The following is a 57,671-nucleotide window of genomic DNA, read 5'->3' on the forward strand; positions in this document are numbered from 1 at the left end:
CGAAGCACCGCCGAGGCACCCGGGATATCGGCAATCGTCGAGGCGATCATGCCCGCCGTCAGCGACTCCGCCGTCGACACCGTTACGCCACGGGCACTCGCGCGCTCGACAATATCGCGCGCCAGCTCCTCGTTGTTTGCGGCGATCTGCAAATAAGACTCCGTCATACCCACCAGGACCTAGACCGAAAAGACGATCTTACGGCAGTTCCAGAAGTACTGGGCACCCGAGATAATGGTCAAAATGACGGCGATGGCGTACAGGAAGCGCGACACCGAATAGACACCGAGCAGCAGCGACGCCGGTCCCAGCTGAAGACCGGCCATCGCAAAGACGCACAGATAGCCACAGATGGAGACCATCGTGGTCGCCGTCTTGTACTTGCCGAGCTTATCGGCGGCAACGACCACACCGGCAGCACTCGCGACCATGCGAAGTGCGCTCACCAACAGCTCGCGAAACAGGATAATGAACACGGACCACACGGTCACCGCGCCAAAATCCAAGAACAGCAGCAAGGCCGAGAACACCAGCAACTTGTCGGCGATGGGGTCCAAGAACTTGCCGAAATCGGTGATCTCGTTGCGTGAGCGCGCCAGATAGCCGTCGACCTTATCGGTGCACGACAGGATCACATACAGAATGAAGGCAGCGGCGGCGAGCGGGCCGTCGAAGGTGCTCCAGTCCGTACCGGCAACGCTCGCGTGAGACAGGGCCGAGACGATCATGAACACCGGAATAAAGACGATGCGAACGCACGTCACGATGTTGGCGGGCGTCCAAACGCTCGTCAGTTCCTTATTGCTCTCGTTTGCCACGACGCTCTCCTACTCCACAACATGGCCGATAAGCTCATAGCAGAAGCTATCGGTAAACTCGACGGTCAAAATATCGCCCACGGACGCCTCGCTGGCGTCCAGATGCACCGCGCCATCGGAATCGGGCGCCTGGAACCAGGCATGACCGATCAGCTCGGCGCCGTCCTCGGTCTCCTCGATACCGTCGACGATTACCTGGGCGCGCTCGCCCACATGGGCTGCTGTGGCGGCAAAACCCAGCGACTCGGCCAGATCCATGGCCTCCTGGGCGCGCTCAAGCTTGACCTCCTCATCGACCTGGCCCTCCATATTGGCGGCCAGGCTGCCCTCCTCCCGCGAGTAGGCAAAGACGCTCGTATAGTCAAAGCCGACGGTGTCCATAAAGTCGATAAGATCACGGAACTCGTCGTCGGTCTCGGTCGGAAAGCCGACCATGGCCGTGGAACGAATCACGATGCCGGGGATACGATCACGAAGATCGCGGAACAGCTCCTCGAGCTCCTGACGCGAACCGGAGCGACGCATGGCCTTGAGGATGCGCGCGTCGCAGTGCTGCACGGGGATATCGATATAGGGCAATACCTCAGGCGTATCGCGAATCGTCTCGATAAGCTCGTCGGTCATGCCCTCGGGCTGCAGATAGAGCACGCGAACCCAGACGTTGTGCGGGCGTACAGCCTCGGCGACGGCGCGCAGCAGCTGCGCCAGATTGCGCGGTGAGGCCTCAGCGGCGTCCTCATCGGCAAAGTCGGTGCCCCAAATGCCCGTGTCCTGGCCGATCAGCACGATCTCGCGCACACCGCCGGCAACCAGGTCGCGCACCTCAGAGATAATGCTTTCGGCATTGCGCGAATGATAGCGACCGCGAATGTAGGGAATCATGCAGAAGCTGCAAAAACGATTGCAGCCATCGGAGATCTTGACGTAGGCGACAGCACCCTCGACGGTACGCTTGACCTGCGGGATATAGGCAGCGATTTCACGCTCCACACCAAGAACGCCATCGATGACAGAGACGATACCGTCTTCCTCATCGGCCTTCACAAATGCCGCGACCTCGGGCAGCTCGTCGGGCAGGTCGTCGCCGTAACGAGATGGCACGCAACCGCACATGACAATGGGGCAGGAGCGAACGCCGTCCTGCACCTCGCTAGCGAGCTCGAGCGTGGTCTCGATGCTCTCAGACGTCGCCGAGGTAAGAAACGAGCACGTATTGACAATGGCGATATCGGCATCCTGAGGATCGAATGCCTCCTCGTAGCCCGCAGCGGTCAGCAGCGAACGCATGCGGTCGGTATCGACCTCGTTCTTGGCGCAGCCAAGCGTGATATAGAGTACGGAACCCAACGGAGTATCCATGTTGGAGAGCGGTCCTTTCGAGTAAATTAGCGGTAGTTGGTAAACTGCAGCGGCTGGCCGTAGTCCTGGTCGCGCAGGAACTGAATCACCGTCTGTAAAGCGTCCTTAGAAGCCGAGGAAACGCGCAGCTTATCGGCCTCGATGGTCACCTTGACCTTAAGCTTTTGATCCTTGATGTCTTTATTGATCTTCTTTGCGGTCGCCTGGTCGATGCCCTCGACGATATGACCGAGCACGCGCACGGTACCGCCCGAAGCCGCCTGCGGGGTGTCCCAAGAGACAGCCTTGAGGTCGATACCGCGCTTGATGAGCTTGGAGCTCAAAACATCGATGATCTGCTTGGAGACAAAATCGGCCGGAGCGTTAATCGTAAAGAGCTTGTCGCCCTTCGAAAGCTCGATGGTGGCGCCGGAGTCTTTAAGGTCATAGCGCTGGGAAATCTCGCGGGCGGTCTGCTGGAAGGCGTTATCGACCTCCTGCATGTTAACCTCGGACACAACGTCAAAGCTGGAATCTTTAGCCATGGTTCTTCCTTTCGGTACGGGGAGCCTTAGTAGCTGTCGTACGAATAGTCATCTGAATCGTTCACTGTCTGGCCGTCGGATGCCGTGTCGGTGCCGACGGTAGACTGGACATCGGTGCCGTCGGCATTATCGGTACCGCCGGCATTATCGCCGTTCGCGGAGTCAGCGGTCTCCTTCTTGGGAACGGTAATGGTCACGCGCGCCACACCCGATGTCTTGGTGTCATAGCGAACCTTTTCACCATTCTTGGTGACCGTGACATCGGAGGGCTTGGACGTGGTGATCTCTATCGAGGACTCGGGCGTGTACTCCTGCTCAAAAGGACCGGTCGCTTGAGCGCCATAGACCGATTTACCGTCGACCTTGACCTCGATCCAGGCGGTCTTGCCCTTGGCAACAGAGACCTTGACCTTGGTGACCTCGTCCTCTTCCTTTTCCACCGTCGCCTTGGCGGCATCGGAACCGGCCGCATCCGTCGCCTCGTCGGCGTCTTCATCCTCGTCAGTGGATTCGGTCTTCTTGGAAGATTTCTTTGTCGTCGTCTTGGTAGCCACGGGTGTCTCGGGCGTCGACTCGGGTGCAGCAGAGCCGCAACCACGCAGGAGTACCACGATGAGCAAAATCAACAGCAGCATCACGGCACCGATGCCGACGTAAATAATGCGCGGATCGATCGTGTTGTATTGAGAGGCGCGCCCAACGCCGCGTCCGTGATTGGAGCTACCACGACCATTACCCTGCGGTATGCGGCCGCGACCGCTATCGGGACGACCACGATAGCTACTCTGGCGCTGCGAACCCCGCTGGCCCGGACGCGGCGCAAGCTCGCCACGGCCCTGATAGCCGCGCTGACCAGAGCGAGGCGCCGAAGAGCGCTGCCCATAGGGCTGGGATTGCGAACGGAGGCGCGGCGTCACCTGCGTGGTATCGGCGTCAGAATAGCCATCGCGGGAACGCCCGGCGGATACTCCGCGATAGCTACGACCGGAGTATCCGCCGTCGCCGTAACCGGCGCGAGGATCGCGACTCAACCCACGAGCGGCGGGAAGCGCACGGTCATCTGGCAGGGGCGTACTGCGAAAACGATCTCGCTGAGAACGAATTTCCTCGCTGGAGCCCGTCTCGGTGATATAGCCCGCCTGCGGAGGGCGCTGGCCGTACCGTGTCGTACGACCACCCTGAACCATCAAAAAACGACCGTTATCGACCGAAGAACGCGAGTTAACGTAGCCGGCAGCATCCTGAAAACGACCGCCCTGCTGCGAGGTATCGCGTTCATATGCCATGAGGTCGTCAAAATAAGCGTTGACGACCTCGCGCGGGTTAAGCCCCAAAAAGCGAGCGTAGCTCGATATCATGCCCTGCGCATAGCCACGCGGGGGCATCGATGCAAAGTTACCAGTCTCGAAAAACTCGATGATCTGCGGCCTGATTTTGATGGTGTTGGCGACCTGCTGGATGGAAAGGCCCATCCGGCGACGCTGCTCGAGCAGCATGTCACCAAAGCGTGCAGCCATCAGAATCCTCCAAACTCACGATCTTCACGTACCATCTCGGCGTCGACAGACTCCAGCGCGGCAAGCCCTTCGTCATCCAGCAGGACCTCGCGCGGCTTGGAACCGTCGGGCGGGCCGACGACGCCCTTTTCTTCCAGCATGTCCATAATACGCCCGGCGCGCGCATAGCCAACCTTGAGGCGGCGTTGCAGGCCAGATGTGGAGCCCAGCTGCGATTCCACCACAATATGAGCGGCCTCCCAGATAAGCGGGTCGTCATCCTGCGGCTCGGCAACGCCCGTGCGGACAATACCGCCGCCACCAGCCATGGACATGGAAGCAGGCGCCACGGCAGACAGAATCTCCTCGTGGTAGTCGGGCTCGCTTTGCGACTTAACGAACTCGACGATCTCGTTGATCTCGTCATCCGAGACAAAACAGCCCTGGATACGGCGGGGCTTGCCCCAGTCGACCTTGGAGAACAGCATGTCGCCCAAACCGGTGAGCTTTTCGGCGCCCATCTGGTCGATAATGACGCGGGAATCGATACCCGTGGCCACGTTAAAGGCGATACGATTGGTGATGTTGGCCTTAATGAGGCCCGTCACCACGTTGGAGCTGGGGCGCTGCGTAGCCACGATAAGGTGAATACCGGCGGCACGGCCCAGCTGGGCGATACGAACGATCGAGGCCTCGACATCCTTGCCGGCAACCATCATCAGGTCCGATAGCTCGTCGATGATAATGACCAGATAGGGCATCTTTTGCGGCGGGTTATCGTAGTGTTCGAACTCGCCGGCGGCCTGCTTTTCGTTATACGTCGAGATCTTGCGAACGTTGAGGCGCTCGAAGACCTTCAGGCGACGCTCCATCTCGGAAACAGCCCATTGCAAGGCACTCGCAGCCTGCTTGGGTTCGGTCACCACGGGCACATAGAGATGGGGCAGGCCGTTATAGCCGGCAAGCTCAACGCGCTTGGGGTCGACCATGATCAAGCGAACGTCCTCGGGAAGCGCGCGCATGAGCAGGGTCGTGATGATGGAGTTGATCATGACCGACTTACCGGAACCGGTGGTACCGGCAATAAGCAGGTGGGGCATCTTGGCGAGGTCGGCGACAACCGGCGTACCCTCGGCATCGCGGCCGATGGCCAGCTCGAGCGGACCGCCCTTCACATAGGGAAGCACGTCGCCCAGGTTAACGTTCTGGCGCTTGCGATTGGGAATCTCGATACCCACAAGCGAGGTGCCGGGAATCGGCGCAAAGATACGCACCGACTGGGCGGCAAGCGAAAGCGCGATATCGTCCTCGAGGCTCGAAATCTTGCTCACGCGCTCGCCCTCGCCGGGCTGCAGCTTAAAGGTCGTCACCGTGGGACCGGCAATCCAGCCGACGACGCGAGCGCTACGGCCAAACTCCAACAACGTGGACTGCAGCGACTCGGCCGTCTGCTCCAACTCCTTGTCAGAAGACGCGGCGGACGCCGACTGCGGGTTGGCGTGCAGGATTTCGAGCGGCGGGAGTTTGAGGCCATCCTCTTGCTCGCCCTCGACATCGGCAGCAGTGCCGTCGGCTCCCCCATCGCCGGCTGCAACAGGAGCAGCGGAAGCCGTAGGGGTGGGGGCATCGGCAACCTTGGGGTGTTTCAGGAAATCGGGGATCTGCGGGGCAGCAGATACGGGGTTCACGGCAAACGGCGGCTCGGACTCGTCGACCTTGTCCGGGTCGTCTTCCATCGAAAGCTGTCCGGTGACCTGTCCGCGCCTGTCTTGGCGACGCGGCAGCAAAGTTGTCTTGGCGGTATCGAGCGGACACTCGTCACCCTCGTCATCGCCCTCGGTGAGTTCGATTTCGCTATCGGACCAAGACGGGTCGGGCTCACTCGTGTTGAGCTTAGGCGCGGACTTGCCATGCTTGGCATGGCGACGCGGCAGCAGCGTGGTCTTGGCGCGCTCGGCCTCCACAGCCTCGGACACGTCGACAAACGGATCATCGTCCCCGTCGTCATCGTCCAAAACCGGGTCCGCATCATTGCCCATGACCGTGGTCACGGCCATATCGGAGCCCTTCTGACGAAGAATGCTCAGGTGCGGACGGGCGACGCCGGGAACCGACAGGGCCTCTTCGTCGCCCCACGGGCTCGCATTGACATCGGCACGACGACGCTCGGCAAAATCGGCAGCGCGATTGCGCGCAGAGCGCAAAACGCCACCCACCGAAAAGCCGATGATGACAAAGCCAACGACGGCCAAACCCAACAGGACCACCATCGCGATAGGTTTACCCAGGGCATTCTGCAGCGCACTCGCAATAAACGCACCGATGTAGCCACCCGAGGCGGACAGGTTTTGCGGCACAAACATGAGGTCGCACGAATCGCTCGTGCCCGGCACCATCAACGAAAGAATGGAGACGACGGCGATAAAGACAACGGCGCCACCCGCGACCGAGCGAATGTTGAGCGGAGAGTCCTCACCCAAAAAGAGCGTGGCGGCAAACAGCAGAATGACGATTGGCAGCACGTAGGCGCCCAGGCCAAAGCCAAGATGGTAGAAACCGGCAACCGCTGCCGTCACGGGTGCCGTTGCCGGAGAAATCACGGCAATGAAAGACGCAATCGCCAAAACGGCAATGACCACGCCGGCGATATCGCGGTTGGCCGAAGGCTCGACCAGGGGCTCAACATCGTCGAACTCGGCCTCGTGGCCCTTATTGGCACGAAGATGGGAACCGGCACCCTTAGCAGATGCCGGTTGGTTGTTGGCTTTATTGCCTTTGGCGTTTTGTGCAGATCCGCGCGCCAAACTAAACCTCCATGACGACCGGGATGATCATCGGACGGGTGCGCGTACGGCTCCAAATGAAGTTGGAGAGCGAATCGCGCACGGCCTTGCGAATGGCATCGGAGCCGCTGCTCGTAAAGCTAAACTTACCCTTTTCGATTGTCTTCATGATGGATGCGGAGGCATCCTCGGAGAACTGGTCATCGATGGCAAAGGAGACGCCGCGGCCCGAGAACTCGATGGCCTCGATCTTCTTGTGCTTGAGCGAGACGATGGCGACGGCTGTGACCATACCGTCATTGGCAAGCTTCTGACGATCGCGCAGGACGATGGGGTCGGTATCACCGATGCGCAGGCCGTCGACGTAGACGACGCCGGATTCGACGGGCGTGCCGCGCTTGACAATACCACCGCGCATCTCGAGCGTGTCACCGTTATCGAGGATAAAGATGTGATCATCCTTAATACCCATCTTACGGGCAAGCTGGGCATGGGCTCGCAGGTGCACGGCCTCGCCGTGAACCGGCATAAAGTAGGTGGGCTTGGCCATGGCCATCAGAAGCTTGAGCTCCTCCTGGCTACCGTGACCCGAGACATGGACGAGGGCACGGTTCTTGTCCCACACGTCGCAGCCAAGCTTGGCCAGGCTGTTGACGACCTGCTGGACGGCCTTCTCGTTGCCGGGAACAGGCGTAGCGGACAGGATGACGGTATCGCCCTCGTGGATGGAGAGCGTCTTGTGCTCGCCGTTGGCCATACGGGACAGCGCCGACAGCGGCTCGCCCTGAGAGCCGGTGCACATGACGACAATCTTGTCGTCAGGCAGGTTATCGATATCGAAGGCATCGATGATATCGGCATCGTCGATGTTGAGGTAGCCCAGCTCGCGCGCCACGCGGGTGTTGGTGAGCATGGAACGTCCGGTCACGACGACCTTGCGGCCGCACTTGCGGGCGGCGTCGCAAATCTGCTGCAGGCGATGGATATGGCTCGAGAACGACGCGACGAACACGCGGCCCGGGGCATTCTTGATGGCGTGCAGCAAGTTGGGGCCGACTTCGGCCTCGGACTTGGTAAAGCCCGGAACCGTGGCGTTGGTGGAGTCGGAAAGCAACAGGTCGATGCCCTGCTTGGCAAAGCGACTGATGGCGGCATAATCGGGCGTGACGCCATCGATGGGCGTCTGGTCGAGCTTAAAGTCGCCCGTGTGCATAACGGTGCCCTGGTTGGTGCGAATGAATACGCCCAAAGCGCCCGGAATTGAGTGCGTCATAGAGAAGAAGTCGAGCGAAATGCCACCAAGATTGACATGGCTACCGCCCTTGACCTCGCGGAACTTGGGCGCGCGGATGCGGAACTCGGAAAGCTTGCCCTCGATGAAACCAAGCGTCAGCTTGCTCGAGAAGATGGGCACCTTGTTGTTGAGGTCCTGCAGCAGGTACGGAAGCGAACCGGTATGGTCCTCGTGGCCGTGGGTGACGATGATGCCGCGGAGCTTCTCCTCGTTCTCCAGAACATAGGTGTAGTCGGGAAGCACCAAATCGATACCGGGCTGGGAATCGTCGGGGAACATGAGGCCGGCGTCGACGAGCACCATGTCGTCGCCGCACTCGAAGACCGTCATATTCTTGCCGATGCCGTCAAGGCCTCCGAGCGGAATGATCTTCAAGGGAGATGATTTTTTAGCTGCCATAGGTTCGTGCGGTTTCCTTTCTTCGAAACGGGTCTGGAACAACCGACGGGGCGCTTCTGGCAAACCGACCGCCGGGAACGTACAAACATGCATCACGGAGTCGATGCAGTAACCGCATTATGATACCCATTTGCCCACCAACAGACCACCCATGCATCAAAGCCCCATCCAAACCGGTCTATCCCGCCGGTCTGGGGCCATCGGGGGCCGGGGCGGGTTAAGTTTGCTGCTCTACAGTCCTGCGCAAGACGGAAAGCACATTAAGTGCTTTCCTTTGCGTGCGGAACTCGCGACAAACTTAACCCGCCCCGGCCCCCGATGGCACCAGACCTGCCAAAAAGGGACAGGTTTATTTTGGTCGGTTTTATCTGGGGTAATGCCGCACATGCGATTATCTAAAGATCTGAATTCAGATAACTGAATAGACTATCTGACAAAATCGAAACCAGCACCCACCAGCCCTTTTGCTATTCCCGGCGGGGGCCGCGGGTAAAGTTTATCGCGAGTTCCGCACGAGCCGGAGAGCACTTAATGTGCTCTCCGTGCGAGCAGGACTGTAGAGCAGGAAACTTTACCCGCGGCCCCCGCCGGGAATAGCAAAAGGGCGACCCCTGTCCGGAGTCGCCCTTGTTGAGCTGCTTATGTGTAGCTGTTACTCGGCGTCGTGGTGACGGCGGGGCTTGCGGCCTCCGTTGTCGCCGGGACGGCGCGGACGGTCGCTGCGCTCGGAGCGCTCGCGACGCGGACGCTCACGGCGCTGGAAGTGCTCACCGTCGCCCTCGGAGGCACCCTCGGCACGAGCCGGAGCCTCGGGCTTATCCAGACGATCGAGCGAGATCTTGCCGCGATCGTCGACCTCGATGACGACGACCTTAACCTCGTCGCCCACGTTGAGGACGTCCTCGACCTTCTCCACGCGGCCCTTGGCGACGCGGGAAATGTGCAGCAGACCGTCCTTACCGGGCAGCAGGTTGACAAAGGCGCCAAAGGGCTGGATGGAGACCACGCGACCGGTGTACTCCTCGCCCGGCTCGGGAACCTTGATGATGAGCTTGATGCGCTCGACAGCCTGGTCGACGGACTCGCCGGTGCCGCCGACAAAGACAGTGCCGTCCTCCTGGATGTCGACCAAAGCACCGGTCTCGTCTTGGATGCCGCGGATGACCTTGCCGCCGGAACCGATGACGTCGCGGATCTTGTCGGTCGGAACCTGGATGGAGACGATGCGCGGAGCGGTGCTGCGCGTGGTGTGGCGCGGCTCGGGGATCACATCGAGCATCTTCTGCAGGATGAAGGCACGACCCTCCTTGGCCTGCTGCAGGGCGCGGGCCAGGATGTCGAAGGTAAGGCCGGTGGCCTTGTTGTCCATCTGCAGAGCGGTAATGCCCTCGGTGGTGCCGGTGACCTTAAAGTCCATATCGCCCAGGAAGTCCTCGAGACCCTGGATGTCGGACAGGACCACGGTCTTGCCCTCCTCCTGGATCAGGCCCATGGCGATACCGGAGACCGGGCGCTTAATGGGCACGCCGCCGTCCATAAGGGCGAGCGTGGAGCCGCAGGTCGAAGCCATCGAAGAGGAGCCGTTGGACTCCATGACCTCGGAGACCACGCGGATGGCGTAGGGGAACTCGTTCTCGTCGGGGAGCACCGGAAGCAGGGCGCGCTCGGCCAGGTTGCCGTGGCCGATCTCGCGACGCTTGGGGCTACCCATGCGGCCGGTCTCGCCGGTGCAGAACGGCGGGAAGTTGTAGTGGTGCATGTAGCGCTTGCCCTCGGTGGGCTCGATGGTATCCAGACGCTGGCCCTCGTTGAGCATGCCGAGCGACAGGACGGAGAGCACCTGGGTCTGGCCGCGCTGGAACAGGCCGGAGCCGTGAACGAGCGGCAGGTAGTTGTCCTTCACCATAATGGGGCGAATCTCATCGGCGGCACGGCCGTCGACGCGCTCACCGGTCTCGACGACCATGGTGCGCATGGCCTTCTTCTCGAGCTTCTTGAGTGCCACGGGGATCTCGCGCTCCCAAGCGGCCTGCTCCTCCTCGGTGAACTCGGCACGGATGGACTCCTTCAGAGCCTCGACCTTGCCGATACGGGACAGCTTGTCGGCGTCGCGAAGGGCGGCTGCCATCTCGTCGTAGTGGGCGAAGATGCGCTCCTGGACCTCCTCGACGGGCTGGTCGAGCGGGTACTCCTTCTTGACGATAGCGCCGTTGACCTGCTCCCACTCGGCAACAAACTCGTCCTGAGCCCGGCAGAAGGCAGCGAGGGCCTCCTGGCCAAACTTCATGGCGGCGAGCATATCGTCCTCGGAGATCTCATCGGCGCCGGCCTCGACCATCGAGATGAAGTCGGCAGAGCCGCCCAGCTCCAGGTCCAGATCGGAGTTCTCGCGCTCCTCATAGGTGGGGTTGACGATAAACTCGCCGGTCTCCACGTTGCGGCCGATGCGCACACACGCAAGCGGGCCCTCGAAGGGCACGCCGCCGAGCGTCATGGCCAGGGAGGCACCCATGACGTTGATGACGTCGAAGGGGTTGACCTGGTCGGCGACGAGCGAGGTGGCGACGATGTGCACCTCGTTGCGGAAGCCGTCCGGGAAGCTCGGGCGAATAGGACGGTCGATCATGCGGGCCGTGAGCGTGGCCTTCTCGCTGGGACGGCCCTCGCGCTTGAGGTAGCCACCCGGAATACGGCCGGCAGCGTACATCTTCTCGTTGAAGTCGACGGTCAGCGGAAAGAAGTCGTAGTTCTTGCGCTCCTTGGAGACGACCACGGTGTCGAGCATCGTGGTGTCGCCCTGCTTGACCAGACAAGCGCCGGTGGCCTGCTTGGCAAGCTCGCCCGACTCAAAGGTGTAGGTCTTGCCGTACAGCTCAAAGGTCTTGGATACGAGTGTCATTGTTCTCCTTTACCCCGCAGGCCCCTTGCCAGCGGGCTTCTCATGTGACGCGGGCCCCCTGCCCCCGCCACGCTTCAGAGCGTGATTGTTCACGCCCTTACACAAAAAGAGCGCCCCGCTGCGCAGGACGCTCTTAGCATGTACAAATCCTTACTGGATGTTGTCGCGGATGCCCAGAGCCTTGATGAGCTCACGATACTCGACGACGTCGTTCTTCTTGATGTAGGAGAGAAGACGACGACGGCGACCGACGAGCATGAGCAGACCACGACGGGTGTGGAAGTCCTTCTGGTGGGACTTCATGTGCTCGGTCAGCTCCTTGATGCGCTCGGTCAGGATGGCGACCTGAACCTTGGGGTTGCCGGTGTCGACCGGGGTGTTACCGAACTGGGCAGTCAGCTCCGCCTTGCGCTCTTTGGAAACAGTCATTGTTTCACCTTTCGTTTCGCGTCGCCCACGGGCGACTCTATTCGCCTCGGACTGGGAAGCCGCCGGTGGAGCGAGCATCCAAGGTCGAGGTACCAACAGGTCGGTATGTTACCACAAGCGGACCGCGTATGCCCATCATCACCGACCCAACATGAATTCCATCGCGCGAAGACGCTGATCGGTGTGCGTCGCAGCCCAAACATGCGAAAGCCCCAGCAAAAAGGCGGCAGTATGGGGATCGACCCTCTCGGCCATGAGCGCATCGAAGGTCATGGACATGAGGGCGCGCAGCCATGCGACCTCGCCGGTCGACACCAGCTCGGCACCCGGAACGCTCGACGCGCACGACCCGCACATGAGCCCGCCCGCCTGGGGCGAAAAATACGACAGCATGGGGTCTCCGCACAGTACGCAGGCCGAAAAATCGGGTCGATAGCCAACGTGCGACAGCAGCTTAAAGACATATGCCGCCACAAGCAGGTCCATATGTGCCGTGTCGAGCCTGCTGCCCACCAGGGCAAGTGCTCGCTGCGTAATGGCAAAGGTAAACGGGTCCTCGGCGTCCTCGAACGAGCACACGCGCGCGACCTCGGCGATCGCGCTTGCGGCGCAGGTCGTCTCGTAATCGGGCGCGGCGCCGAGCGGCGCCTCCATAAGCTCGGCCTGGGAAACCACGTCGAGTGACCGTCCGTGCGCGAGCAGCATATCGACGGTACAGAACAGCTCGCAGCGCGCCGCCAGGCGCCCGCCGGGTTTGCGCGCGCCCTTTGCCACGGCACGGACCTGCCGACCCCGCTCATCAAGCATCGTCAAGATCAGATCGGTCTCCTTGAGCTTGGTCTTATCGAGGACGAGTACCTTTGTGCGATATGTCCGTGAGCCTGCCATGAGCGCCGCGCGCCCTTAGTCCTCGGCGTTGTAGCCAAAACGGCGAATCTGGGCCTCGTCGTCACGCCAGCCGGCCTTTACCTTCACGTCCAGCTCCAAAAAGACCTGCGTGCCAAAGATGCGCTCAAGATCGCGACGGGCGTCGATGCCGATATGCTTGATCATCTCGCCGCCCTTACCGATGATGATGCCCTTTTGGCCCTCGCGCTCAACGTAAATAGTGGCATGCACGCGCAGCACCTTCTTGGTCTGCTCGAGCGCATCGCAGATTACGCCAACGGAGTGCGGAATCTCATCACGGGTGCGGCGCAAGACCTTCTCGCGCACAAACTCGGCAACGAGCGTCTCGTCGGAAGCGTCGGTACCCATGTCCTCGGGGAACCAACGCGGGCCCTCGGGCAAAAAGTGCGCAACGGTCTCGATGAAGGCATCGACGTTAAAGTTCTTGACCGACGACGTCACGATCTCATCGTCATATTCCATGAGCTCGTGGGCGGCCTTAAGCTGCTCCATGACCTGTGCGGGATCGGCCTCATCGGCCTTGGTGAGCACCAGGACCTTCTTGGAACGGGCGCATCTGACGCGCTCGGCAACCCAGGCGTCTCCCCTGCCGATCGGTTTGGTGGCATCAATCAAAAACGCGACGACATCGACATCGTTTAGCTCGAACAACGCACTCTTGTTGAGCTCGGTCCCCAAACCGTCCTTGGGCTTGTGGATACCCGGAGTATCGACAAAAACCAGCTGGTAGCCAGGGCGATTGACGACGGCGCGCATGCGACGGCGGGTCGTCTGGGCCACCGGCGAGGTGATGGCGACCTTTTTGCCATAGCAGGCGTTGAGCAGCGTGGACTTACCGGCGTTGGGGCGGCCGACCAGGGCCACGAAGCCGCTGCGGAAACCGGGCTCAACGTCGCCAAAGCCCGCGAGGCTGTCGTCCTCGTCGCACAGGGCGTCGAGCTCCTCGTCACTCATGCCCTCAAACGGGTCGAACTCCTCGACCTCGCAAGCCTCAGTCGCTTCGGCATCCACAGCATCCAGGGGCTCGTCGTCCAGCGTTTCATCGATAGGCTGCATATTGTCGGACATGAAGATCCCTTTCTAAATAAAGCCGAGCGCGTGGGCAAATACCAACAAGCCCACAATCGCGGCGGTGATGGAAAGAACGTATACGGAGGCGGCGGCGATATCCTTTGCACGCTTTGCCAGCGGATGGAGTTCCTGGGTCGCCAAATCGACAATCGCCTCCATGGCGGTGTTGCACAGCTCGCCGTGAATCACCAGGCCGCAGCAAATGATTATCGTAGCCCACTCGGCAATGTCGAGCCCCACGATGCAGCCGGCAATGACAGTGCACACACCCGCCACGAGCATGACCTTAATGTTACGCTCGGTCTTGACGGCGGTAACGAAGCCCTCCATGGCGTAGGAGAACGACTTTAAAAAGGACGGATGGTCCTTGTTCGATCCGGGAATCATAGACGGCTCCTAGTCGTGGGCATGGTTGGTGATGGGGCCGACGTGAACCAGCTTGGGGTCCTCGCCGCGCTCGAGCGCCAGATCGCGCAGGATGGCGTCCTCGCGGGCCTCCATGACCTCGGCCTCGTCGTCCTCGATATGATCGTAGCCCAGTAAATGCAACATGCCATGCACGAGCATCAGGCGGCACTCATCGGCAGGGCTATTGCCAAAGCCGGGGGCCTGACGGGCAATGACCTGCGGGGCCAAGATGATATCGCCGAGCTCGAGCGTCTCGTCGGCTGGGATATCCTCGTCAAAGGCCGAGTCGCATTCAAACGAGAGGACATCGGTGGTACGGTCGATACCGCGCCACTCGTGGTTGAGCTCGTGCATCTCATCCTCATCGACATACGAAAGGGAAATCTCGACTTTTCGCTCAACGCCCTCGGCAGCAAGCACGACCTCGCAGATATGCTCTACCTCCTGCGCGTCAAGCAGCGTATCGAGCTCGGCATCGTTGCTGATCAATACACTCAACGGGACTCCTTTCGGTCGCGCACGCGTTTCTCGCGCACGTCATCATAAGCATCATATGCCTCGACGATTCGCCCCACCAAGGCGTGACGCACCACGTCGGCACGCTCGAGGTGCGAAAACGCGACATCGTCGACACGACCCAAAATCTGCTCAACGTCGGCAAGACCGCCGCGACGACCTACCAAGTCACGCTGGCTCAGGTCACCGGTAATCACAAACTTGGAGTTAAAGCCCAAGCGCGTCAGGAACATCTTCATCTGCTCGGGCGTGGTATTTTGAGCCTCGTCGAGCACCACGAAGGCATCGCTCAGCGTACGACCGCGCATGTAGGCAAGCGGGGCGATCTCGATCACGCCACGCTCCATAAGCTCATCGGTGCGCTCGCGATCCATCATGTCAAAAAGGGCGTCGTAGAGCGGACGCATGTAGGGATCGATCTTTTCCTCGAGGGTACCGGGCAAAAAGCCCAAGTTCTCCCCCGCCTCGACAACCGGACGCGTCAAGATCAGACGGCCCACCTCGTGACGCTTGAGCGCGGCAACGGCAAGCGCCATGGCCAGATAGGTCTTACCGGTACCGGCAGGACCCAAGCCAAACGTGATGGTATGCGAGCGGATAGCATCCACATAGCGCTTTTGACCGAGCGTCTTGGGGCGAATGGCACGACCGCGATACGAAAGCAGCACGTCATCGCGAAGCGACGTAGCCCCGTACTCACCGTCGCGCAAGACGGCCAGGCAGCGAGAGACATCGTCGACAGACAGCGTCCGTCCGGCGGCAACCTCGCGAAAAGCATGCTCGAAAAAGCGCGCCACGAGCTCGACCTCGTCCGGGTCACCGCACACGGCGATACTGTCGCCACGGGCGACCACGTGGGCGCGAACCAAGCTCTCGAGCGCACGAAGGACGCCGTCGCCGGCACCCAAAACGCGCGAGGGATCAATTCCATCGGGAACGGTAAGTCTAATCTTCGAGGCTTCCATGAACCTCCCTGCGTGCATGGACCAAGCCGGAATCATCGACTCCGATGATAGCAACATCGAGCAGGCACGGGACTGTGAGTCCGCAGGTATCGTCAAGACGGGCATGATGGAACGAACCGAGCGTCAGGTTGTCGCCATACTCGAGCACGGCACGCTCGACGGTGCCCACGCGACGGCGGGCGTCGGCAATGGCGAGTTCCTGCGCCGCGGCTCGCATACGACGGCTGCGCTCAGCCATAACCTCGGGCGGCACCTGGTCGGGCATGTCGGCAGCAAGGGTACCGGGACGCTTGCTATAGCGGAAGACATGCATGCGCGAAAAGCCCACGCGACGGCACAACGCCAGCGACTCCTCAAATTCCTCGTCCGTCTCGCCGGGAAAACCGACGATGACGTCGCACGAAAGGGACGCCTGAGGCAAGTTGGCGCGAATCATACGAACCGTCTCCTCAAATGCCTCGGCGCTATAGGGACGGCCCATGCGATGCAGGGTCGCCGTGCAGCCAGACTGCACGGGCAGGTGCAAAAACGGGGCGATGCGCTGCGGATAGCGCGCCATGACCTTAAGCAGGGGCTCGGAGATATCCATGGGCTCGACCGAGGAAATGCGCACATGAGGAATAGACGTACGCTCCATGATTGACTCGAGCAGCTCATCGATCTCGACGTGTTCGTCGGTCGCACTCTTGCCATCGTAGGCGCCCAGGTTCACGCCCGTCAGCACCACCTCGGGCACGCCGGCCTCCTGAGCCTCACGAACTTGTTCGAGCACAGACTCGACCGGCACGGAGCGCTCGGGGCCGCGGGCCTTCCACACAATGCAATAGGTGCAACGATGGTTGCAGCCGTCCTGGATCTTCACACCCAGACGCGAGCGACCGAGCGCGTCGACCACGTCGCCGTCGCTACAGGCGGCCACACTATCGGTCTCAACGCCCAGCACCTCGCAGACGCGTTCGGCGACATCGATCTTAGACGGTTCCGCGATCACGCGGTCCGAAAGCTCCAGAAGCTCCTCGGGGTGCAAATTGACAACGCACCCGGTCACGACCACATAGGGCTCTTTTGGATGAGCCAGCGCATGGCGGACGGCCTTACGGGTCTTGGCCTCGGCCTCGCCCGTAACGGCACAGGTGTTAATGACGATCAGCTCCGCATCCTGAGGCTCCACCATTGCAAAACCCAGGCGCATAAGATCGGCAGTGATACGGTCGGACTCAACCCGGTTGACACGGCAGCCGAGGTTGACAACAGAGATATGAGGTGCGAGCACGCGGGCTCCTTAATCGAGGATGTCGTCGAGAGCGCTCTTAATGCGATCGGTCACCGATTTCTTGCCGGAAGCGACATCGTCGCCCGACTCGGCGGCGAAAGCCTCGAGCAGCTCGCGCTGCTTAGCGGAAAGGTTCGAGGGGACGAGCACGCGCAGCTGAACGATCAAGCGTCCACGCGAGCCGCCACCGCCGATACGGGGCATACCGTAGTTGTTGACACTCACGGTATCGCCGTACTGCGTACCGGCGGGGACGCACACCTTGACGACCTCGTCGGGCAAAATGCCCTCAACCTTAATCTCGCAGCCGAGCGCAGCCTGCGCAATCGAGATATCGCTCACGAGGTACAGGTCGTCGCCGTTGCGTTTAAAACGCTCGTGATCGGCGACGCGCACGTTGACGATCAGGTCGCCCGAGGGCTCACCACGAAGGCCTGCCTCGCCAAAGCCGCACACGCGCAGCTGGCGACCGGTCGAGACGCCGGCGGGGATATCGATGTCGATCTTTTCGTGCGAAGGCGTGCGGCCCTGACCGTCGCAGGTCTCGCAGGGATGGTCGATGACCGTGCCTTCGCCATGGCAGTCGGGGCAGGGCGAAGAGGACTGAACTTGACCCAGGAACGAGCGCTGGACCGTCGTGACATAGCCCGTGCCGTGGCAACGGCTGCACTGCTTTTCGGCCGCACCCTCCGCCCTACCGGTGCCATTGCAATCATCACAGGGGGCAAGGCGGTCATAGCTGATCGTCTTTTTGCAACCGAGCGCCGCCTCCTCAAGGGTCACCGAAAGGGAGATGGCCATATCGCGGCCGCGACGACGCTCGCGGCGATTTCGGGCGCCACCGCCGGCACCGCCGCCAAAGAACGACGAAAAGAGGTCGTCCATGCCCATGCCGCCAAAGATATCATTAATGTCGACATAGCCGGAGCCACCGGGGCCGTCGGGCGAACCGTAGCGATCGTAGTTTGCACGCTTCTGCTCGTCGGAAAGAACGGAATATGCCTCGTTGAGCTCTTTGAACTTGGCCTCGGCATCGGGGTCGTCCGAAACGTCCGGGTGTACGATACGGGCCTTCTTTAGAAACGCGCGCTTAATCGTCCGCGCGTCGGCATCCTTGTCGACGCCAAGTACCTCGTAGTAATCCCTATTTTCCGACACGACCGAATCCTTCCGACTTTCATTATTGTCACAGTGCGTCCTATACCCAAGCTGGGCCGACCGCAAACAAAGGGTTTGATGTTATTGCATTGCGTAGGGCGAAAGCATGGCACGTTGCGAGCAGCTCGCAAACCAAACCGACACGAGAGCAAACATAAATCCGTTGGCAAAACCGTTGGCAAACTGCATCGCGCCGCGCTTCCACCACAGCAGGCTGCGGTGAAGCACGCCGTCCGAGAGCACCATGAACAAGCCCATGGCAAACGGAACAAAGCACATCATGGCAAAGGCCGAGAACACGCCCGAGATGGCCGACAGCACCAAAAAAGGCGCCACGATGCCCATCAGGTAAAAACCGGTACGAGCCTTGCCCTCCAGGCGTTCGGCCTCGACATGGGCGCGCCCGACCAAATCGCCGCCCGAGGCACCGTTGGTGCCGGCGTGACCCATGCCGTCAATATGGACCTCGTCGCCATCATGCGTGCCGGCAGGAAACTCAATCGTCTGCTCGGAGGTCACACGGGTCCGTCCGCTGCCACCGCAATCGGGGCAGGGGTCGGCGACGACCTTACCGGAACCGCCGCACTCGGGGCAGACCGACTGGAACGTGCCGGCACCAAACAGGAAGGACAGGTCGACGTCAATGTGGCCGCGACCGCCGCAGCTCGGACAGGTATGTGCATGCTCGGACGAGACAGAGCCCGAGCCTCCGCAATGACCACAGGTATCGAAGCGCGTATAGCGGACGGTCTTGCGGGCACCGCCCTTGGCCTCCTTGGCGTCGAGCTTAATATCGACGACCACGTTGGCGCCGTTCTCGGGATTATAGGCAGCCTGGCTGCGACGCTGCTGGCCCCAGGCGCCACCAAAGGGAAAGCCGCCCTCAAAGGGATTGCCATAGCCTGCGCTGCCGGCGTAGCCGCCGCCATAGGGCGAAGCAGAAGGAGCGCCGGCGAAGGGATTGCCCGAGCGCATGGCATCATAGCGCGCACGCTTCTGCTCGTCCGAAAGCACGGCATAGGCCTCGGAAACCTCTTTAAACTTTTCCTCGGCATCCGGCTCTTTGTTGACGTCCGGATGGAGCTTGCGGGCCTTTTGCTGAAAGGCCTTCTGTATATCACGCGAGGTGGCGTCCTTGGAGACACCCAAGATCTCGTAGTAATCTTTTTCGTTCATCGTCGCCATGCGCGGCAACCTCCTGCTCACAGCAGCGTATATATTGCGGTAATTCTACCCGAGCGGCCTAAGCTAGACCCCAAAACAGCTCGAACAGCATATTTCCATCGAGCCAGCCCAAGTGGGTGGGCGCTAAACGGGCGCGGGCGCGACCTGCTACAACATCTTTTGAGGTGATGCGCCCCGCATGCCCCTCGACATCATCGGGTACCCAGGTGGCAAGGCCCAACTCGAGCGCACGGTCGCAGGACGCCGCCAGCTCGTCTGCAGGAATCACGCTTGCCGAGCGAACCAACAGGTCGGGCCCAATGCCACGCGTCATGCGGCAGGCAAGCATCAAATCCTCCGCCGCCGCCTCGCGCTGCGACAGATACTCGGCATCAAACGTCGTCGCGGCATCGTCGCGTTGTACCAGACGCACGCGATACGCATCGCCGCGAGCGGGCACGTCGGGATAAAGCCCGGCCAAGCGATCGAAATCCTCGGCGTCGAACATGCCCGCGGCAGAGCGACCCAGGCCCAGATAGCCCCGTCCGGTCCAATAGGCGATGTTATGCGAGCACTCATGTCCGTCGAGTGCATAGCTTGCCACCTCATACGGGTGATAGCCGGCCGCACCCAGACGCTCGCGCGCCGCTTCCATGCACGCAGCCTGAAAATCCTCGTCGGGCTCGAGCGACTCGTCGTAACACGCCATGCGGTAGAGCGGCGTGCCTTCCTCGAGCGTGAGCGGGTACACCGACACATGTTGCGGCGCCGCTGCCAACACGCCATCGAGCGTGCACTTCCAACTCGCTGCGGTCTGCCCGGGAAGGCCGCACATAAGGTCGCACGACACATCGAGTCCAGCGTCCTTAACCGTCGTGATGGCAGCGAGCGCCCGATCGGCATCGTGAATGCGGCCGATGGCAGTGAGTTCGGTGTTATCGAGCGTTTGCACACCCAGAGAGACACGTGTGACACCAACCTTGGCAAGCGCAGCGGCAAGCTCGGCGGTCAGCGACTCAGGATTAGCCTCGCAGGTAAACTCAACGGGCTTGCACCACATGCAAATACGCCGGGCAAGCTCCACCAGACGCTCTCCCGCCAGCGACGGTGTGCCGCCGCCAACATAGACGGTGCGGACTTGAGCAAGCGCCCCGGTGTCTCCAAAGGCATCAAGGCGCGCATACAGCTGCTCAAAATAGGCATCGAGCGCAGCGCTCAGGTCGCACGGAGCAAAACTGCGTGAGTCAAAGTCGCAGTACCGACACTTTTGAGCGCAAAACGGCACATGCACGTACAGCGCGGTAACGGCCACCGTTAGGCCTCCAGCGGATGGGCGGGCACCGACTCGCCAGCGGCAAGCGCGGCCTCGCAGGCCACCACATCGCGCTCGATATCATCGACCAATGCCATGAACTCCTCATATGTGGAGCAACGCACCACCTGGGCACGCCAGGCGGCGGCATGGGGCATGCCCTTTAGATACCAGCTTGCATACGTACGGGCACGCGACATGAGCGGCAGAAGCTCATGCGTCAGTGTGAGATGCTCGCGCAGGGCGTCCAGGCGCTCGACAGAGCTGCGCACCGGCACCGGTACGCCATTGAGCGCAAGGGCGCGAGCATCACCAAAGACCCAGGGATTACCGTAGATACCGCGTGCGATAAACACCGCGCTGGCACCCGAGTTGCGCAGATGCTCCGCGGCATCCTCGGCCGAGAACACGTCGCCCGAACCGATAACGGGAATCTCGACGGCATCGGCCACCTCATCGACGACCGACCAATCGGCCTGACCCGTATAGAGCTGCGTGGCACAGCGACCATGCACCGCCACAGCAGCGGCGCCCGCCCCCTCGAGCATCTGGGCAAACGTCGCGGCATTGCGATCTTCGGCGTAAAAGCCTTTGCGGATCTTAACGGTCACGGGCACGTGCGCCGCGCCCACCGCCGCCTCGACGATCTTTTCGGCCAGCTCGGGCGTGCGCATGAGCGCCGAGCCCTCGCCTTTGGTGACGACCTTGCGAGCCGGGCAGGCCATGTTGATATCGATCAGCGACAGGCGATCGCCCACACGCTCCTCGACGGCAGCGACGGCGCTCGCAAATTGATCGGGCTTGGAGCCAAAGAGCTGCACGCAGATCTGCCGCTCCTCGTCGGCCGGCAGCACCAGGCGCCACGTCTTATTGCTGGCATAGGCAAGGCCCGCCACGCTCACCATCTCGCTATAGGCAAGATTGGCGCCGCGGCGGCGGCACATGATGCGATAGGCAGGATCGGTCACGCCGGCCATGGGAGCCATAAGGAACGGCTGCTCGGCATAGGCACCCAGCAGCCGCGTACTGTATTCGGAAAGCGCCATGGAACTACTCGTCCACCTTGAGGATCGCCATAAAGGCCTCTTGCGGGACCTCGACCGAACCGATGGCCTTCATGCGCTTCTTGCCCTCTTTCTGCTTCTCGAGCAGCTTGCGCTTACGCGAGATATCGCCGCCATAGCACTTGGCCAAAACGTCCTTGCGGCGCGCCTTGACGGTCGAGCGGGCAATGATCTTGTTGCCGATGGCACCCTGAATGGGCACCTCGAACAGCTGGCGCGGAATAATTTCCTTAAGCTTGTCGCACAACCCGCGGGCCAGGCCATAGGCCTTGTCCTTGTGCACGATAAACGAAAGCGCGTCCACCTCGTCGCCCGAAAGCAGGATATCGAGCTTGACGAGCTCGGAGGGACGATACTCGTTGAACTCATAATCGAGCGACGCATAGCCCTTGGTGCGGCTCTTGAGCTGGTCAAAGAAGTCCAGGATGAGTTCGGCGAGCGGCATGTCGAAGCGCATCTCGACCGATTTGCTCGTGAGGTGGATCATGTCGGTCGTAATGCCGCGGTGCTCGATAGCGAGCTGCATGACGGCTCCCGTATACTCGGGCGGGCAGATAATCTTGGCCTTGAGGTAGGGCTCCTCAATGCGCTCGATGCGCGTGGCCTCGGGCAGATCCTGCGGGCTGCGGACATCAAGCATCTCGCCGTCGGTCTTGTAGACGTGGTAGTCCACCGAAGGGCTCGTGGCGATGAGGTCCAGGTTGAACTCGCGCTCCAGGCGCTCCTTGACGACCTCCATATGCAGCAGGCCCAAGAAGCCAACGCGGAAGCCAAAGCCGAGCGCCACCGAGGTCTCGGGCTCCCACACCAACGACGGGTCGTTGACATGCAGCTTATCGAGAGCGTCGCGCAGGTTCTCATAATCCTTGTTGTCGATCGGGAACAAGCCCGTGTAGACCATGGGCTTGGCCTCACGGTAACCGGGAAGCGGCTCAGGGCAGGGATTCGACGCCCACGTGAGGGTATCGCCCACGCGAACGGCCTCAGGGTCCTTCAGGCCCGTGACCACGTAGCCCACCTCACCGACCGTCAGCGCGTCGACCGGAGTCTCGGCGGGACGCTTGACGCCCACGCCATCGACCAAAAAGTCGCCCTCGGCCTGCATCATGCGCAGGGTATCGCCCTTCTTGATGGAGCCGTCAAAGACGCGGACCGTGGCAACGACGCCGCGGTACTCGTCAAAATACGAATCCAGGATGAGCGCCTTGAGCGGCGCCGTCGCATCGCCCTTGGGCGGTGAGATCAAAAAGACGATGGACTCCAGCAGATCATGGATGCCCTCGCCGGTCTTGCCCGATACGCATACGGCATCGTCGGCTGGAATCGCCAGGTCATCCTCGATCTCGGTCTTAACCTCGTCGGGGTGTGCCGACGGCAGGTCGATCTTGTTGATAGCGGGCACGATATCCAGGTTGGCGTTCATGGCGAGCGTCGCGTTGGAGACGGTCTGCGCCTCGACGCCCTGCGTGGCGTCGACGACGAGCACCGCACCCTCGCAAGCGGCAAGCGAACGCGAGACCTCGTAGGTGAAGTCCACGTGGCCCGGCGTATCGATCAGGTTGAACTGATACGTCTCGCCATCGTCGGCGTCATAGGAAACGCGAACGGCATTGGACTTGATCGTGATGCCGCGCTCGCGCTCGATATCCATGGTGTCGAGCAGCTGCGATTCCATGTCGCGCTCGTCGACGGTATGGGTGAGCTCGAGGATGCGATCACTGATCGTGGACTTGCCATGGCCGATGTGCGCAACGATCGAGAAGTTGCGGATGTGGGAAATGTCAATTGAAGTATTCATGCGGACTATCTTACCCGAGCGATACAAAAAATGGAGCCTGTTCCATAAAACAGGCTCCATTTATGCGCGTAATCTGTGTGGTGTGAAATTTACAACTTAGGCGTTGATGCTGTTCACGAGCTTGGCAAGACCGGACTTGCGGTTGGAAGCCTGGTTCTTGTGGATAACATGCTTGGCGGCAGCCATGTCGAGACGCTTGGTGACGGTCTTGAGGGCAGCCTGGGCCTTCTCGGCGTCGCCCTCGGCGACGGCGGACTGGACGTGCTTGGTCAGCGTCTTGAGCTCGGACTTGACAGCCTTATTACGCATGCGAGCTGCCTCATTGGTGCGGATACGCTTCTTCTGAGACTTGATGTTTGCCACTTCTGGAGTTCCTTTCGAGTTCCTTGCAAAAAATGTATGACACCTCTGAGACACGGTGAGGTCATGCAAGCGCCTACTATAGCACGCTCCTCCTCAAAGGGATAGAACGAATTTGTCAAATAGACAGGTATCATCACGTTTTTCTCAAGATGTTCGTAATCCAGAGCAAAAGCGCGTTCTGAGAATCGGCCGAACCCTTAAGAGCGAGCTCAACATCGACCGCGCCCTCGAGCGCCGCGACGAGCTCCGCCATCGAAAAGCGGCGTGCCCAGGTCAGGTGATTCTTAACCTGCCAGGGTTGAAGCTTGAGCGTCGCGGCAAGCTCGCGACCCTGCCCACGCGCATCGAGCGCCTTGGCGACGATAAGCTCGCGAATGCGTCCGCACAGCAGCGTGTAGGTCCACACATAGCTCTTGGCGGGTAGCAGCCCAAAGAGCTCAAGCGAGCGGCGCATATCACGAGCCGAGACCGCGTTGAGAAAATCCCAGGGCTGAACTTCGGCCGTGCGCACGATCCAGCGTTCCACATCGGCAAGCTCAATTTGCGGCGCATCGACCATCTGGGCAAGCTTGGCCAAGTCGTTATCGAGCATGCGAGTGTTTTCACCCGAACGCGAGACGAGTTCCTCGGCGGCCGCCGTCGAGATCGACTTGCCGTGCTGCGTCGCCATCTGCTGCACGCGGCGCGGTAGCTCCCAGCGCTTGGTGCCGGAGCAATCGATCACGGCCTTCTTGTCGATCTTGGCGATCGCCTTATACAGGCGCGTGTTCTTGGCAAGCGAGTCGGCGATGATGAGACAGACCGTTGTGGGGCTTGGACTCGCTAAATACTCGACAAGCGGCTCCGAGACCGCCTTGGCGAGCTTTGAGCAGCCGTCAAGGATTACCAAGCGAAACTCGCTGCCCATGGGAAAAGTGTTGAGCGATCCGATAATGGACTCGATATCGGGGTCCTTGGTCATGTCGCGCTCGTCGAGGTTGAACTCGACCATACCCGACTTTTCCAGACGTGCTTTCATACGCGAGACGGCGTGGTCGCGCTTGACTCCGTCGGTACCGACGATCAGATATGCCGGCAGCAGACCGGTTTCAGACATCGCGCTCCCCTCCCGCAGGCTCTCCTGTTCGTACCGTGCCATTCTATCCCACGGGTTGGTCCCGCGCCAACGGCAGCATCACGGTCGCTGGCATCGCATGGCAAAACCGGCCGCAGTCGGCGAGACGGTAATGTCGCCTCTCTCGATAGTGCATGCGAACGCGCCGCCCGCATCGCTAACGGCATCGATGCAGGCATCGGATGGATGGCCGTAGCGGTTGCCCTCGCCCGCGCTCGCAATAGAGAGCTCGGGCTTAAGGGTTTCCAGCAGGTCTGTATCGACAGAATCTTTTGAGCCGTGATGCCCCAGCTTGAGCACATCGATATCACCCACCTCCTGTACAAACTCGCGCTCCTGATCGAGCTCGGCATCACCAGTGAGGAGCATACGCAGGCTTTTGCCTTCCTGAGCATAGGAGAGCAGCAAGACAAGCGAGTCCTCATTGCCCTCACCGTCAACCGTATCAAACGGCCACATCACACGAGCCCGAAATGCGCCGATATCGACTGTGTCTCCGCGAGCCACCTGCCGATACGTGACGCTTGGGCGATTCAGAACCTCAGCAGGCGCACTGCCCAGCGCATCCGCCGCAACCGCAATGCTTCCAACCGAAAACCGATCGAGTACGTCGGGAAGACCGCCCCAATGGTCTTCATCCCAATGCGTCACGAAGACGGCGTCGATATGGTGGACGTTATTGCGAACCAACGCCGACACCACGCGCGCGTCGAGCCCACAGTCGACGAGCGCCACGGCGCCACCCTGACGAACCAGAATCGCATCGGCCTGGCCAACATCAAGGACTGTCACCGAAGGCGGCGCACATCGATCCCAATAGACATACGGAACGCCCGCCGCAAGCATCAAACACAGCAGCCCCACTGCCATGGGCCGCGCGCTGGGGCGTGGCCACAAGACCAAGAGGACCACCAGCGAAAAAGGCACCACGTATACCAAGGGCGTATCGGGCGGCACGCTTACGGATGCGCCCGGAACGGCAGCAAAGAGCTGCTCAAAGAACAGGGCACAGCGAGCGATAGCCATGGGCACCACAAGCGCCCCGTGACGCAAGAGCGGCACAAGCGAGCAAGGCACCAGCACAACCGAAGATGCGAGCAGCACGCTTATCACCGGACCGATCACGGCATTTGCAAGCGGGGCAATGAGCGAAAACATCCCAAATGCGGGAATGGTTACGGGAAGTGTCGCGAGCTGCGAGCACAGCGTGACGGACAAAATACTGGCAACCCCCGATGGCACGCTCAGCTCGCCCAAGGCGTAGGTAGCGTAGGGGCAAAAACAAAGGATGGCAAAAACACTGGCGCACGATAGCTGAAAACCCATCTCGAACAATACTGTCGGCCGCAGCAACATAAAGATTGTCATGGTCAAAAATAGAGCCGAAAGGCCATGCCGACGACGTCCGGCGCCATTGACGACAAGCGTCACCGCCACCATACAGCACGCGCGCACGGCCGAGGGCGAAGCGCCCGTAAAGACGGCATAGGCAGCGAGGGCCAGCACCAACAGCCCTCTCTGCAGCCCACGAGAGAGGCGAGTCTTTTGCAGGGCGCTCTCAATCACAAACCCAACGATGGCAAGATGGCTGCCCGAGACGGCGATAAGATGTGCGGTGCCCGTTACCGAAAACAAATCGCCCGCCGGCTGAGCACGCAGCTCGGAGGAGCGTCCGCAGACAACGCCGGCAATGAGCGAGCGCGCCGGATCGGTCTCGGGCGCGATAGCGGCAAGGAGCTCGTTTCGCAGCCAGGGCAACGGCCCCGGAAAGCCCTCGTCAACCGATACCAACCGGATGACCTTAACTTTTCGAAGCTCGCCCCGAAGCACGCGTGAGCGCCCATACGCATCATTCTCAAACCGCGACATTCGACCGATAGCATGTACATGCGAACCGGCGCCAAGCTCACGGTCACACGACAGCCGTATCTCGCCCAAGCGCTTTCCACCCGCATATGAATCACAGGTATAGGAGTACGTCCCGTCATTGATGGATGGGTCACCCTGTACAACAAACTCGAGACTGCTCGCAGCTCGATTATCCAGTGCCGTCGAAGCACGCAGCGCCCCTATCGCCCAACCCGCGGACACGACCGCTCCCGCCAGGAGGCCGAGGGCCGCGGCATACAGCCATCGCCTCCACCGCACAAGACGCATACAAAACCGAGCCAATACGATGCACGCGGCAGCCGCAACGGGAATGGCCATAAGCAATGTGACGGGCGCTGCCCGCTCTCCCAGCAGCAAATCGGCTGCCACGTTAAGCACCAGGCCGCAGCTCGCACACAAGCCAGAACAAAGGGCCATCGTCCACGGCATCAGGGGCCGCGGCGGCATCACATGCTCGCACTCGGACACACTCATACGCAAATGCAATCTTTAATTTTGGCGAGCTTTTTCTCACCGATCCCCGATACGCGCATGAGGTCATCGACCGAGGCAAAGGCCCCGTTTTGAGTCCGCTCATCGATAATCGACTGGGCCGTAGAAGGCCCGATGCCCGAAAGCGTCTGCAGTTCCGCCGCACTTGCCGTATTGATATTCACAAGCCCCGACGAAGACCCCGCACCAGCAGTCATGGCAGCACCGCTATCGACCCCGCCGACCGCCACAGCCGCTTGTTGCTCCCCCACCATCGGAACATAGATCTTTTGACCATCTGTGATCTTGGACGCACGATTAAGCCCTGTCACATCCGCCTCAGCCGTAAGCCCTCCGGCGGCATCGATCGCTTGGGACACCCGCGCTCCGTCTTTGAGCCGGTACACGCCAGGCCTCGCAACGGCGCCATCGACATCGACGTACACCTCAGCAGCAGAAGAACTCTTGGCAGACGACTCATCGGCATCATCAGGTAACCCATCCCCGGCCCCGCGCACATCCGAGGCGCCCGCCTCATCACCACGCTCAAACGACACGCCGCTGGATCGGCTACCAAAACTTGCCATCGCCAAGCCGCTCGCGGCGGCAATGACAATCAGAATCGCCACGACCATCGCCTTATGGCCGAGCAGCTTTTCTGCCCAGCGGTCCATCCGTTTAACCCGTTCGTGTTGCTCGCGTTGCGCCATAGCAAACACCTCCCAACACCATCGTGTCAGGAAACGAGCGCCGTAGCCTCCGCACGCCCACACCGGTTATCGAAGTCAAACCAAAAGCTGACCAAAACCTTGCAGGATAGTGTCCATTTATTCAGATACACGTCGACAAATGAACCGTTTATCTCCTAATGCCCAGATAGATTAAGACCGACGATGCAAATGCACCGCCGGTCTATACACAACATTATTCGTGATCTTGGTAAATCTCACGTGGAGCAAGCTGAGGATGTTTACGTTTTAAGGTCTTAGGGGCCTTGTACGTGTTGCTCTCGAAGTCGATGTACTCGGTCTGTTTGAGCAAGCGCTCAATCATCTCCTCGTGATCGAACAGCTCCCACGCCTCATGCACGGCATCGAGTTTTGCGTGCGTCTCGGGGCGGCGCGGCATAAAGAGCGTGCAGCAATCGGGAGCAGCCTCGGTCGAGATATCGAAGGTACCGATTTCCTCGGCACGCGCGATGATCTCCTGCTTGTCCGAACCGATCAGCGGGCGGAACACGGGGATCTTGACGGCCTCGTTGACGGCCATAATGTTCTCGAGCGTCTGGGAGGCAACCTGACCGAGCGATTCACCGGTCACGATAGCCTTGGCGCCCTCGATATGCGCAATGCGCTCGGCAACCGAATACATAATGCGGCGATACATGATCACGCGCAGGTTGCTGGGGCAGGTGACGGAAATCTCACGCTGGCAATCGCCAAACGGCACCACGTACAGGCGGCCGACCTGGACGCCCGGCGCAAGCGCACGGATAATGTCCTGCACCAAATACTCGCTCGTATCGGGTGTCTGCGGACGACCGGAGAAATGTACCGGCACGCACACCGCGCCGCGACGCGCGAGCATCCAGGTCGCCACCGGAGAATCGATGCCCGACGACAGAAGCGTCACAACCTTGCCGGCGGAACCCACCGGCAGACCGCCCACGCCGCGCTCGGAGCGCGCATACACGTAAACGCTACCCTGGACCACCAGTACGTGCACCATGGCGTCGGGGTCGTGCATCTGGACCTTTTTATCGGGGAAGGCCTCGCACAGTACCTCGCCAACCTGACGATTGATATCAATCGAGGTGAGCTCGTAGTCGGTGTTAGAGCGTTTGGCATGCACCTTAAACGAATCAAAAGGACCAAACTCGCGCAGCGCCTTCACGGCGGCGGCGCAGTACTCCTGCGGGTCGCGGTTGGTGTGATATGCCAGGGACACGCGGGCAACGCCGGGGACGGTGCGAATGACACGCGCCGCCTCGTCGGCCTGATGCTCGTTAAAGGTCACGAGGATATAACCGGAAATTCGAGACACGGCATTCACGGAAAAGGCGGCCAAGGCCGCCTTGATGTTATCCATGAGGATATGCTCAAAATGTGCACGGTTCTTGCCCTTCAGTCCAACCTCGTGATAGTGGACCAGGCAGACGCGAGCTGCCATTTAGGCTTCAGCAACCTTGTGGCCGAGCGCCTTCTTGTAACGAGCCTCGTCGTAGGAGATATCGCCGTCGACAATCTCGTCCATAGCCATCGAGATGGTATCGGCGCCGGAGAGGCCAATGGTAATGTCATCGACATCCTGAACGGCAAGCACGCGGTTGTGCTGGCCACGCAGCATGCTGTTAATGTCGCAGGCGCGCTTGGAGGCAAGCGAGGCGAGCAGGAAGCGGTTGTGATCGGTCTTCTCCAGAAGATCGTCAATACAAGGCTTTACAACGGACACGGACCTCAGATCCTTTCATGCATATCGAGAACGCGAACGAGCTCATCGGTCGCGCGGTCGAGATCGTCATTCACCACGACGTCGTCGTAGCGGTCGGCAAGGGCAAGTTCATCGGCGGCGTTTGCCATACGCAGCTCGATCGTCTCGGGCGTCTCGGTACCGCGACCGACCAGGCGATCGCGTAACACCTCAAGCGAAGGCGGCTTGATAAAGATCAACACGGCCTCGGGGAAACGCTCCTTGACCTGCAGGGCACCCTGGACGTCAATCTCCAAAATCAGAGACGAGCCAGAGGCGAGCTTGGATGCGACCTCGCTCACCAACGTGCCATAGCAGTTACCGTGGACCTCGGCCCACTCAACAAACTCACCGTTTGCCACGCGGCGGTCGAACTCCTCGCGCGTCAGGAAAAAGTAGTTGACGCCGTCGACCTCACCTTTACGTGGCGCTCGCGTGGTAGCCGAAACCGTCAGGCCCAGGTTCGAGCGGCGCTCGCGCACACGAGTGACGAGCGTGCCCTTGCCTGCACCTGACGGTCCAGAAATCACAAAGAGCTTTGAATCCTGAGCGCTCACTTATTTGGTCAGCTGCTCGAGGAGCTGCTCGCGCTGACGGACGCCGAGGCCCTGGACGCGACGGGTAGCGGAGATGCCGAGCTCCTCCATGATCTTGGCGGCCTTGGCCTTGCCATAACCGGGCAGAGACTCGATGAGGGTGGAAACCTTCATGCGGGAAGCGATGGGGTCATCGGAGTTGAGCACGGACTCAAGGGACTTCTCGCCCTTCTTGATCTGCTCGCGAAGCTCAGCGCGGGCGTGACGTGCGGCGGCAGCCTTCTCAAGAGCCTGCTTACGCTGCTCGTCGGTAAGCTGAGGGAGTGCCATTCGAACCTCCAAATAGTTGGGTTATATCTGATGCAATAATTGGCATTTTAGCACGTCAAACGCACTAAATGCCCAATCGACGGCTCCATAGGTTAGACGATACCTGCGAAAAGTGCAATATACGGAGGTCAAAGTTGAGCCCCTGACCTGTGATTCCACACAAAGGATGGGAAAGTTTTCGCAGGCACAAGGGCTAATTTGTGCTAATAAGACCCAAAAGTGGTGACTTGAGGGAATCTTTTACGCGACGTTTTCGACCAGCTCGGCGACGATGGCGTCAAAGGCCGCAACCGGATCGTCGGAGCCGGTAATAGGACGGCCCACCACGATGTGGCTCGCACCGCGCTCGATAGCCTGGGAAGGTGTCGCCACACGGGATTGATCGCCCAGGGCGGTACCCACCGGACGCACACCCGGAGTCACGATCAGCGCGTCGGGGCCGAGCAGCTCACGCATGTCGTGAGCCTCCATCGGCGAGCACACGATACCGTCGATGCCGTTGGCCTGAGCGAGCTTTGCCAGGCGAGCGGCCTCCTCGGCCACGGGCGACTCGACGCCGATCTCCGCCAGCGCATCCTGATTCATGCTCGTAAGTACGGTGATGGCGACGAGCTTGGCGCGGTCCTCGCGCGCCTCCTCGGCACCCTCGCGGCAGGCAGCGAGCATGGCGCCCGAACCCAAGCCGTGGACCGAGAGCAGGTCGGCACCGGCAAGCGAGGCCGAGCGAGCGGCACCGCGCACCTGATGCGGAATGTCATGGAACTTGAGGTCGAGGAAGACCTTAAAGCCCAAATCCTTGAACGTCTTGACGATCTCGGGACCCTCGGCGTAATAGAGCGTCATGCCCACCTTGAGCCAGGCGGCATGGCCCGAAAGCTCGTGAGCGAGCTCGAGTGCGCGCTCACGGTCGCAGTCGAGGGCGACGATAACACGGTCGCGGGCATCGGTCTCTAGCATTCGAACGCACCTACCAGCTCGTTGATGTCCTTTACGCCCTGGGACTCCGCCCAGGCCTCGAGCTCGTGCGCGATCTTAAGCGAAGCACACGGGTCGACGAAGTTGGCCATGCCGACCGACACGCAGGTGGCGCCGGCCAGGATAAACTCGGCCGCATCCTCGCCGGTCATGACACCGCCGACACCGTTGATGGGGATATCGACGGCCTGGGCGACCTCCCAGACCATCCGCACGGCGATGTGGTGGCACAGCGGACCCGAAAGGCCGCCCTTGGGCTTGGCCACACGGGACTTGCGGGTGTGCACGTCAATGGCCATGCCCTGGATGGAGTTGATGACCGAAAGGCCGTCGGCGCCGGCAGCCTCGAGGGCGCGGGCGATCTCGGCGACGTTGACCGGAGCCATCTTAACGAACAGCGGCTTATCGGTCACCTTGCGGCAGGCAGCCATAACGGAAGAGGCGCCCTCGGGCGTGGAGCCCATGGCGGCGCCGCCGGCGGCAATGTTGGGGCAGCTCACGTTGATCTCATAGCCGGCAGCCCAGGGGCACAGCTCGACATACATCTCGAGCGCGCGCACGAACTCATCAACGGAGTGACCGGCAACCTGGCAGATGACCTGGCAACCGTCCTTGGAGAGCTGCTCGAGCCACGGACCGGACTCGCGGGCGAAAGCGGCCACACCGGGGTTCTGCAGGCCCACGGAATTGATCATGCCGCCGGGGATCTCGGCCATGCGGGGTGCGGGATTGCCGGGCCAGGGCTCGGCAGCGCAACCCTTGGTGGTGATGGCACCCAGCTGGGAGACATCAAAGAAGTTCTGGAACTGCCAACCGTAGCCAAAGGTACCGGCTGCGGTGTTGATGGGGTTCTGCATCTTGACGCCGCCGAAATCGACGGACATGTTCACGGTACCCACTAGAAGACCACCACCTTGGAAGCATCAAACACGGGGCCGCACATGCAGGCACCCTTCATACCGTCGACCGTCTCGACATTGCAGGTGTTGCAGGCACCAAAGCCGCAGCTCATCATGCGCTCGAGCGACACCTCGCAGTACGCGCCGGCCTCGGCGGCAGCGGCGGCGACTTTCTTCATCATAACGGCGGGACCACAGCTGGCGACGTAGTCGTAACCGCCCTTGCCGAGCAGCTCAGCGGCAGGATCGGTGCATAAACCATGCGTACCCAACGAGCCGTCGTCGGTGCACACGTTGACCGTGGCTCCCAGCGCGCGGAACTCATCGACGCCCACGACCTTGGACGCGGTGCCAAAACCCAGGCACACGTCAACGGCCACGCCCTGCTCGGCAAGCATGCCAGCGAGGCACAGCACGGGCGGAACACCGATGCCGCCCGCCACGAGCAGCGCCTTCCTGGTGCCCTCGGGTACCAGCCAGCCGCGGCCGCCAGGGCCCAACAGGTTGGACTTGGAGCCGGGGCCCATCTGCGACAGACGACGGGTGTCGTCGCCCACGACGGCGTACCACAGCTCGACGGTACCGGCCTCGGCGTCAGAGCGATAGAAGCTCAAGGGCACGCGAAGCAGCGAAGAGGCATCGCCGGGCACGGCGATGTTCACAAACTGACCGGGCTTGAGCGCACTTGCAAGCTTGGGGGCCGAAATAACGAGCGAGAAGATGCCGTCGGCGATCTCCTGGTTCGAGACGACCTCGAAGTCGTGCATGCGTGCAGTGGAAGGTGTGGGCATAGACGCTCCAATCCCCCATGCAGTTGCATGGACCAAACGAACAGAAAGCGCGGCACCGCAAGGGCACCGCGCGCAAAAGCGATAAGGCTATGCTAGCAGATGCAGCCGTCGGCAAGCGTCTGTTTACCGCCGACAAACACATCGGTGGCACGACCGGTGAGCGTGCGGCCGGCAAAACCGGAGTTCTCGGCGCGCGACTCGTAACCGTCCTCGCCGACCGTCCAGGTGACAGACGCGTCGAAGACGGTCAGGTCGGCAACAGAGCCCGCCTTGACCTGAACCTGATCAAGGCCCAGGATCTCACGCGGCTTAATAGCCATGAGCTCGACCATGCGGCCCATACCCATCTTGCCCGTGTTGACCAGCTCGGTGAGCACGAGCGACAGCGAGGTCTCGAGGCCGATCATGCCAAAGGGCGCGAGCTCGAACTCACGGGCTTTCTCCCACGGCGTGTGGGGAGCGTGATCGGTGACGATGACGTCGACGGTGCCGTCGATGACACCCTGGCGGATGGCCTCGGCATCCTCGTCGGTACGCAGCGGCGGGTTAACCTTGAGCGAGGTGTTGTAGGTCTCGTCCAGGTCGTTCTCGGTCAGGAACATGTGATGCGGGGTGGCCTCGCAGGTAACCTGAACGCCAGCGGCCTTGCCGGCACGCACGAGCTCCAGGCCATGGGCGGTGGAGATGTGCTGGATGTGCAGCTTGGCACCGGTCAGTTTTGCGATCTCGATGTCGCGGGCGATCTGGAGCTCCTCGCCGGCAGCCGGCCAGCCTTCGAGGGCCAGACGAGTCGAAACCTTGCCCTCATTGATCTGGCCGTGGCCGACCAGGTCCTCGTCCTGGCAATGGCTCATGAAGACCTTGCCGAACATCTTGCCGTAGTCCATGCAACGACGGAGCATGCCTGCACCCTGCACGCCGCGACCGTCGTCGGTGAAGGCGACGGCGCCGTGGGCGACCATATCGCCCATCTCGGACATAGCCTCGCCCTTAAGACCGCGGGTCATGGCGCCGGAAGGATAGACGCGGCAGTGGCCGACCTCGGCAGCGCGGGACTTGATGAACTCAACAACGGTACCGTTATCGGTAACGGGGTCGGTGTTGGGCATGGCGCACACGCCAGTGAAGCCGCCCTTGGCAGCTGCGCGGGTGCCGCTCTCGATGTCCTCTTTAACCTCGTAACCGGGCTCGCGCAGGTGGACGTGCATGTCCACCAGGCCAGGGACAAGGTACTTACCGGAAAGGTCGCGGACCTCGGCTCCCTCGGCGGCGAGGTTCTCGCCGACCTCGGCGATCTTGTCGCCGTCGATCAGGACGTCAACGACCCCGTCAAGCTCGACGGACGGATCGACGACGTGGGCATTCTTAAGAAGCAAGGCCATTATCGGCACCTCCAAGCAGCAGATACAGGATAGCCATACGCACGCAGATACCGGCGTAGACCTGCTCCAGGATGACGGAGCGTTGCGGGTGGTCGGCCATATAGGAGTCGAACTCGACGCCGCGGTTGATGGGGCCCGGGTGGCAAATGATCGCGTCGGGCTTCATGAGCTTCTCACGGTCCTTGGTCAGGCCGAAGAGCTTGTGGTACTCGCGAATGGTCGGGAACGGGGCACCCTCGAGGCGCTCCTGCTGTACGCGCAGCATGTAGACGACGTCCAGCTCGGGCAGGACGGAATCGAGGTCGCTCGTCACGTGGTCGCAGCCCAGAACCTCGGGCGCCGGCGGCAGCAGCGTGCCGGGGGCGACGGCGTAGGTCTCGCAGCCCATGATCTTCAACGCGGGAATCAGCGAGCCACAAACGCGGGAGTGGGCGATGTCGCCGACGACGGCGACTTTCAGACCGTGGAAGTCACCCTTGTGCTCCCAGATGGTGTACAAGTCGAGCAGAGCCTGCGTGGGGTGATTGTGCTTACCGTCACCGGCGCAGATAACACTCGCGGGCGAATTCTGCGTGACGATGTAGGGAGCACCGGCATGTTTGTCGCGCACGACGATGCAGTCGATCTTGTAGGCGTTGAGCGTCTCGACGGTATCGACGAGGCTCTCGCCCTTGACCGTGGAGGTCGAGGAGCCGCCAAAGTTGAGGCTGTCGGCCGAAAGACGCTTCTCGGCAAGCTCGAAGGAGCTGCGGGTACGCGTCGAGGGCTCGTTGAACATATTGACGATGGTCTTGCCCTTGAGCGTGGGGACCTTCTTGATGGCACGCTCGTTGACCTCGGAGAACGCCTTGGCGGTCTCGAGGATGAGCTTGATGTCCTCTTCGGAGTACTCGGTAATGTCGATCAGGTGCTTATGATTGAACGCCACGGTACTACTCACCTCCCAGCGGCGCGGAGCCCACGTGGGAACCCGGCGCGACGTCGTTGATCTCGACAGCGGTACGGCCGTCGACTTCCTTCATATATAGGTGCACGTTCTCCTCGTGCGACGAGGGAACGTTCTTGCCGACAAAGTCCGGCGAGATAGGGAGCTCACGGTGACCGCGGTCAACGAGAACTGCCAGCTCGATGCGGCTCGGACGGCCCAGGTCCATAACGGCGTCCAGAGCGGCGCGGATGGTGCGGCCCGTGTACAGGATGTCGTCCACCAAAACGACGCGCTTGCCGTCGACGCTGAAGGGAATGTTGGTAGCGTGGATCGCGGGAGCGAAGTTAGTCGCATAGTCATCGCGATAGAAGCTGATGTCCAGGCTGCCGAGCGGAACGTCAACACCCTCGATCTCCTTGATCGCCTCGGCGAGCTTCTTTGCCAGAAGGTCGCCGCGCGTGACGATGCCGACCAGAGCGAGGTCTTCACAGCCCTCGTTGCGCTCGAGAATCTCGTGCGCGATGCGGGTCATCGCTCGGTTGACGGCGGTCTCGTCCATGATGACCGCCTTGGGGGAAGTCGTGCCCATCGATCTCCTTCCTCACATGTCTTGACTGCTGATACAGTCAAAAAAATAGATGCCCGACCGCTCAAAGCGGACCAGACACCCACAGGAAGGACTGCTCTATGGCAGCAATATAAATCCATGTGGGTATCTCGTACCCCTTTAATGGTCAAGGGATAGTGTAGCCAACCCCGAGCTTAATTGCGAGCATTAATACGGAGCAATCCGCAAACGGACTCAACGCTCCATAAACCTATATATATTTGCGGGACAAGCTTGAAAACGTCGATGCGAGCTGGCATAATCCCCTCTGCTACACGCAAATCGGATCTACGTCCAGGGCCGTAGCGTGGGCACTATCGCCATAAGAGAAATATCTCTGTGTAGATTACGCACAGGGAGCTGCTTCTGTGCTATAGTTCAGGCTTGTTTGTTAACGCGACATGTTCGTTTGTCGCCCAAGGAGGGTCAGTTATGTCCAAAGTTTGCGAAGTTTGCGGTAAGCACCCCGTTGCCGGTCGCTCCATCAGCCACTCTCACCGCGTCACCAACCGTAAGTTCCGCCCCAACATCCAGCGTGTCTACGTCGTCGTCGATGGTCACCGTCGCAAGATGAACGTTTGCTCCACCTGCCTTAAGTCTGGCAAGGTTGCGCGCTCCTAAATAAGGTCTTACCAACAAGTACCTCGGACTCTCCGGGTCAAAGACCTCGCGTTCACATAGAACTTACCAAAGGCGTCCTCTCTTGTGGAGGGCGCCTTTTTGCACTCATTGGGGACAGACTTACATGGGCGTTTTCACTCATTGGGGACAGACATGATGCGTGTCTGCGGCGCCCCGACTAGCTCCGGCCCCCGCCTCACGCAGCTTCCTTCCAGCCTGCAGTGGCCTTGGTCACACTTGTAGCGCCGATACCGGTGATACGGGCAATTTGCTCGACCGTGAGATGTGCCTGCCTGAGCCTCAGCAGGCAGGCATCGCGTTCGGGGCGTGGCAGGGCCTTAAGCAGCGTAGGATCTATGCTCGGCAGGACTTCGCGCGCAACGGAAAGGGCCTCCTCATCGGGGATCCGACGGCGTGGAAGAACCTCCACCGACCAGATGCGCCCGGCAACTTCCTTGAGATGCTCGCAATAGCAACGGGAGCCTCCGACAATATCGAGCATAGGGGCCGCATCACAAATGTCAAAGGGATCGTAGCCCAGCTGATATGCCTTGAAGCTTGACCATCGGTACGCCTCGAGTGAGTCGAGCGCACCTTTCACAGGATTGAGATGAATATAATCGAGCAGCTGCACCGCCATAACAGGTCCAGAACAGCGAAATGGCAAAACGATGTCTGTCCCAAATGAGTGAAAGCACTCATATAAGTCTGTCCCCAATGGGCGGGCCGATGCCAGGCTGATATTTTTAATTAAAACGCTTCAGTAGATTGAAGCGTTTTAGTGTGCCTTTTACGGGAATCTTACCGTTCGCCGAATAATTTCTTGCTATCATGCAACATGTAGGGTAAATCTCCGATCGCAAGGAGACACAAATGGTGAAAAAGTCACCGGAAAACACTACTCCCGCAATTGTGGACAACGTAGAGGCGCTTGAGGCTAAACTCGCTCAGATGCGAGAGGCCCAGGCGCTTTTTGCTACGTACACGCAGGAGCAGGTCGACAAGATCTTCTACGAGGCCGCCATGGCCGCCAACAAGGCTCGTATCCCGCTGGCGAAGATGGCCATCGAGGAGACCGGTCGCGGCGTTCTTGAGGACAAGGTCATCAAGAACCACTACGCCGCAGAGTACATCTACAACGCTTACAAGAACACCAAGACCTGTGGTGTCATTGAGCGCGACGAGGCCTACGGCATCACCAAGATCGCTGAGCCCATCGGCATCGTGGGCGCCGTCATCCCGACGACCAACCCCACCTCCACCGCGATCTTCAAGACGCTGATCAGCCTGAAGACCCGCAACGCCATCATCATCTCCCCGCACCCGGCTGCCGCCAAGTGCACCATCGCCGCCGCCAAGCTCGTGCTTGACGCCGCCGTCAAGGCCGGCGCCCCCGAGGGCATCATCGGCTGGGTCGATGTCCCCTCCATCGAGCTGACCAACATGGTCATGCGCGATGTCGACATCATCCTCGCCACCGGTGGCCCGGGCATGGTCAAGGCCGCCTACTCCTCGGGCAAGCCCGCCCTGGGCGTTGGCGCCGGTAACACCCCGGTCGTCATCGACGACACCGCCGACGTGCTGCTCGCCGTCAACTCCATCATCCACTCCAAGACCTTCGACAACGGCATGATCTGCGCTTCCGAGCAGTCCGTGACCGTCATCGACACCATCTATGACCAGGTTAAGGCCGAATTCCAGAAGCGCGGCTGCTACTTCGTCAAGCAGGGTGCCGAGATGGAGGCCCTGCGCGGCGCCATGTTCAAGAACGGCGCTCTCGATCACCGCATCCCCGGCATGGCTGCCGCCAAGATCGCCGAGCTCGCCGGTATCGAGGTTCCCGCCAAGACCAAGATCCTGATCGCCGAGGTCACCTCCACCGACCCCGCCAAGGAGGAGTTCTCCCACGAGAAGCTCTCCCCTGTCCTGGCCATGTATCACGCCAAGGACTTCCAGGAGGCCGTCGACAAGGCCGAGCACCTGGTACTCGCCGGTGGCCCGGGCCACACCGCCTCTCTGTACGTGCATCCCGCCCAGGCCGAGAAGATCAGCCTGTTCGAGCATGTCATGAAGGCCTGCCGTATCGTCATCAACACCCCGTCCTCGCACGGCGGCATCGGTGACCTGTACAACTTTGGCATGAAGCCGTCTCTGACCCTGGGCTGCGGCTCCTGGGGCGGCAACTCCGTCTCCGAGAACGTTGGGGTGAAGCACTTGATCAACGTTAAGACTGTGGCCGAGCGCCGTGAGAACATGCTGTGGTTCCGCGCTCCCGAGAAGGTCTACTTCAAGAAGGGTTCCACGCCCGTCGCTCTCGACGAGCTGGGCAGCGTCATGGGCAAGAAGCGCGCCTTTATCGTCACCGACCAGTTCCTCTTCAAGAATGGCAACACCCGCGCCATCGAGGCCAAGCTCGACGAGATGGGCATCGCCCACGACTGCTTCTACGACGTCGAGCCCGATCCGTCGCTGCAGTGCGCACGTCGCGGCGCCAAGCAGATGGCTCTCTTTGAGCCGGACGTCATCATCGCCGTCGGCGGTGGCTCCGCTATGGACGCCGGCAAGATCATGTGGATGATGTACGAGCACCCCGAGTGCAAGTTTGAGGACATGGCCATGGACTTCATGGACATCCGCAAGCGTATCTTCACCTTCCCCGAGATGGGCAAGAAGGCCTACTTCGTCGCCGTCCCGACCTCTTCGGGCACCGGTTCCGAGTGCACGCCGTTCGCCATCATCACCGACAAGGAGACCGGCATCAAGTGGCCGCTCGCCGACTACGCGCTGCTCCCCAACATGGCTATCGTTGACGCCGACAACTGCATGACCGCCCCGCGCGGCCTGACCGCCGCCTCCGGCATCGACGTCATGACCCACGCCATCGAGTCCTATGTCTCCATCATGGCCTCCGACTACACCAAGGGCCTCTCCGAGCGCGCTGCCAAGCTCGTCTTCGAGAACCTGCCCTCCAGCTTCGAAAACGGCGCCAAGGACCCGCATGCCCGCGAGGAGATGCACAACGCCTCCTGCATGGCCGGTATGGCCTTCGCCAACGCCTTCCTGGGCCTCAACCACTCCATGGCCCACAAGCTCGGTGCCTTCCATCACCTGCCCCACGGCATCGCCAACGCCATCATCCTGACTCGCGTCATGCGCTACAACGCCGCCGAAGCTCCCGTCAAGATGGGCACGTTCTCCCAGTATCCTTACCCCAACGCGCTGCACAACTACGCCGAGATGGCCAAGTACTGCGGCATCGAGGGCAAGGACGACAAGGAGGTCTTCGAGAACTTCATCACGAAGCTCGAGGAGCTCAAGGACTTCATCGGTGTCAAGAAGACCATCGCCGACTACGGTGTTGACGAGCAGTACTTCCTCGACACCCTCGACGAGATGACCGAGCAGGCATTCAACGACCAGTGCACCGGCGCTAACCCGCGCTACCCGCTCATGAGCGAGATCAAGGAGCTCTACCTGGACGCCTACTATGGCCGCGAGCCCCAGGACTACGCCGTCTGCTAGTTTTTAGCACGGTTATTTCGGCGGGGGTGAACGGGCGCACGCACGCCCCCGCCGCTGCTTCTATCGCATCGTTGAAAGGATGCAATCATGCTGCTCCCCGAATCCAAGACCGAGCTCGTCCGTCGCGGCAACAAAGTCGTTTACGACCTGGGCGACAAGATCGTCAAGGTCTTTAACGAGACCAAGCCCGTCTCCGACGTGTTCAACGAGGCTTTGAATCTTGCCCGCATCAATGAGTGCGGCATCCGCAGCCCCAAGGCTCTCGAGGTTTCTCAGCTCGAGAACGCCAACGGCTGGGCGCTCGTGACCGAGAAGGTTCCGGGCACCACCCTTGCCGAGAAGATGGCTGCCGAGCCCCAGCGCTTTGGTGAGTACCTCGAGATGTTCGTCGACCTCCAGATCGAGATCCACGGCTACACCTCCCCGCTGCTCAACCGTCAGCGCGACAAGTTCGCCCGCATGATCGACAGCCTCGATCAGCTCAATGCCACCACGCGCTACAACCTTCAGGAGCGTCTGGACGGCATGACCAAGGAGTTCAAGGTCTGCCACGGCGACTTCAACCCCTCCAACGTCATCGTTGGCGACGACGGCCAGCTGTACGTCTGCGACTGGGCACACGCCACCCAGGGCTCCCCTGCTGCCGACGTTGCCACCACCTACCTGCTCTTTGCCCTCAACAGCAAGGACCAGGCCGAGGCCTACCTGGAGCTCTACTGCGATCGCGCCGACATGCCCATGCAGGTCGTGCGTCAGTGGACGAGCATCGTCGCCGCTTCCGAGCTCGCTCGTAAGCGCAACGTGAACGATGAGTTCCTTAAGAACTGGATCGACGTCGTCGATTATCAGTAATATCTGAGCGATTTATTTCGCATCGGAGGCACAAAGGAAAACCCCACAGCTCGCATGGGCTGCGGGGTTTTCCTTTTAGCAACAAATGTCCCTTAGACGCAAAAGCGGCCCTGCATCTCTACCTCGAGAGACGCAGGGCCGCTTAACAAGTGCACTAAACGCAGCGGGCTCGATTAACGACGGGCTGCTTTCACAAGCTCAGCGACCTTGGCGACAATCTCATCGATCGCCACATCCTCGCGCTCGCCCGTGGCACGATCCTTGAGCTCGACGGTGCCGTTCTTAAGGCCGCGCTTGCCGAGCACCACCTGATAAGGGAAGCCCATAAGGTCGCTGTCGGCAAACTTAAAGCCGGGACGCTCGTCACGGTCGTCAACGACAACCTCGATACCCTCGGCGCACAGACCCTCGACGATTTGCTCGCAAACGGTAGCGCACTCCTCCTTCTTGGGGTCGAGCGGAATCACCGCAACCTCGTACGGGGCAACAGAGACCGGCCAAACGATACCGTGCTCGTCGTTGTGCTGCTCCACGACGGCAGCGAGCGAGCGGGACACGCCCACGCCGTAGCAACCCATGATAAGCGGCTTCTCCTTGCCGTCCTCGTCCATAAAGGTGGCACCCATGGCCTCGGAGTACTTGGTGCCCAGCTGGAAGACCTGGGAAACCTCGATGCCGCGAGCAGCGGAGAGCGGCTTGCCGCAGTGCGGGCAAGGGTCGCCGGCAACGACGGTAACCAGGTCGGCCCACTCGTCGACGGTAAAGTCGCGCTCGGGGCAGGCACCGGTAAAGTGATAGTCGACTTCGTTGGCACCGCAGGCCCACTGCTTGGACTCGCGCAGGCTCTCGTCGCAGACCAGACGAATGCCCTCGGGCAGGTTAACCGGTCCGATAAAGCCCTTATGCAGACCGTAGGTCTGGAGCTCCTCGTCGGTCATCATGCGATAGCCCTTGCCAAAGACATGCTCGGCCTTGCAGTCGTTGAGCTCATGATCGCCCGGAACGATGGCCACAACCGGCTTGCCCTCGGCGTCGATGAGAGCCAGCGACTTGCGCGTACCGTTCTCGGGGAAGCCGAAGAACTTGGCGACGGCCTCGATGGTGCCCATACCCGGAGTCTCGACCTTGGTGAGTGTGCCGTCGCCGGGGCCCTCGGTCACAACGACCTTGGTGCTTGCCGCCTCGTCATCGGCAGCAAAGCCACAATCGTCGCAGTAGACCAGCGAGGCCTCGCCGGCCTCTGCCAGCGCCATGAACTCGACGGAAGTGTCGCCACCGATCTCGCCGGAATCGGCGACGACGGGCAGGGCCTTGATGTAGCAGCGCTCGCAGATATTGGCGTAGGCCTGCTTCATCTTGTCGTACTCCTCCTGCAGGCTCTCCTGCGTGGCAGAAAAGCTGTAGGCGTCTTTCATGATGAACTCGCGACCGCGCATCAGGCCAAAGCGGGGACGGAACTCGTCGCGGAACTTGTCCTGGATGTGATAGAGATTCACCGGCAGTTGCTTGTATGAACGCAGCTCGTTGCGCACCAGGGCAGTCACGGTCTCCTCGTGCGTGGGGCCGAGCACGAACTCGCGGCCGTGGCGGTCATCAAAGCGCACGAGCTCCTTGCCATAGGCATCGATACGGCCGGACTCACGCCACAGCTCGGCATCGACCATGATGGGCATCATGAGCTCCTGGGCGCCGGCGGCGTCCATCTCGTCGCGCACGATGTTCTCAATCTTGCGAATCGAGCGCCACGCGAGCGGCAGATAGGAATAGAGACCGGCGGCCTCCTTGCGGATCATACCGGCACGGAGCAGCAGGCGATGGCTCGCAAGCTCAGCGTCGGCCGGATCCTCTTTGAGCGTCGGAGCATACAGCTTAGACATATACATTGCTCGGGTCATTTATTTCTCCTCAATAAGCTTGTCGACCTCGGCCATAAGCGCGTCGACAATTTGGTCCTCCGCTACTTTACCAATGATCTGGCCATGCGAAAAGAGCAGGCCCTGACCACGTCCGCAAGCAACGCCCAGGTCGGCATCAGAAGCCTCACCGGGGCCATTGACGGCACATCCCATGACGGCAATCGAAAGCGGCGCGGCATAGTTCTTAAGCCGCTCGGTTACTTCCTCGGCGATTGCGATCAGGTTAACCTGACAGCGGGCGCACGTGGGGCACGAGACAATCTCGGGGCCGCGGCGACGCAGGCCCAGCGACTGCAAAATTCCCCAGGCGACCGGCGGCTCCTCAACCGGATCGGCCGTGAGCGAAACGCGCATGGTGTCACCGATTCCCTCGGACAGCAGGATTCCAAGGCCCACCGAGCTCTTGATGGTGCCCTGCAGCTTGGTACCCGCCTCGGTTACACCCAGGTGAAGCGGAACGTGGGGAATCTCACGCGACAGGGCACGATAGGTGTCGAGCGTCGTTTGCACGCTATGGGCCTTGGCCGAAAGCACAATGTTCGTAAAGCCGCGGTCTTCAAAATGCTTGACGAAACGTTCGCTCGACATCACGAGCTTTTCGGGCTGCGTGAGATCGTCGCGCTCAGCGATATCCTGCTCAAGCGAACCAGCATTGACGCCGATACGAATCGCACAGCCCGCGGCACCCGCAGCATCGATCACCGCGTCAACCTTGGCCCAATCGCCGATATTGCCGGGATTGATGCGTAGCTTGGCAGCACCGGCCTCAACGGCACCAATGGCGAGCTTATGGTTAAAGTGGATATCGGCAACGATCGGCACCGGAGACTCGGCGCAGATGGCGCGGAAACCCTCAAGCGCGGCCTCGGTGGGCACGCTCACGCGTACGATATCGCAGCCAGCCTGCGCCAACGCGCACACTTGCGCAAGCGTTGCCTGGGCATCAGCGGTATCGGTGCAGGTCATGGATTGGACCACCACCGGCGCGCCTCCACCGATCTGCACGCCGCCCACATGCACGGGGCGCGTCAACTCGCGAGGCAAAGGATGGGATAAAGACAATCCAAACACTCCCCTACAGAATAAATCGAAGGATGTCGGAACGAAGCATATAGACAAACAGCAGCGCAAAGAGCGCGATGCCCACATAGCTCACAATCGTCTGGACCTTGAGCGGAAGCTCGCGGCCCGCAATCTTTTGAATGATCTCGATGACCAACTTGCCGCCATCGAGTGGCGGGATAGGTAGCAGGTTCATAAAGCCAAGCGAGAACGAAATGAGGGCGGCAAACGAAAGGAACGTGGCAGGGCCGGCAGCAGCAGCTTGTGAGGACATAACGCTAATACCCACGATCGAAGAGGACTGATCGAGAATCTCCATCGTATGCTGAGGCTGGAGCAGGCGCATCACGCCCTGCGCTGTCTGCACGACATAGGAGAACGACAGGCGAGCCGACGTGATGGGGTCTAAACGGACCACCTGCGTAGAGACATACACACCTAGGCGTTCGTCCTCTTTGAGCGCAACCGTGGTCGAATGCTTCTTGCCGTCACGCTCGTACTCAATGGCTATATCGTCCTTACCGGCAGCCTTGCCAATGGCATCGTAAACGTCCATCCAGGTAGAGCACGATACTCCGTCGACCGAAAGAATCGCGTCGCCATCCTCGATTCCCGCCGCGGAGGCAATCGAGCCTTCGTCAACCTGGCCGATCACATTGGTGTCCACCGGCACCGTGACACCCGCGATGGAATAGATGCTCATAAGGAGCAAAAAGCCCGTCAGGATATTGACGATAATGCCCGCAAGCAGCATAAAGGTACGCTTGAAAAAGCCCTGACCCAAATAGGTGTGCGAGCGCTCGCGTGCAAGGAATTCGGCCTCGCCGCACGGCAGTTCCCATACATCGCCCTCGGCAGTCGCGTGCTCGCGATCGAACCGACGGCCGTCAAAGGTGGTATAACCCGCCGCGTCACGCGGCAGGGTCTGGTACTTGGTGGGATAGTAACCAGGCGAAGGCTTTTCCCCTTCTTCATACCAAGGAGCTATGGATCCCCAACCCAGCAGCAAAGCACAGGCCTCGAGCACATCCTCCTCGGACAGCTCAAGCTCGACGGCAAGATCGGCCACCGTCACACGGCCGTGGCGATAGATGGCGGCAAGCACGCGATCGGCATACGAGACATCAGTCGGATCCATGCCACAGATGGCAGCATACCCACCCAGCAACAGCGGGGTCACGCCAAACTTGGTGCCGATCCGACGAGACGTATGATGGATATCAAAGCGACACGGCAGGCCCAAAAAGAACTCAGTCACCCGGACGCCGCAGGCACGCGCCGCCAAAAAGTGGCCGCCCTCGTGCAAAAACACGAGGACGGAAAGCATCAGCAGGCCCCAAAAGACCGATGAGAGAACGCTCAGAACAGTTTCCATAAAACGAAAAAGCAATCCTTATGGGTTAAGAACGGGTTGCGACGAGCACTTGCGCGGCCTTTTCACGCGCCCACGCATCGATACCGCGAAGCTGTTCAAACGAATCAACCGTCTGCGCATCATGCGCATCCATACAGGATTCCACAATGCGATCGATATCGGTAAAACTGCAACCATCATGCAGGAAGGCATCGACGGCGACCTCGTTGGCGGCATTGAGCACGCACGGCATGGTGCCGCCCGTCTTGCCCGCACGCTCGGCCAGCGCCAGGCAGCGGAACGTATCCATGTCGGCCGCATCAAAGGTAAGCCGACCCAACTCGCGGAAATCGATGCGCGGAGCCGGAGTATCCCAGCGCTCGGGATACGAGAAGGCAAACTGGATGGGAATGCGCATGTCAGATACCCCGAGATGCGCCATCACGGAGCCGTCGGCAAACTCGACCATCGAATGAATCTTTGACTGGCGCTGCACGACCACGTTGATAAAGTCGAGGTCGCAACCGAACAAGTGCATCGCCTCGATACGCTCCAGGCCCTTGTTCATGAGGGTAGCGGAGTCAATCGTGATCTTGGCACCCATAGCCCACGTAGGGTGCGCCAGGGCATCGGCGCGCGTCACACGGTCGAGTTCCTCGCGCGAACGGCCAAAGAACGGACCGCCCGAACAGGTAAGCCAAATACAATGGGCCTCGCGCGGATTCTCACCCAGATAGCATTGGTAAATTGCAGAGTGCTCGGAATCGACCGGGATAAGCTGACCGGGCTGAGCCAACGGCATCAGCAGGTCACCGCCAACAACGAGCGACTCCTTATTGGCAAGGGCAAGGCGCTTATTCGAGATCAAGGCAGCATGGCTTGCCTCGAGACCGGCGGCGCCAACAATGGCAACGAGCACGCAATCGACATCATCACGGCACGCGAGATCACAGACCGCCTGCGCACCAACGCCGACGTTCGTGCCCTGAGGCAGCTCCTGCAGTACGGCATCAGACCCGTGAGCGGTATCTGCGATGGCAACAGCCGGAACCGAAAACTCACGGGCAAACGCAACGAGCTCAGTGGTACTGGAATTAACGGAAAGAGCCGTCACCTGCAGACGATCGGCATGCTGACGGCAAACATCGAGCGCCTGAGTGCCGATAGAGCCCGTACAGCCCAGGATGGCAACACGAAGACGTCCATCGGAGCCATAGGTCGTCTGGAAGGACATTACAGCACGCCTCCGATCATCAGCATCAGCTGCGCGGTGATGCAGCCGAAGATAAGCGAATCGCTTCGATCGAGCATGCCGCCGTGGCCCGGGATAAGGTTACCGGAATCCTTGACGCCCACACCGCGCTTGATGCGCGACTCGATAAGGTCGCCGATAACGCCCAGGATGGACACAACCACGCCACAAAGCAGCGCATAGGGCAAGCTCAGCTTATAGAGATGCGTCACCCACAAAATGAGCCAGATGAGAACCGAGCCCAGAATGCCACCAACAAAGCCCTCCCAGCTCTTATTGGGAGAGATCTTGGGAACCATCTTGTGTTTGCCGATACGGCTGCCCACGATGTAGGCAAACGAATCGGAGACCCAAAGGGACGCGCAAACACCCACTGAAAGCAGGGCGCCGGCAAAACCGGGCACGGCATCGCGCAGCAGCACAATAGCCGACAGCATAAAGCCTGTGTAGATGGGCCCCATGAGCGTCACGGCCACATCAGAGATGCGGGTACGCGGCGACCAAACATACCAAATGCCCACCGCGAGCATCAGTGCAAAAAGCAGGGCGTTCAGCAAAAGCGAATCGCCAAGCGCCGATAACGGAAAGAGCACGGCGGCAATAATGCCCAGGTGCTCGTTGGCGACCTTGCCATCGAGCCTCGTCATACGGAAAAACTCAAAGCAGCAAAGCCCGCTCATGACAGAGACAAAAATGGCGGTGGGCACGATACCCAAAACCAGGCACAGGATAAAGACGACGGCGTAGACGATACCGGCGGCGGCACGGGTAATAAAGCCCGCAAGCCACGAACCGGTGCCGCTCTTCGCTGCAGGCGCTCCCGCAGTGGCAGCTTTGCGCGCAGGCGTCTTGGGAGCAGATGCCTTGGGACGATCGGACACGATTAAGCCTCCTCGGTCTTGCTCAGTCCACCAAACCTACGGTCACGGCCCTGATAGGCCAAGATGGCGTCGACAAGGCCCCAACGATCAAAGTCAGGCCAATAGGTATCGGTGACATAGAATTCGGAATAAGCCACCTGCCACAGCAGATAGTTCGAAAGGCGAAGCTCACCAGAGGTGCGAATGACCAGCTCGGGATCGGGAAGACCGGCGGTGTACAGGTGCGAAGCAACCATATCATCGTCGATAGCAGCAGGATCGATCTTGCCGGCGGCGGCATCGAGCGCAAGCTGACGGGCGGCGCGGGTAATCTCGGCACGAGCGCCGTAGTTGACGGCAAGCGCCAGCGTCATACCGGTGTGATCGGCGCACTCGGCAAGACCGCATTCAAAAACGTCGCGGGTCTTCTTGGGCAGCGCGGAAATATCACCCAAAAAGACAACACGCACGTTTTCGCGCTTCAGAAGCGGCAGCTCATCGATAAACGTCTTGGCAAACAGATGCATCAAGACGTTAACCTCATGCTGCGGGCGGTTCCAGTTTTCGGTTGAAAACGCATAGGCGGAAAGCACGTCGACGCCCAGACGCACGCAGGCGGTAATGATCTCACGAAGGGAGACGATACCCGCCTTGTGGCCCTCGGTACGGGCAAGACCTCGCGCCGTAGCCCAGCGACCGTTGCCGTCCATGATGCACGAGATATGATGTGGAATATTATTGAGGTCAAGGTCGGAAAAACCGACGCCCGCAGGGGCGTCGGCAAAGTACTCGACCAGTTTGTTCTCGTCGTATTGCACCTTAGATCTCCATGACCTCGGCTTCTTTTTCCTTCAGAAGCTCCTCGACCTTGGCGACATACTCGTCGGTATGCTTCTGCACCTTGGCCTGCTCACGGCGGACGTCGTCCTCGGTAAGCTCCTCATCGCGTTCGAGCTTGTTGTTAAAGTCGCGACGGATGTTACGGATAGACACCTTGGCCTGCTCGGCGTACTCGCGGCACTCCTTGACGAGCTCGCGACGGCGCTCCTCGGTGGGAGCCGGGAACGGAAGACGAACAACGGTGCCATCGGAGTTGGGGGTAATACCCAGATCGGAAGCGCCGATGGCCTTGACGATGGCGTTGATAAGCGCCTTATCCCACGGCTCGATGAGCAGCATGTGGGCCTCGGGGGTCTTTACGGCGGCAACCTGCGTGACCGGCGTGGGAACACCGTAATAATCGACGGTGATGTCGGACAGAATGTTAGCGTTGGCTCGGCCGGTACGGACCTTGGAGAAGTTATGCTTGAGGGACTCGAGCGACTTGTCCATGTGGGCGGTGATGTTCTCTGCCATGCTTAATCCTCCTGATAGACGAGCGTGCCGACGGGCTCACCCGAAAGCGCGCGCTTGACGTTGTCCTCGCCATCGATGTTGAGGACCAAAATGGGCATACGGTTATCCTGGCACAGGGCCGTAGCCGTGGAATCCATAACCTGCAGGCCGCGGACGAGCACCTCGTGATAGGTGATCTTGTCAAAGCGGACGGCATCGGCGCACTTGACGGGATCTTTGTCGTAGATACCGTCGACCTTGGTGGCCTTAATCAGAATCTCCGCACCGATCTCGCAGGCACGAAGGGCCGCGGCGGTGTCAGTCGTAAAGTACGGATTGCCCGAGCCGGCTGCGAAGATAACGACATTGCCCTTGGACAGGTGATTGATGGCGCGACGACGAATATAGGGCTCGCAAATCTCGTTCATCTGGATGGCACTCATAACGCGGCAAGGAACATCGTTATGCTCGAAGGCATCCTGCAGGGCGAGCGCGTTCATAACGGTTGCAAGCATGCCCATGTAATCGGCCTGAGCACGCTCCATACCGCCGGCAGCTCCAGCCATGCCGCGGAAAATATTGCCGCCGCCGACAACGATGCCGACCTCATGGCCAACGGCGAGCAGCTCCTTGACCTGCTTGGCAAGATGGTCGGTAACCTTGGGGTCGATGCCATAGTGGCCATCGCCCATCAGTGCTTCGCCGGAAAGCTTCAAAAGCACGCGTTTATATCGGATGTCGGACAAAGCGATCCTCCTTTAATTAGACTCTCAATATGATATCAAAGGCTCTGCTTAGAGGCATGAAAAAGCAGGCTGTGAGTAAAACCCACAGCCTGCTCATTACCAGCTACAAGAGCTTATTTACTCGCCACGGACCAGACGGTCGAAGGCAACGACGGTAATGGTATCGCCGAGCTCCTTGGAGACCTGCTCAGCGTACTTCTTGATGGTGAGGGAGCTGTCCTTGATGAACTCCTGCTCGGTGAGCACGGACTGCTTGTAGAACTTCTCCAGACGGCCAACAGCCATCTTCTCCTGGATGGCCTCGGGCTTGCCGGACTCGGCAGCCTGAGCCATGTAGATCTGCTTCTCATGCTCGACGGTCTCGGCCGGAACCTGATCGCGGGTAGCGCAGATCGGAGCGACGGCGGCAACCTGAAGGGCAACGTCGTGGGCAAAGGTCTTGAAGGACTCAGCCTGAGCGGTCTCAGCCTTCTCGAAAGCAAACTCGACGAGGACGCCGATCTTACCACCCATGTGGATGTAAGAAGCGAGAGCGCCGTTCTCGGCCTTGCGGGCGGCGAAGCGGGAGATCTTCATGTTCTCGCCCATGATGTGAATCATCTCGGTGAGCTCGGAGGAAACGGTCTCCTCGCCCATCGGCTTCTCGAGCAGAGCGTCGACATCGGCCGGCTCGGTGGTGGCGACAACCTCGGCGACCTTGGAAGCAAAGCCGGTGAACTTGGCGTTGGAGCCGACGAAGTCGGTCTCGCAGGAGAGCTCGAGCAGAGCGCCGGTCTTGCCATCCTCGGAGACGAACGCGGCGACAGCGCCCTCGTTGGTCTCGCGGCCAGCCTTCTTGGCAGCCTTAGCGAGGCCGTTCTTACGCAGAACGTCAACAGCGGCGTCCATGTCACCGTCAGCCTCGACGAGAGCCTTCTTGCACTCCATCATCGGGGAGTCGGTCATCTCGCGGAGCTGCTTGACCATAGCGGCGGTAATCTGGGCCATTGTGGTTCCTTTCAAAGAGATGAAAAAGACTTAAATAGGACTGATTTACTCGGCCTTGGGCTCAGCGGCCATCTCGGCCTCGGAGACCTGCTCCTTGCCGGAGCCAGCGAGGCAAGCGTCGGCCATGAGCTCGCACATAAGGGTGACAGCGGAGATGGCGTCATCGTTGCAGGGGATGCCGTACTCGACCTCGTCGGGATCGGAGTTGGTATCGATCAGAGCGACGACGGGGATGTTCAGGCGCTGGGCCTCCTTGATGGCGTTCTCCTCGCGCTTAGTGTCGATGACGAAGAGAGCCTGGGGCAGACCCTTCATGTCGCGGGCGCCACCGAGGTTGGTCTGGAGCTTAGCGAGCTCCTTACCCAGAACAGCCTGCTCCTTCTTGGGAAGAACAGCCATGCGGCCGTCCTCGACCATGGCCTCGAGCTCCTCCATGCGGTTGATGCGGGAGCGGATGGTGACGAAGTTGGTCAGCATGCCGCCGAGCCAACGCTGGTTGATGTAAGGCATGTTGGCGCGCTCAGCGGCGTTCTTGACGGCCTCCTGAGCCTGCTTCTTGGTGCCGACGAACAGCACGTTGCCACCCTTGGCAACGTTCTTGACGAAGGTGTAAGCCTGGTCGGCGTCAAGAATAGTCTGCTTGAGGTCGAGGATGTAGATGCCGTTGCGCTCACCGAAGATGAACGGCTTCATCTTGGGGTTCCAGCGACGGGTCTGGTGACCGAAGTGGCAGCCGGCCTCGAGCAGGGTGCGGATATTAATCTTGGTAGCCATGTTAAACCTCCTGTGGTTTGCCTCCGCGCGGGGTCATCCTCCAAAACCAACCCGGACATGTGCTACCAAAGCCCGGGCACCACGGTATGAAGTAGCCGCGCGTGCGTGATAAAAACCTGTTGCCGTGAAGCAACCCGATGAATGATAGCAGGATTACATCTTTCTGCCAACCCGAAATCAAAACCACACACACGGACGCGCGATCGATTGGATAGAACCCCTCTCCTGCCTTACTCGCCGCGCGGAAGGGCTTGGGTAACGGCGCGTTTGAGCCGATCGGGCGTGAGATGCGTATAAATCTGCGTGGTGGACAAGCTTGCATGCCCCAGCAACTCCTGGACAGAGCGCAAGTCCGCTCCGCCCTCGAGCAAATCGGTCGCAAAAGTATGGCGCATCGCATGCGGGGCGATATCGGAAGGAATGCCCGCAAGCGTCGCCAACATATGAAACCGTCGCCTAAGCATGGCGGCGCTCATACGGTTGCCGCGTGCCGAGATAAACAGCGGATGCACACCGTTCGTACCGTCGCCACGCTTTGCCTGAGCAAGAAGCTCCGGTCTTCCTTCCTCAATATAGCGGCGGGTCGCATCGAGAGCACGCCGATACAGGGGCACGATACGCTCCTTGCTCCCCTTACCCCAAAGCCGCAGCGTTCGCTCGGACCAAGCAATGGACTCAACATTGAGTGCCGCAAGCTCGGAGATGCGAGCCCCAGATGCATAGAGCAATTCGAGCATCGCCGCATCGCGCAGTCCCGCAGGCGTTGAAACGTCTGGCGCTGCAAGCAGTGCCTTAACCTGCTGGGTGGTCAGCACCCCGGGCAAATCGCGTGGAAGCTTGGGCGAGGCAATCGCAGAGACAGCGTCTCCATCGATAAGACCCTCGGCAGCCATCCATCGATAGAACGAACGAATGGCAGACAGGTGCGCCGCAATCGTCCTGGGCGCCACCTGCTCGCGCGACAGCTCCGCCAGATACATGCGAACGGTACGTACGTCCGCCGTGCGTGCATCGATATCCCCACGCTCGCACCAAGCGGCAAAACGCTCCAGACGAGAGCCGTAAGCGATAACAGTGTTAGAAGAAAGCCCCTCGACGCGTGCAATATAGGCTATGAACGAGTCGACGGCACCGTACAGGTCAAAGGCTATGGCCGGTCGCCCCCAAACAGGTCGGAGCGCGATTCCAGATAGGAATCCAGGGCCTTAAGGGCGCGATCCGCATAGGCCTGATAGCGCTCACGTTTGCTGCGGCGTTTACCGTCCTCGAGGGGAGGCACCAGGCCAAAATTAACATGCATGGGCTGATATCCGACCGTAGCAGGATCGGTCGCATAGCCCACGAGCGCGCCGAGAGCGCCCACGCGCGGCAGCTCGACAGGAGCAACCTCGATAGCCTCGGCATAGGTATTGAGCGCAGCGAGGAGACCCGTCGCGACCGCTTCCATGTAACCCTCCGTACCGGTAATCTGTCCGGCAAGGCGCACGCCCGTGCCGGGCACGGCGAAGGTCCCATCGAGCACATGGGGAGCATCGACAAAGGTATTGCGATGCATGACGCCATAGCGGAAAAACTCGGCATTCTCCAGACCGGGAACCATATGAAAAACGCGCTTCTGCTCGCCGAAGGTCAGGTTGGTCTGAAAACCAACCAGGTTATAGGCGGTCTTCTCCTTGTTCTCGGCGCGCAGCTGAATCGCCGCCCAGGGACGGCGACCGGTGCGCGGGTCGGTGAGCCCGACGGGCTTCATAGCGCCAAAGCGGATGGCATCCTTGCCCGTGCGCGCAACCTCCTCGGCTGGCTGACAGGCCTGGAAGAGGTCCCCGCCCTCAAAGTCCTTGAGCACCACGCGATCGGCCGTGGTAAGCGCCTCGATAAAGGCCTCGTACTCCTCCTTGTTGAGCGGGGCATTGAGATAGTCGCCACTCCCCTGCTCCTCGTAGCGCGACTGCGAGAACAGCACATCCATATCGAGCGTCGAGGCATCGACAATCGGGGCCGCGGCATCAAAGAACGCCAGGGAATCACCACCGACGAGCTTCATGACCTCCCCGCTCAACGCCGGTGAGCACAAGGGACCCGCGGCGATAACCACATGGCCCTCGGGAATCTGGGTGACCTCGCCGTGAACGACCTCGATATTGGGACGGGCGGCAACCTCGGCCTCGACGAGCTCGGAGAATTTAACACGGTCGACCGCCAAGGCGCCACCAGCAGGAACGGCAGCGCGATGAGCGCAGTCGAGCAGCACCGAACCCATACGCTCGAGTTCGGCCTTCAACAGGCCGGCGGCGGAATCGGGTCGGGTCGACTTAAACGAATTGGAGCAGACGAGCTCCGCCAAGTGATCGGTATGGTGGGCAGGAGAGGTCACCAGCGGCCGCATCTCGCACAGCTTTACGGCAAACCCGCGATCTGCCAGCTGAATCGCGCATTCCGATCCCGCCAGACCGCCACCGATAACCGTCACTTGATCAAACAGCATCTGCAAACACCTTTCTAATTGACACGCTTTCCATTGTGACCGAAGGGCGTCTGAGCGTGAAGCGCAAACTTTGAGGGCGCATACCTTCCATCCATCATGCGCTCGATGAGTCCCTCGAGCTCGAGTGAGCCCAGGAGTTTGAGCACGCCGACGGCATCGAGGGAGACGAGCGCGGCAATGTCATCGACCTTGAGCGGCGAGGCAATGAGCGCGTGCATCACGGCCTGCTGCGTGGGGTCCAGATCGGCGATACCGGGCGCATCGGGACGCGAATAGCGCAGGGTGCCGTAAATTCGCGAGATGGCCATCTCAATAGACTCCTCGTCAACAATGCAGCAGGCCCCGTTGGCGATGAGGTAGTTGGTCCCACGCGACTCTGGTGACAAAATGGAGCCCGGTACCGCGAGCAGTTCGCGCCCCAGGTCCATGGCGGCCTCCGCTGTCGAGAACGTGCCCGAGGGCATGCCGGCCTCCGACACGAAGAGCGCCTGCGAAAGCGCGGCAATCACCCGGTTACGCCGCGGAAAGGCAAACTTGCGTGGCCCCATACCCCAAGGCGAGATGGACACGACCGCGCCGCCCGTATCGATCGTGCGCGCGATGAGCCCTGCACTCGAGCGCGGGTAAACCACGTCGGCGCCCGTACCCAACACCACGACGTGCCTGCCACCAGCGTTGACCGCAGCCCAACCCGAGGCCTGGTCGCAGCCGACCGCACCGCCCGAGACCACCGTCACCCCCGCCTCGACCGCAACTTTCGCGGCCAGCTCTGCCACGGCAAGGCCGTACGGCGAGGCCTTACGAGCGCCGATGATTGAGAGCGCGGGCGTCGACAGTGCGGCGGGGTCGCCACGCACATAAAGCGTCTGGGGTACATCGGAGAGCTCCAAAACGGTAGCTGGATACAACGCATCACCGGGATGCAGCTCAAAAGTCTCCTTGGGCATTACTGGTCCCTCCTCCCCTGGTACATCGCCGCCTCGAGCACGTGGTCTTGGGTTACCCGCTCACTTTCGGCAACATCGGCGATCGTGCGCGCGATACGCACCAAGCGCACGATGCCGCGCCCTGTGAGATGTGTGCGCCTCGACAGGCCGAGCACGCACTTTTCCGCTGCCCCATCGAGCGCAAAGGTCGACACGACGCCGTCGATGGAACGTGACTCATCGTCCTCGGCCTCGGCATCTGCATCGTCCAAACGGGACTCGCGCCAGGCACGAAATGCCCGACCCCGCACAACATAGTCACGTAGTTCAGCTGACGACATACCCTCAGCACCCTCGATAATTACCTGCGGATCGGGTCGGGTCACGTCAATCATAAGGTCAATACGATCGGCCAAGGGACCACGTAGCTTAGACCGATAGCGCTCAACCATCGAAGCCGAGCAGCGGCACGGTACCTCGCGATCGCCCAAAAAGCCGCAGGGACAGGGATTGCTCGCGGCAAGCAGCTGGAACCTCGAGGGAAACGTGAAAGCCCCATCGACGCGTACGATCTTGACGTAGCCGCGCTCTATGGGCTGACGGAGTGTCTGCAGCACGCTGTTGGGAAACTCGGCAAGCTCGTCTAAAAAGAGCACGCCGCCGTGCGCTAGGCTAATCTCGCCCGGGTGCACCGGCCGTCCGCCGCCAATAAGGCCCGCAGTCGAAATGCTGTGGTGGGGGCTACGGAACGGCCGGTGTCCCGCCAGCAAACCATCGATGTTCTCGCCCAAGACCGAATGGATGCACAGCGCCTCTTGCTGATCCTCGAGAGAAAGCTCGGGCAAGATACCCGTCATGCGGCGTGCGAGCATGGTCTTGCCCGAACCCGGCGAGCCAATCATAAGCAGGCCGAGCTCCCCCGCCGCCGCGAGCGCAATGCCGCGCTTGGCAACCTCCTGCCCCAGCACATCGGCATAATCAAGTTCTGGCTCAAACGACGCCTCGACACCCTCGGAATCCAGATAATGCCGAGCCGCCTCGCCCATACCGCGGGCGAGCTGAGACAGATGGTCGATAAAGCCACAGTCCACACCGGCAAGCGGTACATGTTGATCCGATCTTCCTGCAATAAAGGACAGGCCCATATCACGCGCCAACAACTGAAACGCAACCTCGCCTTTTACGGGCAGCACGCTACCATCCAGCCCGAGCTCACCGGCAATAAGGCAATGGTCTAGATGGTCGCGGGGAATCTGCCCATCGGCCGCCAGTACCGCGATGGCAATCGGCAGGTCAAAACCACTGCCCGTTTTACGGATGTCGCCCGGAGCCAAGTTGACGGTAATGCCCGCCCGTGGAATCTCAAATCCCGCCGAGCGCATTGCGCAGCGTATGCGGCCACGCGACTCCATCACCTCCATACTTGGAATGCCAAGCATTTGGATACCCGGAATACCGCCGGCAAGCGAGACCTCGACCGTGACGGGAATCGCCTCGACGCCACGAATACATGCAGCGTGGACGGCAAAGGTGTCAAACGCCATCACGATACCTGCCAATCGAATGCGTTGTATTGATGCTCAATCTCCGCAATATGACCGCCGCGGATAGTAACGCCCACCGCGTCGAAGCGAATCGCCCTAAGGGGATAGTGATCCATAAGGTAACAACTCGCGATACGGCGGTAGCGACGCTGCTTCTGGGCGTCCACCGCCTCCTCGGGAAAGACCCGCGTGTTGCAATCTAGGGCGACGCGCCTTGTCTTGATCTCAGCCATCACCACGACATCATCAAGTTCATCAAGCAGTACCAGATCGGCCTCGCCCTCGGGACACCGGTAGCCCTGTTCCAAGAGGGCATAACCGCGCTCGCGAAAGTAATCGATTGCAATAAGCTCGCCCAGCATGCCCAGTTCTCGAGGACTGAGGCCCTTAATGAACCCAGGCGTAATCGACGCGCAATCAATCTCCCCGCTCTCCCAAAGCTCTTTGAGCTGTTGCGTCTTGCTCTTTGCACTTGCGGCGCACATGGGGTCTCCTTTCCCGCGCACGATATTGACCCGATCATGGGGCCGCCTTTCTTGCGGGTAAGTACCAAAAGAAAACCAAAGTCCAACCAAAAACAAACAAAAAAGGGACCGCATGCAACAATTGCGTTGCATGCGGTCCCCACCAGCTGGTTTATAAAATCCCAGAAGTCCCTGTCTCCATATTTGCCTTAAAAAAGACGCTCCGTCTGCAAAAAATTTCCGCAGAAGCTCACACGATGCAACGGAGAAAGGCCATGTTTACGAATAGCCTCAATGTGCTCGGGGCTCGCATAGCCCTTTGACTCAGCAAGATGATATTCGGGATACTCGGCATCGTACTCGACCATCATCTCGTCACGCGTGACCTTGGCCATAATGGAAGCAGCGGCGATGCAGGCGATTTTGGCATCGCCCTTGACCACATCGCGCTCGTTGGGAACGGCGCCCAAGGGGTTGCCGTCCATAAGCACGCAATCGGGCTCGAGCCCCGTATCGGCCACGGCGCCCGCAACGGCAGCGCGGATGGCGCGGGCCATGCCCATCTCATCGATGTCCG

54 protein-coding genes (2 of these 54 cut by a window edge) are annotated in these 57,671 nt (G+C 60.5%); 3 read left to right on the forward strand and 51 right to left on the reverse strand.

Annotation, left to right across the window (positions count from 1 at the left end; translation table 11 throughout):
• The 34 genes from ACQRCA_RS00540 to pyrR form a co-directional block, all read right to left on the reverse strand.
• Positions 1-152, reverse strand: partial view of a CinA family protein gene (locus ACQRCA_RS00540; RefSeq protein ID WP_427717479.1) — the 5' end (the start) only. It extends 364 nt beyond the left edge of the window; 152 of the gene's 516 nt are visible here — the first part of the coding sequence; it begins with the start codon at positions 150-152; the stop codon falls past the left edge of the window.
• 27 nt (positions 153-179) lie between these two features.
• Positions 180-728: a CDP-diacylglycerol--glycerol-3-phosphate 3-phosphatidyltransferase gene (gene pgsA, locus ACQRCA_RS00545; RefSeq protein WP_427717592.1), complete on the reverse strand. Its 549-nt coding sequence runs from the start codon at positions 726-728 to the stop codon at positions 180-182.
• A 99-nt stretch (positions 729-827) separates the two neighbouring features.
• Positions 828-2,177, reverse strand: a complete 1,350-nt coding sequence (gene rimO, locus ACQRCA_RS00550; RefSeq protein ID WP_427717482.1) for a 30S ribosomal protein S12 methylthiotransferase RimO — start codon at positions 2,175-2,177, stop codon at positions 828-830.
• Between the two features lie 26 nt (positions 2,178-2,203).
• On the reverse strand, positions 2,204-2,701 hold the full coding sequence (locus ACQRCA_RS00555; RefSeq protein ID WP_154516322.1) for a YajQ family cyclic di-GMP-binding protein: 498 nt from the start codon (positions 2,699-2,701) through the stop codon (positions 2,204-2,206).
• Positions 2,702-2,727: 26 nt separating this feature from the next.
• The gene (locus tag ACQRCA_RS00560) at positions 2,728-4,218 is read right to left on the reverse strand and encodes a RodZ domain-containing protein (protein ID WP_427717485.1); all 1,491 of its coding nucleotides are present in this window, start codon (positions 4,216-4,218) and stop codon (positions 2,728-2,730) included.
• On the reverse strand, positions 4,218-7,001 hold the full coding sequence (locus ACQRCA_RS00565; RefSeq protein WP_427717488.1) for a DNA translocase FtsK 4TM domain-containing protein: 2,784 nt from the start codon (positions 6,999-7,001) through the stop codon (positions 4,218-4,220). Before ACQRCA_RS00565 ends, ACQRCA_RS00560 begins: the two co-directional genes overlap by 1 nt.
• Before the next feature lies 1 nt (position 7,002).
• A complete protein-coding gene (locus ACQRCA_RS00570; RefSeq protein ID WP_117654800.1) occupies positions 7,003-8,673 on the reverse strand; it encodes a ribonuclease J in 1,671 nt (556 codons plus the stop codon).
• Positions 8,674-9,325: 652 nt separating this feature from the next.
• Positions 9,326-11,572: a polyribonucleotide nucleotidyltransferase gene (locus ACQRCA_RS00575; protein ID WP_427717491.1), complete on the reverse strand. Its 2,247-nt coding sequence runs from the start codon at positions 11,570-11,572 to the stop codon at positions 9,326-9,328.
• Positions 11,573-11,722: 150 nt separating this feature from the next.
• Entirely contained in the window at positions 11,723-12,001 is a 279-nt protein-coding gene (rpsO, locus tag ACQRCA_RS00580; RefSeq protein ID WP_154516313.1) for a 30S ribosomal protein S15, read from the reverse strand.
• A 138-nt stretch (positions 12,002-12,139) separates the two neighbouring features.
• Positions 12,140-12,889: a DNA repair protein RecO gene (recO, locus tag ACQRCA_RS00585; RefSeq protein WP_154516310.1), complete on the reverse strand. Its 750-nt coding sequence runs from the start codon at positions 12,887-12,889 to the stop codon at positions 12,140-12,142.
• 15 nt (positions 12,890-12,904) lie between these two features.
• Positions 12,905-13,978, reverse strand: coding sequence for a GTPase Era (gene era / locus ACQRCA_RS00590; RefSeq protein WP_427717496.1), 1,074 nt, complete (start codon positions 13,976-13,978; stop codon positions 12,905-12,907).
• Positions 13,979-13,990: 12 nt separating this feature from the next.
• Complete coding sequence (locus tag ACQRCA_RS00595; RefSeq protein ID WP_099431794.1) at positions 13,991-14,368, reverse strand: diacylglycerol kinase family protein; 378 nt, start codon at positions 14,366-14,368, stop codon at positions 13,991-13,993.
• Positions 14,369-14,377: 9 nt separating this feature from the next.
• A complete protein-coding gene (gene ybeY, locus ACQRCA_RS00600; protein WP_427717500.1) occupies positions 14,378-14,887 on the reverse strand; it encodes an rRNA maturation RNase YbeY in 510 nt (169 codons plus the stop codon).
• A complete protein-coding gene (locus ACQRCA_RS00605; protein WP_427717503.1) occupies positions 14,884-15,870 on the reverse strand; it encodes a PhoH family protein in 987 nt (328 codons plus the stop codon). The genes ybeY and ACQRCA_RS00605 overlap by 4 nt, the downstream gene beginning before the upstream one ends.
• Entirely contained in the window at positions 15,851-17,143 is a 1,293-nt protein-coding gene (locus tag ACQRCA_RS00610) for a MiaB/RimO family radical SAM methylthiotransferase (RefSeq protein WP_427717505.1), read from the reverse strand. The genes ACQRCA_RS00605 and ACQRCA_RS00610 overlap by 20 nt, the downstream gene beginning before the upstream one ends.
• A 9-nt stretch (positions 17,144-17,152) precedes the next feature.
• Complete coding sequence (dnaJ, locus tag ACQRCA_RS00615; RefSeq protein ID WP_427717507.1) at positions 17,153-18,301, reverse strand: molecular chaperone DnaJ; 1,149 nt, start codon at positions 18,299-18,301, stop codon at positions 17,153-17,155.
• 81 nt (positions 18,302-18,382) lie between these two features.
• Entirely contained in the window at positions 18,383-19,486 is a 1,104-nt protein-coding gene (locus ACQRCA_RS00620) for a DnaJ domain-containing protein (protein WP_427717509.1), read from the reverse strand.
• 58 nt (positions 19,487-19,544) lie between these two features.
• Positions 19,545-20,777, reverse strand: coding sequence for a radical SAM family heme chaperone HemW (gene hemW / locus ACQRCA_RS00625; RefSeq protein WP_427717512.1), 1,233 nt, complete (start codon positions 20,775-20,777; stop codon positions 19,545-19,547).
• Between the two features lie 2 nt (positions 20,778-20,779).
• Entirely contained in the window at positions 20,780-21,823 is a 1,044-nt protein-coding gene (dusB, locus tag ACQRCA_RS00630; protein WP_427717514.1) for a tRNA dihydrouridine synthase DusB, read from the reverse strand.
• A 4-nt stretch (positions 21,824-21,827) separates the two neighbouring features.
• A complete protein-coding gene (gene lepA / locus ACQRCA_RS00635; protein ID WP_427717516.1) occupies positions 21,828-23,639 on the reverse strand; it encodes a translation elongation factor 4 in 1,812 nt (603 codons plus the stop codon).
• Between the two features lie 96 nt (positions 23,640-23,735).
• Complete coding sequence (gene rpsT, locus ACQRCA_RS00640) at positions 23,736-24,002, reverse strand: 30S ribosomal protein S20 (protein ID WP_022094714.1); 267 nt, start codon at positions 24,000-24,002, stop codon at positions 23,736-23,738.
• A gap of 133 nt (positions 24,003-24,135) precedes the next feature.
• Positions 24,136-25,098, reverse strand: coding sequence for a DNA polymerase III subunit delta (gene holA / locus ACQRCA_RS00645; protein WP_427717520.1), 963 nt, complete (start codon positions 25,096-25,098; stop codon positions 24,136-24,138).
• A gap of 78 nt (positions 25,099-25,176) precedes the next feature.
• Entirely contained in the window at positions 25,177-27,480 is a 2,304-nt protein-coding gene (locus tag ACQRCA_RS00650) for a DNA internalization-related competence protein ComEC/Rec2 (RefSeq protein ID WP_427717522.1), read from the reverse strand.
• Positions 27,477-28,187: a helix-hairpin-helix domain-containing protein gene (locus ACQRCA_RS00655; protein WP_427717525.1), complete on the reverse strand. Its 711-nt coding sequence runs from the start codon at positions 28,185-28,187 to the stop codon at positions 27,477-27,479. Before ACQRCA_RS00655 ends, ACQRCA_RS00650 begins: the two co-directional genes overlap by 4 nt.
• Before the next feature lie 214 nt (positions 28,188-28,401).
• Positions 28,402-29,646: a tRNA uracil 4-sulfurtransferase ThiI gene (thiI, locus tag ACQRCA_RS00660; protein WP_427717527.1), complete on the reverse strand. Its 1,245-nt coding sequence runs from the start codon at positions 29,644-29,646 to the stop codon at positions 28,402-28,404.
• The gene (locus tag ACQRCA_RS00665; RefSeq protein ID WP_370450597.1) at positions 29,647-29,928 is read right to left on the reverse strand and encodes a DNA-directed RNA polymerase subunit omega; all 282 of its coding nucleotides are present in this window, start codon (positions 29,926-29,928) and stop codon (positions 29,647-29,649) included. It lies immediately after the preceding gene.
• Positions 29,929-29,933: 5 nt separating this feature from the next.
• Entirely contained in the window at positions 29,934-30,503 is a 570-nt protein-coding gene (gene gmk / locus ACQRCA_RS00670) for a guanylate kinase (protein ID WP_370450596.1), read from the reverse strand.
• Positions 30,504-30,812, reverse strand: coding sequence for an integration host factor, actinobacterial type (gene mihF, locus ACQRCA_RS00675; protein WP_006236130.1), 309 nt, complete (start codon positions 30,810-30,812; stop codon positions 30,504-30,506). It abuts the gene before it with no gap.
• A gap of 240 nt (positions 30,813-31,052) precedes the next feature.
• Positions 31,053-31,769: an orotidine-5'-phosphate decarboxylase gene (pyrF, locus tag ACQRCA_RS00680; RefSeq protein ID WP_427717532.1), complete on the reverse strand. Its 717-nt coding sequence runs from the start codon at positions 31,767-31,769 to the stop codon at positions 31,053-31,055.
• On the reverse strand, positions 31,763-32,671 hold the full coding sequence (locus ACQRCA_RS00685; protein WP_427717595.1) for a dihydroorotate dehydrogenase: 909 nt from the start codon (positions 32,669-32,671) through the stop codon (positions 31,763-31,765). The genes pyrF and ACQRCA_RS00685 overlap by 7 nt, the downstream gene beginning before the upstream one ends.
• Positions 32,672-32,685: 14 nt before the next feature.
• Positions 32,686-33,453: a dihydroorotate dehydrogenase electron transfer subunit gene (locus ACQRCA_RS00690; protein ID WP_154516544.1), complete on the reverse strand. Its 768-nt coding sequence runs from the start codon at positions 33,451-33,453 to the stop codon at positions 32,686-32,688.
• A 116-nt stretch (positions 33,454-33,569) separates the two neighbouring features.
• Complete coding sequence (locus ACQRCA_RS00695) at positions 33,570-34,859, reverse strand: dihydroorotase (RefSeq protein ID WP_427717534.1); 1,290 nt, start codon at positions 34,857-34,859, stop codon at positions 33,570-33,572.
• On the reverse strand, positions 34,843-35,787 hold the full coding sequence (locus ACQRCA_RS00700; RefSeq protein ID WP_035138537.1) for an aspartate carbamoyltransferase catalytic subunit: 945 nt from the start codon (positions 35,785-35,787) through the stop codon (positions 34,843-34,845). Before ACQRCA_RS00700 ends, ACQRCA_RS00695 begins: the two co-directional genes overlap by 17 nt.
• A 4-nt stretch (positions 35,788-35,791) precedes the next feature.
• On the reverse strand, positions 35,792-36,376 hold the full coding sequence (pyrR, locus tag ACQRCA_RS00705) for a bifunctional pyr operon transcriptional regulator/uracil phosphoribosyltransferase PyrR (protein ID WP_138374176.1): 585 nt from the start codon (positions 36,374-36,376) through the stop codon (positions 35,792-35,794).
• A gap of 450 nt (positions 36,377-36,826) precedes the next feature.
• Here pyrR and rpmB point away from each other — a divergent pair, with 450 nt between their 5' ends.
• The gene (gene rpmB, locus ACQRCA_RS00710; protein WP_022094725.1) at positions 36,827-37,015 is read left to right on the forward strand and encodes a 50S ribosomal protein L28; all 189 of its coding nucleotides are present in this window, start codon (positions 36,827-36,829) and stop codon (positions 37,013-37,015) included.
• 196 nt (positions 37,016-37,211) lie between these two features.
• On the opposite strand, the gene ACQRCA_RS00715 is transcribed toward rpmB, so the two are convergent.
• Positions 37,212-37,655 carry a hypothetical protein gene (locus ACQRCA_RS00715; RefSeq protein WP_427717538.1) on the reverse strand — a complete coding sequence of 148 codons (444 nt, stop codon included), beginning with the start codon at positions 37,653-37,655 and terminating at the stop codon, positions 37,212-37,214.
• Positions 37,656-37,888: 233 nt separating this feature from the next.
• On the opposite strand from ACQRCA_RS00715, the gene adhE reads away from it, so the two are divergent.
• Complete coding sequence (gene adhE, locus ACQRCA_RS00720) at positions 37,889-40,537, forward strand: bifunctional acetaldehyde-CoA/alcohol dehydrogenase (RefSeq protein ID WP_154516260.1); 2,649 nt, start codon at positions 37,889-37,891, stop codon at positions 40,535-40,537.
• An 87-nt stretch (positions 40,538-40,624) separates the two neighbouring features.
• Positions 40,625-41,389 (forward strand): phosphotransferase, encoded by a 765-nt coding sequence (locus ACQRCA_RS00725; RefSeq protein WP_427717541.1) that lies wholly within the window; start codon positions 40,625-40,627, stop codon positions 41,387-41,389.
• A 173-nt stretch (positions 41,390-41,562) separates the two neighbouring features.
• Here ACQRCA_RS00725 and ACQRCA_RS00730 read toward each other — a convergent pair whose 3' ends face one another.
• The 16 genes from ACQRCA_RS00730 to ACQRCA_RS00805 all read right to left on the reverse strand — a co-directional run.
• Positions 41,563-43,272: a proline--tRNA ligase gene (locus ACQRCA_RS00730; protein WP_427717598.1), complete on the reverse strand. Its 1,710-nt coding sequence runs from the start codon at positions 43,270-43,272 to the stop codon at positions 41,563-41,565.
• Between the two features lie 12 nt (positions 43,273-43,284).
• Positions 43,285-44,367, reverse strand: a complete 1,083-nt coding sequence (ispG, locus tag ACQRCA_RS00735) for a flavodoxin-dependent (E)-4-hydroxy-3-methylbut-2-enyl-diphosphate synthase (RefSeq protein ID WP_427717544.1) — start codon at positions 44,365-44,367, stop codon at positions 43,285-43,287.
• Positions 44,368-44,380: 13 nt separating this feature from the next.
• Positions 44,381-45,742 carry a M50 family metallopeptidase gene (locus ACQRCA_RS00740; RefSeq protein WP_427717547.1) on the reverse strand — a complete coding sequence of 454 codons (1,362 nt, stop codon included), beginning with the start codon at positions 45,740-45,742 and terminating at the stop codon, positions 44,381-44,383.
• Between the two features lie 25 nt (positions 45,743-45,767).
• Positions 45,768-46,955 (reverse strand): 1-deoxy-D-xylulose-5-phosphate reductoisomerase, encoded by a 1,188-nt coding sequence (gene dxr, locus ACQRCA_RS00745; protein WP_427717549.1) that lies wholly within the window; start codon positions 46,953-46,955, stop codon positions 45,768-45,770.
• Entirely contained in the window at positions 46,955-47,854 is a 900-nt protein-coding gene (locus ACQRCA_RS00750) for a phosphatidate cytidylyltransferase (protein ID WP_427717552.1), read from the reverse strand. The genes dxr and ACQRCA_RS00750 overlap by 1 nt, the downstream gene beginning before the upstream one ends.
• A 2-nt stretch (positions 47,855-47,856) precedes the next feature.
• The gene (locus tag ACQRCA_RS00755; protein WP_427717554.1) at positions 47,857-48,651 is read right to left on the reverse strand and encodes an isoprenyl transferase; all 795 of its coding nucleotides are present in this window, start codon (positions 48,649-48,651) and stop codon (positions 47,857-47,859) included.
• Between the two features lies 1 nt (position 48,652).
• Entirely contained in the window at positions 48,653-49,189 is a 537-nt protein-coding gene (gene frr, locus ACQRCA_RS00760) for a ribosome recycling factor (RefSeq protein WP_006236112.1), read from the reverse strand.
• A gap of 2 nt (positions 49,190-49,191) precedes the next feature.
• Entirely contained in the window at positions 49,192-49,914 is a 723-nt protein-coding gene (pyrH, locus tag ACQRCA_RS00765) for a UMP kinase (protein WP_427717558.1), read from the reverse strand.
• 117 nt (positions 49,915-50,031) lie between these two features.
• The gene (tsf, locus tag ACQRCA_RS00770; RefSeq protein WP_022094736.1) at positions 50,032-50,901 is read right to left on the reverse strand and encodes a translation elongation factor Ts; all 870 of its coding nucleotides are present in this window, start codon (positions 50,899-50,901) and stop codon (positions 50,032-50,034) included.
• A gap of 45 nt (positions 50,902-50,946) precedes the next feature.
• Entirely contained in the window at positions 50,947-51,675 is a 729-nt protein-coding gene (rpsB, locus tag ACQRCA_RS00775; protein WP_055285135.1) for a 30S ribosomal protein S2, read from the reverse strand.
• A 230-nt stretch (positions 51,676-51,905) separates the two neighbouring features.
• On the reverse strand, positions 51,906-52,859 hold the full coding sequence (locus ACQRCA_RS00780; RefSeq protein WP_427717601.1) for a tyrosine recombinase: 954 nt from the start codon (positions 52,857-52,859) through the stop codon (positions 51,906-51,908).
• Entirely contained in the window at positions 52,823-54,160 is a 1,338-nt protein-coding gene (gene trmFO, locus ACQRCA_RS00785) for a methylenetetrahydrofolate--tRNA-(uracil(54)-C(5))-methyltransferase (FADH(2)-oxidizing) TrmFO (RefSeq protein ID WP_427717560.1), read from the reverse strand. Before trmFO ends, ACQRCA_RS00780 begins: the two co-directional genes overlap by 37 nt.
• A gap of 14 nt (positions 54,161-54,174) precedes the next feature.
• On the reverse strand, positions 54,175-55,107 hold the full coding sequence (locus tag ACQRCA_RS00790; RefSeq protein WP_427717562.1) for a DNA-processing protein DprA: 933 nt from the start codon (positions 55,105-55,107) through the stop codon (positions 54,175-54,177).
• Positions 55,107-56,630: a YifB family Mg chelatase-like AAA ATPase gene (locus tag ACQRCA_RS00795; protein ID WP_427717565.1), complete on the reverse strand. Its 1,524-nt coding sequence runs from the start codon at positions 56,628-56,630 to the stop codon at positions 55,107-55,109. Before ACQRCA_RS00795 ends, ACQRCA_RS00790 begins: the two co-directional genes overlap by 1 nt.
• Positions 56,630-57,115 (reverse strand): YraN family protein, encoded by a 486-nt coding sequence (locus ACQRCA_RS00800; protein ID WP_427717567.1) that lies wholly within the window; start codon positions 57,113-57,115, stop codon positions 56,630-56,632. The genes ACQRCA_RS00795 and ACQRCA_RS00800 overlap by 1 nt, the downstream gene beginning before the upstream one ends.
• A gap of 188 nt (positions 57,116-57,303) precedes the next feature.
• Positions 57,304-57,671, reverse strand: the 3' portion of a protein-coding gene (locus ACQRCA_RS00805) for a ribonuclease HII (protein ID WP_427717569.1). 421 nt of this gene lie beyond the right edge of the window; the window shows 368 of its 789 coding nt (coding positions 422-789); its start codon lies beyond the right edge, outside the window; its stop codon occupies positions 57,304-57,306.

The organism is Collinsella sp. SGI.095, from assembly GCF_050314535.1.
In the GTDB taxonomy this organism is placed as follows: domain Bacteria; phylum Actinomycetota; class Coriobacteriia; order Coriobacteriales; family Coriobacteriaceae; genus Collinsella.

Bases quoted from the DNA above. Each gene is read 5' to 3' on its own strand.
- tsf (WP_022094736.1), bottom strand. From the start codon at position 50,901: ATGGCCCAGATTACCGCCGCTATGGTCAAGCAGCTCCGCGAGATGACC.
- rpmB (WP_022094725.1), top strand. From the start codon at position 36,827: ATGTCCAAAGTTTGCGAAGTTTGCGGTAAGCACCCCGTTGCCGGTCGC.
- adhE (WP_154516260.1), top strand. From the start codon at position 37,889: ATGGTGAAAAAGTCACCGGAAAACACTACTCCCGCAATTGTGGACAAC.
- ACQRCA_RS00595 (WP_099431794.1), bottom strand. From the start codon at position 14,368: ATGATTCCCGGATCGAACAAGGACCATCCGTCCTTTTTAAAGTCGTTC.
- thiI (WP_427717527.1), bottom strand. From the start codon at position 29,646: ATGGCAGCTCGCGTCTGCCTGGTCCACTATCACGAGGTTGGACTGAAG.
- lepA (WP_427717516.1), bottom strand. From the start codon at position 23,639: ATGAATACTTCAATTGACATTTCCCACATCCGCAACTTCTCGATCGTT.
- rimO (WP_427717482.1), bottom strand. From the start codon at position 2,177: ATGGATACTCCGTTGGGTTCCGTACTCTATATCACGCTTGGCTGCGCC.
- recO (WP_154516310.1), bottom strand. From the start codon at position 12,889: ATGGCAGGCTCACGGACATATCGCACAAAGGTACTCGTCCTCGATAAG.
- ACQRCA_RS00575 (WP_427717491.1), bottom strand. From the start codon at position 11,572: ATGACACTCGTATCCAAGACCTTTGAGCTGTACGGCAAGACCTACACC.
- holA (WP_427717520.1), bottom strand. From the start codon at position 25,098: ATGTCTGAAACCGGTCTGCTGCCGGCATATCTGATCGTCGGTACCGAC.
- era (WP_427717496.1), bottom strand. From the start codon at position 13,978: ATGTCCGACAATATGCAGCCTATCGATGAAACGCTGGACGACGAGCCC.
- ACQRCA_RS00620 (WP_427717509.1), bottom strand. From the start codon at position 19,486: ATGGCGACGATGAACGAAAAAGATTACTACGAGATCTTGGGTGTCTCC.
- dxr (WP_427717549.1), bottom strand. From the start codon at position 46,955: ATGTCCTTCCAGACGACCTATGGCTCCGATGGACGTCTTCGTGTTGCC.
- ACQRCA_RS00685 (WP_427717595.1), bottom strand. From the start codon at position 32,671: ATGTCCGTCGATTTCGGCGGCGTCAAGATGCAGAACCCCATCAACACC.
- ACQRCA_RS00555 (WP_154516322.1), bottom strand. From the start codon at position 2,701: ATGGCTAAAGATTCCAGCTTTGACGTTGTGTCCGAGGTTAACATGCAG.
- ACQRCA_RS00650 (WP_427717522.1), bottom strand. From the start codon at position 27,480: ATGAGTGTGTCCGAGTGCGAGCATGTGATGCCGCCGCGGCCCCTGATG.
- rpsO (WP_154516313.1), bottom strand. From the start codon at position 12,001: ATGACTGTTTCCAAAGAGCGCAAGGCGGAGCTGACTGCCCAGTTCGGT.
- ACQRCA_RS00740 (WP_427717547.1), bottom strand. From the start codon at position 45,742: ATGGAAACTGTTCTGAGCGTTCTCTCATCGGTCTTTTGGGGCCTGCTG.
- ACQRCA_RS00715 (WP_427717538.1), bottom strand. From the start codon at position 37,655: ATGGCGGTGCAGCTGCTCGATTATATTCATCTCAATCCTGTGAAAGGT.
- trmFO (WP_427717560.1), bottom strand. From the start codon at position 54,160: ATGCTGTTTGATCAAGTGACGGTTATCGGTGGCGGTCTGGCGGGATCG.
- ACQRCA_RS00695 (WP_427717534.1), bottom strand. From the start codon at position 34,859: ATGGCCTTGCTTCTTAAGAATGCCCACGTCGTCGATCCGTCCGTCGAG.
- pyrF (WP_427717532.1), bottom strand. From the start codon at position 31,769: ATGCTAGAGACCGATGCCCGCGACCGTGTTATCGTCGCCCTCGACTGC.
- dusB (WP_427717514.1), bottom strand. From the start codon at position 21,823: ATGGCGCTTTCCGAATACAGTACGCGGCTGCTGGGTGCCTATGCCGAG.
- ACQRCA_RS00690 (WP_154516544.1), bottom strand. From the start codon at position 33,453: ATGCACGACTTCGAGGTCGTCTCGAACCAGGAGATCGCCGACGGCATC.
- ACQRCA_RS00605 (WP_427717503.1), bottom strand. From the start codon at position 15,870: ATGGAAGCCTCGAAGATTAGACTTACCGTTCCCGATGGAATTGATCCC.
- rpsB (WP_055285135.1), bottom strand. From the start codon at position 51,675: ATGGCTACCAAGATTAATATCCGCACCCTGCTCGAGGCCGGCTGCCAC.
- ACQRCA_RS00570 (WP_117654800.1), bottom strand. From the start codon at position 8,673: ATGGCAGCTAAAAAATCATCTCCCTTGAAGATCATTCCGCTCGGAGGC.
- frr (WP_006236112.1), bottom strand. From the start codon at position 49,189: ATGGCAGAGAACATCACCGCCCACATGGACAAGTCGCTCGAGTCCCTC.
- ACQRCA_RS00560 (WP_427717485.1), bottom strand. From the start codon at position 4,218: ATGGCTGCACGCTTTGGTGACATGCTGCTCGAGCAGCGTCGCCGGATG.
- ACQRCA_RS00790 (WP_427717562.1), bottom strand. From the start codon at position 55,107: ATGCCCAAGGAGACTTTTGAGCTGCATCCCGGTGATGCGTTGTATCCA.
- ACQRCA_RS00655 (WP_427717525.1), bottom strand. From the start codon at position 28,187: ATGGCGCAACGCGAGCAACACGAACGGGTTAAACGGATGGACCGCTGG.
- ACQRCA_RS00730 (WP_427717598.1), bottom strand. From the start codon at position 43,272: ATGTATATGTCTAAGCTGTATGCTCCGACGCTCAAAGAGGATCCGGCC.
- pyrR (WP_138374176.1), bottom strand. From the start codon at position 36,376: ATGGGCACGACTTCCCCCAAGGCGGTCATCATGGACGAGACCGCCGTC.
- pgsA (WP_427717592.1), bottom strand. From the start codon at position 728: ATGATCGTCTCGGCCCTGTCTCACGCGAGCGTTGCCGGTACGGACTGG.
- ACQRCA_RS00800 (WP_427717567.1), bottom strand. From the start codon at position 57,115: ATGTGCGCCGCAAGTGCAAAGAGCAAGACGCAACAGCTCAAAGAGCTT.
- mihF (WP_006236130.1), bottom strand. From the start codon at position 30,812: ATGGCACTCCCTCAGCTTACCGACGAGCAGCGTAAGCAGGCTCTTGAG.
- ACQRCA_RS00795 (WP_427717565.1), bottom strand. From the start codon at position 56,630: ATGGCGTTTGACACCTTTGCCGTCCACGCTGCATGTATTCGTGGCGTC.
- ACQRCA_RS00725 (WP_427717541.1), top strand. From the start codon at position 40,625: ATGCTGCTCCCCGAATCCAAGACCGAGCTCGTCCGTCGCGGCAACAAA.